The 55,535-nt window shown below is 65.3% G+C and carries 53 protein-coding genes and 1 tRNA gene (2 of these 54 running past the window's edge); 36 read left to right on the forward strand and 18 right to left on the reverse strand.

Translation table 11 applies throughout. The features are described from left to right. The 5 genes from AC1DYL_RS20170 to AC1DYL_RS20190 all read left to right on the forward strand — a co-directional run. A protein-coding gene (locus AC1DYL_RS20170; protein WP_477174540.1) for a cupin domain-containing protein crosses the window boundary here: on the forward strand, positions 1-364 show its 3' portion. It extends 5 nt beyond the left edge of the window; only the last 364 of its 369 coding nucleotides appear in the window; its start codon lies off the left edge, out of view; the stop codon is at positions 362-364. A gap of 71 nt (positions 365-435) precedes the next feature. Next, positions 436-561, forward strand: coding sequence for a hypothetical protein (locus tag AC1DYL_RS20175; protein WP_477149691.1), 126 nt, complete (start codon positions 436-438; stop codon positions 559-561). A 116-nt stretch (positions 562-677) separates the two neighbouring features. Continuing rightward, the gene (locus AC1DYL_RS20180; RefSeq protein ID WP_477174541.1) at positions 678-2,252 is read left to right on the forward strand and encodes a 2-isopropylmalate synthase; all 1,575 of its coding nucleotides are present in this window, start codon (positions 678-680) and stop codon (positions 2,250-2,252) included. Positions 2,253-2,316: 64 nt separating this feature from the next. Continuing rightward, on the forward strand, positions 2,317-2,766 hold the full coding sequence (locus tag AC1DYL_RS20185; RefSeq protein ID WP_477174542.1) for a GNAT family N-acetyltransferase: 450 nt from the start codon (positions 2,317-2,319) through the stop codon (positions 2,764-2,766). A gap of 64 nt (positions 2,767-2,830) precedes the next feature. Continuing rightward, entirely contained in the window at positions 2,831-3,775 is a 945-nt protein-coding gene (locus AC1DYL_RS20190; RefSeq protein WP_477174543.1) for an endonuclease/exonuclease/phosphatase family protein, read from the forward strand. Here the strand turns inward: AC1DYL_RS20190 and AC1DYL_RS20195 are convergent. Next, complete coding sequence (locus AC1DYL_RS20195) at positions 3,772-4,833, reverse strand: ornithine cyclodeaminase (protein ID WP_477174544.1); 1,062 nt, start codon at positions 4,831-4,833, stop codon at positions 3,772-3,774. The genes AC1DYL_RS20190 and AC1DYL_RS20195 overlap by 4 nt on opposite strands. A 55-nt stretch (positions 4,834-4,888) precedes the next feature. After that, positions 4,889-5,839: an arginase gene (gene rocF / locus AC1DYL_RS20200; RefSeq protein WP_477158594.1), complete on the reverse strand. Its 951-nt coding sequence runs from the start codon at positions 5,837-5,839 to the stop codon at positions 4,889-4,891. A gap of 107 nt (positions 5,840-5,946) precedes the next feature. Between rocF and AC1DYL_RS20205 the strand changes: the two genes are divergently transcribed. Further along, a complete protein-coding gene (locus tag AC1DYL_RS20205; protein WP_477174545.1) occupies positions 5,947-6,396 on the forward strand; it encodes an Lrp/AsnC family transcriptional regulator in 450 nt (149 codons plus the stop codon). 12 nt (positions 6,397-6,408) lie between these two features. On the opposite strand, the gene AC1DYL_RS20210 is transcribed toward AC1DYL_RS20205, so the two are convergent. The 3 genes from AC1DYL_RS20210 to AC1DYL_RS20220 all read right to left on the reverse strand — a co-directional run bounded on the left by AC1DYL_RS20210 (position 6,409) and on the right by AC1DYL_RS20220 (position 9,147). Next, complete coding sequence (locus tag AC1DYL_RS20210; protein WP_477149684.1) at positions 6,409-7,320, reverse strand: S8 family serine peptidase; 912 nt, start codon at positions 7,318-7,320, stop codon at positions 6,409-6,411. Positions 7,321-7,338: 18 nt separating this feature from the next. Beyond that, positions 7,339-7,899, reverse strand: coding sequence for a hypothetical protein (locus tag AC1DYL_RS20215; protein ID WP_477149683.1), 561 nt, complete (start codon positions 7,897-7,899; stop codon positions 7,339-7,341). Between the two features lie 150 nt (positions 7,900-8,049). After that, positions 8,050-9,147 carry a pyridoxal phosphate-dependent aminotransferase gene (locus AC1DYL_RS20220; protein ID WP_477174546.1) on the reverse strand — a complete coding sequence of 366 codons (1,098 nt, stop codon included), beginning with the start codon at positions 9,145-9,147 and terminating at the stop codon, positions 8,050-8,052. 157 nt (positions 9,148-9,304) lie between these two features. On the opposite strand from AC1DYL_RS20220, the gene msrA reads away from it, so the two are divergent. After that, positions 9,305-9,946: a peptide-methionine (S)-S-oxide reductase MsrA gene (gene msrA, locus AC1DYL_RS20225; protein ID WP_477174547.1), complete on the forward strand. Its 642-nt coding sequence runs from the start codon at positions 9,305-9,307 to the stop codon at positions 9,944-9,946. A 42-nt stretch (positions 9,947-9,988) separates the two neighbouring features. On the opposite strand, the gene AC1DYL_RS20230 is transcribed toward msrA, so the two are convergent. Then, entirely contained in the window at positions 9,989-10,870 is an 882-nt protein-coding gene (locus tag AC1DYL_RS20230) for a mechanosensitive ion channel family protein (RefSeq protein ID WP_477149680.1), read from the reverse strand. A 128-nt stretch (positions 10,871-10,998) separates the two neighbouring features. Here AC1DYL_RS20230 and AC1DYL_RS20235 point away from each other — a divergent pair. The 4 genes from AC1DYL_RS20235 (at position 10,999) to AC1DYL_RS20250 (ending at position 14,617) form a co-directional block, all read left to right on the forward strand. Beyond that, positions 10,999-11,074, forward strand: a tRNA-Lys gene (locus AC1DYL_RS20235). 261 nt (positions 11,075-11,335) lie between these two features. Then, positions 11,336-12,028, forward strand: coding sequence for a TerC family protein (locus AC1DYL_RS20240; protein ID WP_477149679.1), 693 nt, complete (start codon positions 11,336-11,338; stop codon positions 12,026-12,028). A gap of 109 nt (positions 12,029-12,137) precedes the next feature. Continuing rightward, entirely contained in the window at positions 12,138-13,292 is a 1,155-nt protein-coding gene (locus tag AC1DYL_RS20245) for a lipid II:glycine glycyltransferase FemX (protein WP_477174548.1), read from the forward strand. After that, the gene (locus AC1DYL_RS20250) at positions 13,289-14,617 is read left to right on the forward strand and encodes a lipopolysaccharide biosynthesis protein (RefSeq protein ID WP_477174549.1); all 1,329 of its coding nucleotides are present in this window, start codon (positions 13,289-13,291) and stop codon (positions 14,615-14,617) included. The genes AC1DYL_RS20245 and AC1DYL_RS20250 overlap by 4 nt, the downstream gene beginning before the upstream one ends. 4 nt (positions 14,618-14,621) lie before the next feature. Here AC1DYL_RS20250 and AC1DYL_RS20255 read toward each other — a convergent pair whose 3' ends face one another. Further along, the gene (locus AC1DYL_RS20255) at positions 14,622-15,188 is read right to left on the reverse strand and encodes a hypothetical protein (protein ID WP_477174550.1); all 567 of its coding nucleotides are present in this window, start codon (positions 15,186-15,188) and stop codon (positions 14,622-14,624) included. 176 nt (positions 15,189-15,364) lie between these two features. Between AC1DYL_RS20255 and acs the strand changes: the two genes are divergently transcribed. From acs to AC1DYL_RS20300, 9 genes are all read left to right on the forward strand, one after another. Further along, positions 15,365-17,308, forward strand: coding sequence for an acetate--CoA ligase (gene acs / locus AC1DYL_RS20260; RefSeq protein WP_477174551.1), 1,944 nt, complete (start codon positions 15,365-15,367; stop codon positions 17,306-17,308). 278 nt (positions 17,309-17,586) lie between these two features. After that, a complete protein-coding gene (locus AC1DYL_RS20265; RefSeq protein ID WP_477174552.1) occupies positions 17,587-18,690 on the forward strand; it encodes a glycoside hydrolase family 3 protein in 1,104 nt (367 codons plus the stop codon). Further along, positions 18,674-19,174, forward strand: a complete 501-nt coding sequence (locus AC1DYL_RS20270) for a cupin domain-containing protein (protein WP_477174553.1) — start codon at positions 18,674-18,676, stop codon at positions 19,172-19,174. Before AC1DYL_RS20265 ends, AC1DYL_RS20270 begins: the two co-directional genes overlap by 17 nt. A 148-nt stretch (positions 19,175-19,322) precedes the next feature. Further along, positions 19,323-20,138 carry a UDP-2,3-diacylglucosamine diphosphatase gene (locus AC1DYL_RS20275; RefSeq protein ID WP_477149672.1) on the forward strand — a complete coding sequence of 272 codons (816 nt, stop codon included), beginning with the start codon at positions 19,323-19,325 and terminating at the stop codon, positions 20,136-20,138. 254 nt (positions 20,139-20,392) lie between these two features. Continuing rightward, on the forward strand, positions 20,393-21,418 hold the full coding sequence (locus tag AC1DYL_RS20280; protein WP_477174554.1) for a glycosyltransferase family 4 protein: 1,026 nt from the start codon (positions 20,393-20,395) through the stop codon (positions 21,416-21,418). Between the two features lie 103 nt (positions 21,419-21,521). Then, positions 21,522-22,739 (forward strand): MFS transporter, encoded by a 1,218-nt coding sequence (locus AC1DYL_RS20285; protein WP_477174555.1) that lies wholly within the window; start codon positions 21,522-21,524, stop codon positions 22,737-22,739. A 9-nt stretch (positions 22,740-22,748) separates the two neighbouring features. After that, positions 22,749-23,951: an MFS transporter gene (locus tag AC1DYL_RS20290; RefSeq protein ID WP_477174556.1), complete on the forward strand. Its 1,203-nt coding sequence runs from the start codon at positions 22,749-22,751 to the stop codon at positions 23,949-23,951. A gap of 64 nt (positions 23,952-24,015) precedes the next feature. After that, positions 24,016-24,204 carry a type II toxin-antitoxin system HicA family toxin gene (locus tag AC1DYL_RS20295; RefSeq protein WP_477149668.1) on the forward strand — a complete coding sequence of 63 codons (189 nt, stop codon included), beginning with the start codon at positions 24,016-24,018 and terminating at the stop codon, positions 24,202-24,204. A 9-nt stretch (positions 24,205-24,213) separates the two neighbouring features. Continuing rightward, positions 24,214-24,624, forward strand: a complete 411-nt coding sequence (locus AC1DYL_RS20300) for a type II toxin-antitoxin system HicB family antitoxin (protein WP_477174557.1) — start codon at positions 24,214-24,216, stop codon at positions 24,622-24,624. Positions 24,625-24,686: 62 nt separating this feature from the next. On the opposite strand, the gene AC1DYL_RS20305 is transcribed toward AC1DYL_RS20300, so the two are convergent. Next, positions 24,687-29,732 (reverse strand): apolipoprotein A-IV repeat region-like domain-containing protein, encoded by a 5,046-nt coding sequence (locus AC1DYL_RS20305; RefSeq protein WP_477174558.1) that lies wholly within the window; start codon positions 29,730-29,732, stop codon positions 24,687-24,689. Between the two features lie 413 nt (positions 29,733-30,145). On the opposite strand from AC1DYL_RS20305, the gene AC1DYL_RS20310 reads away from it, so the two are divergent. The 8 genes from AC1DYL_RS20310 (at position 30,146) to AC1DYL_RS20345 (ending at position 37,335) form a co-directional block, all read left to right on the forward strand. Further along, positions 30,146-30,466 (forward strand): Hpt domain-containing protein, encoded by a 321-nt coding sequence (locus tag AC1DYL_RS20310; protein ID WP_477174559.1) that lies wholly within the window; start codon positions 30,146-30,148, stop codon positions 30,464-30,466. A 79-nt stretch (positions 30,467-30,545) separates the two neighbouring features. Next, positions 30,546-30,866 carry a 2Fe-2S iron-sulfur cluster-binding protein gene (locus AC1DYL_RS20315; RefSeq protein WP_055878326.1) on the forward strand — a complete coding sequence of 107 codons (321 nt, stop codon included), beginning with the start codon at positions 30,546-30,548 and terminating at the stop codon, positions 30,864-30,866. 196 nt (positions 30,867-31,062) lie between these two features. Then, positions 31,063-32,454 carry a siroheme synthase CysG gene (gene cysG, locus AC1DYL_RS20320; protein WP_477174560.1) on the forward strand — a complete coding sequence of 464 codons (1,392 nt, stop codon included), beginning with the start codon at positions 31,063-31,065 and terminating at the stop codon, positions 32,452-32,454. Positions 32,455-32,460: 6 nt separating this feature from the next. Continuing rightward, complete coding sequence (locus tag AC1DYL_RS20325) at positions 32,461-32,766, forward strand: DUF2849 domain-containing protein (protein ID WP_477174583.1); 306 nt, start codon at positions 32,461-32,463, stop codon at positions 32,764-32,766. Further along, positions 32,753-34,411, forward strand: coding sequence for a nitrite/sulfite reductase (locus tag AC1DYL_RS20330; RefSeq protein WP_477149663.1), 1,659 nt, complete (start codon positions 32,753-32,755; stop codon positions 34,409-34,411). The genes AC1DYL_RS20325 and AC1DYL_RS20330 overlap by 14 nt, the downstream gene beginning before the upstream one ends. Next, positions 34,404-35,690: a phosphoadenylyl-sulfate reductase gene (locus tag AC1DYL_RS20335; protein ID WP_477174561.1), complete on the forward strand. Its 1,287-nt coding sequence runs from the start codon at positions 34,404-34,406 to the stop codon at positions 35,688-35,690. The genes AC1DYL_RS20330 and AC1DYL_RS20335 overlap by 8 nt, the downstream gene beginning before the upstream one ends. Before the next feature lie 124 nt (positions 35,691-35,814). After that, a complete protein-coding gene (locus AC1DYL_RS20340; protein WP_477174562.1) occupies positions 35,815-36,840 on the forward strand; it encodes an NAD(P)/FAD-dependent oxidoreductase in 1,026 nt (341 codons plus the stop codon). A gap of 162 nt (positions 36,841-37,002) precedes the next feature. Continuing rightward, entirely contained in the window at positions 37,003-37,335 is a 333-nt protein-coding gene (locus AC1DYL_RS20345; protein WP_477174563.1) for a 2Fe-2S iron-sulfur cluster-binding protein, read from the forward strand. A gap of 114 nt (positions 37,336-37,449) precedes the next feature. Here the strand turns inward: AC1DYL_RS20345 and AC1DYL_RS20350 are convergent, their stop codons facing one another. Further along, a complete protein-coding gene (locus AC1DYL_RS20350) occupies positions 37,450-37,929 on the reverse strand; it encodes an SH3 domain-containing protein (protein ID WP_477174564.1) in 480 nt (159 codons plus the stop codon). Positions 37,930-38,116: 187 nt separating this feature from the next. Continuing rightward, on the reverse strand, positions 38,117-38,713 hold the full coding sequence (locus AC1DYL_RS20355; RefSeq protein ID WP_477174565.1) for an NADPH-dependent FMN reductase: 597 nt from the start codon (positions 38,711-38,713) through the stop codon (positions 38,117-38,119). A gap of 131 nt (positions 38,714-38,844) precedes the next feature. Here AC1DYL_RS20355 and AC1DYL_RS20360 point away from each other — a divergent pair, with 131 nt between their 5' ends. After that, positions 38,845-39,318 (forward strand): winged helix-turn-helix transcriptional regulator, encoded by a 474-nt coding sequence (locus AC1DYL_RS20360; RefSeq protein ID WP_477174566.1) that lies wholly within the window; start codon positions 38,845-38,847, stop codon positions 39,316-39,318. On the opposite strand, the gene AC1DYL_RS20365 is transcribed toward AC1DYL_RS20360, so the two are convergent. Next, entirely contained in the window at positions 39,319-40,176 is an 858-nt protein-coding gene (locus AC1DYL_RS20365) for an EamA family transporter (RefSeq protein WP_477174567.1), read from the reverse strand. Between the two features lie 341 nt (positions 40,177-40,517). Between AC1DYL_RS20365 and AC1DYL_RS20370 the strand changes: the two genes are divergently transcribed. Then, a complete protein-coding gene (locus AC1DYL_RS20370) occupies positions 40,518-41,069 on the forward strand; it encodes a DUF2269 family protein (protein ID WP_477149654.1) in 552 nt (183 codons plus the stop codon). 52 nt (positions 41,070-41,121) lie between these two features. Here the strand turns inward: AC1DYL_RS20370 and AC1DYL_RS20375 are convergent, their stop codons facing one another. The 5 genes from AC1DYL_RS20375 to AC1DYL_RS20395 form a co-directional block, all read right to left on the reverse strand. Beyond that, complete coding sequence (locus AC1DYL_RS20375; protein WP_477158615.1) at positions 41,122-41,484, reverse strand: YciI family protein; 363 nt, start codon at positions 41,482-41,484, stop codon at positions 41,122-41,124. A 77-nt stretch (positions 41,485-41,561) separates the two neighbouring features. Continuing rightward, on the reverse strand, positions 41,562-42,149 hold the full coding sequence (locus tag AC1DYL_RS20380; protein WP_477174568.1) for an NADPH-dependent FMN reductase: 588 nt from the start codon (positions 42,147-42,149) through the stop codon (positions 41,562-41,564). 150 nt (positions 42,150-42,299) lie between these two features. Next, positions 42,300-43,136, reverse strand: coding sequence for an alpha/beta hydrolase family protein (locus AC1DYL_RS20385; RefSeq protein ID WP_477174569.1), 837 nt, complete (start codon positions 43,134-43,136; stop codon positions 42,300-42,302). 278 nt (positions 43,137-43,414) lie between these two features. Further along, positions 43,415-44,440 carry a YcjF family protein gene (locus AC1DYL_RS20390; protein ID WP_477174570.1) on the reverse strand — a complete coding sequence of 342 codons (1,026 nt, stop codon included), beginning with the start codon at positions 44,438-44,440 and terminating at the stop codon, positions 43,415-43,417. Beyond that, on the reverse strand, positions 44,437-45,891 hold the full coding sequence (locus tag AC1DYL_RS20395) for a YcjX family GTP-binding protein (protein ID WP_477174571.1): 1,455 nt from the start codon (positions 45,889-45,891) through the stop codon (positions 44,437-44,439). The genes AC1DYL_RS20390 and AC1DYL_RS20395 overlap by 4 nt, the downstream gene beginning before the upstream one ends. 129 nt (positions 45,892-46,020) lie before the next feature. Between AC1DYL_RS20395 and AC1DYL_RS20400 the strand changes: the two genes are divergently transcribed. From AC1DYL_RS20400 to AC1DYL_RS20410, 3 genes are read left to right on the forward strand one after another with little or no spacing between them, the layout of a single operon-like run. Beyond that, a complete protein-coding gene (locus AC1DYL_RS20400; RefSeq protein WP_477149648.1) occupies positions 46,021-47,970 on the forward strand; it encodes a glycosyltransferase family 2 protein in 1,950 nt (649 codons plus the stop codon). After that, complete coding sequence (locus tag AC1DYL_RS20405) at positions 47,967-49,127, forward strand: hypothetical protein (RefSeq protein WP_477174572.1); 1,161 nt, start codon at positions 47,967-47,969, stop codon at positions 49,125-49,127. The genes AC1DYL_RS20400 and AC1DYL_RS20405 overlap by 4 nt, the downstream gene beginning before the upstream one ends. 23 nt (positions 49,128-49,150) lie before the next feature. After that, a complete protein-coding gene (locus tag AC1DYL_RS20410) occupies positions 49,151-49,585 on the forward strand; it encodes an SRPBCC family protein (protein WP_477174573.1) in 435 nt (144 codons plus the stop codon). Positions 49,586-49,684: 99 nt separating this feature from the next. On the opposite strand, the gene AC1DYL_RS20415 is transcribed toward AC1DYL_RS20410, so the two are convergent. Both AC1DYL_RS20415 and AC1DYL_RS20420 read right to left on the reverse strand, forming a co-directional pair. Beyond that, on the reverse strand, positions 49,685-50,602 hold the full coding sequence (locus AC1DYL_RS20415; RefSeq protein ID WP_477174574.1) for a homoserine O-succinyltransferase: 918 nt from the start codon (positions 50,600-50,602) through the stop codon (positions 49,685-49,687). Between the two features lie 57 nt (positions 50,603-50,659). Next, complete coding sequence (locus AC1DYL_RS20420; protein WP_477158623.1) at positions 50,660-51,526, reverse strand: ATPase; 867 nt, start codon at positions 51,524-51,526, stop codon at positions 50,660-50,662. 255 nt (positions 51,527-51,781) lie between these two features. On the opposite strand from AC1DYL_RS20420, the gene AC1DYL_RS20425 reads away from it, so the two are divergent. From AC1DYL_RS20425 to AC1DYL_RS20435, 3 genes are all read left to right on the forward strand, one after another. Next, on the forward strand, positions 51,782-53,536 hold the full coding sequence (locus tag AC1DYL_RS20425) for a flagellar hook protein FlgE (protein ID WP_477174575.1): 1,755 nt from the start codon (positions 51,782-51,784) through the stop codon (positions 53,534-53,536). Between the two features lie 68 nt (positions 53,537-53,604). Then, the gene (gene flgK, locus AC1DYL_RS20430; RefSeq protein ID WP_477149642.1) at positions 53,605-55,452 is read left to right on the forward strand and encodes a flagellar hook-associated protein FlgK; all 1,848 of its coding nucleotides are present in this window, start codon (positions 53,605-53,607) and stop codon (positions 55,450-55,452) included. 12 nt (positions 55,453-55,464) lie between these two features. Continuing rightward, positions 55,465-55,535, forward strand: the start of a protein-coding gene (locus tag AC1DYL_RS20435) for a flagellin N-terminal helical domain-containing protein (RefSeq protein ID WP_477174576.1). The gene runs 1,432 nt beyond the window's last position; the window shows 71 of its 1,503 coding nt (coding positions 1-71); it begins with the start codon at positions 55,465-55,467; its stop codon lies beyond the right edge, outside the window.

A 55,535-nucleotide genomic window follows, 5' to 3' on the forward strand; every position in this document is an offset into this window, starting at 1 on the left:
CGCTTACACCGGCATCGACCTCATTGCGAAGATCGGAAAGATCGACGGGCACTGGCAGCCGCGCGTCGTGGCCGAGCTTAACGACTACCAGTTCAAGGTGGTGAAGATCGAAGGCGACTTCATCTGGCACGACCACAAGGATACCGACGAGGCGTTCCTGGTGCTGGAGGGGCAGTTGCGGATCGATTTCCGCGATGGATCGGTGACGGTGGGGCCGGGCGAACTCTATGTCGTGCCGCGCGGAATCGAGCACAAGCCGTTCGCCGAGCGCGAGGTGAAGATGCTGCTGATCGAGCCACGCGGTACGCTCAACACCGGTGCCGAGGGCGGTGCGAGGACGGCGGAAAATGACGTCTGGGTTTGAATCTGTCGTCACAGACGCTTGCCAATAGGCTTCAATTCCAGCACTATCCGCGACGCAAACGGAATTTCGCCATGCAGCGCAAACGCGCCATTGCCATCGCAATCGCTGAACAGAAGGCTCGGGAGAGCCGGCTGATTCTGGCTGCTGCGCTGCTGCTGCTGCCGGCCGCCCTGCTTCTCCTTCTTATCAGCCCCTGATAACCGACAGCTCGGATAGCGAGCGGGTGGTCAGGGGATAACGCGCAAGAAACCGAACATCGATTTGTCCGGTCGCGATGGTTTTCGAACCCCGGCCGTTTGATAGGAATACCGAAATGAGCACCCAGGCACAGGCGCAGAGCAACAAGGACCGCGTCTTCATTTTCGACACCACGCTGCGCGACGGCGAGCAGAGCCCGGGCGCGACGATGACGCTCGAGGAGAAACTCCAGGTGGCCGAAGCCCTCGACGAGATGGGCGTCGACATCATCGAAGCCGGCTTCCCGATCGCCTCGAACGGCGATTTCGAAGCGGTGGTCGCGGTGGCCAAGCAAGTGAAGAACTCGGTAGTTGCCGGCCTCGCCCGCGCCATTCCGGGCGATATCGCCCGCGCCGGCGAAGCGGTGCGCCACGCCAGGCAAGGCCGCATCCATACGTTCGTTTCCACCTCGCCCATCCATCTGGCGCACCAGATGAAAAAGACCGAGGAGCAGGTGCTGGAGATCATCTCCGCCACTGTGGCGCAGGCCCGCAACCTCATCGACAATGTCGAGTGGAGCGCGATGGACGCCACGCGCACGCCGATCGACTACCTGGCGCGCTGCGTCGAGCTCGCCATCAAGGCCGGCGCCACCACTATCAACCTGCCCGACACCGTCGGCTACGCCATTCCGGCCGAGCACGAGGCGATGTTCCGCTCGATCATCGAGCGCGTGCCGGGCGCCGACAAGGTGATCTTCTCAGCCCACTGCCACAACGATTTGGGCCTCGCGGTCGCCAACTCGCTGGCCGCGGTGCGGGGGGGGGCGCGGCAGGTCGAATGCACCATCAATGGCCTGGGTGAGCGCGCCGGCAACGCGGCGCTCGAGGAGATCGTGATGGCGCTGCGCACCCGCGCCGACGCCATGCCGTACCACACTCAGATCGAATCGACGCACCTCAGCCGGGCCAGCAAGATAGTCTCGGCGGCGGCGAACTTCCCGGTGCAGTACAACAAGGCGATCGTCGGAAAGAACGCCTTCGCGCACGAGAGCGGCATCCATCAGGACGGGATGCTGAAGAACGCCCAGACCTATGAGATCATGACGCCGGAGAGCGTGGGCATCAAGGAAACCACCTTGGTGATGGGCAAGCATTCGGGCCGCGCCGCCTTCAAGGACAAGTTGAAGGAACTGGGCTACGACCTTGGCGATAATGCCTTCCAGGAAGCATTCGTTCGCTTCAAGGACCTGGCTGACCGCAAGAAGCACGTCTATGACGCCGATATCGTCGCCTTGGTCGATGACGAGGCCGGCTCGGTCGACGACCGCATCAAGCTGGTCGACATGGAGGTGATCTCCAAGACCGGCGGCGTGCATCACTGCGACCTGACCATCACCATCGATGGGGTCGAAGTGAAGGCTGCGTTCGACGGCACCGGCTCGGTGGATGCGATCTTCAACGCGATTAAGCAGGCCGTCGGCAAGGATCCTCATCTGGTGCTTTATGCCATCGACGGCGTCACCGGCGGCACCGACGCGCAGGCCAGCGCCCATGTGCGCCTCGAAATGAACGGCCGCATCGTCTCCGGCAACGCCGCCGAGCCCGACACGCTCGTCGCCTCGGCCCGCGCCTACATCAACGCCTACAACCGCCTGCTGCTCGAACGCGGCGCCGCGGCGCAAGGCGCGACCGAAGCGGCAGTCGGGTGAGGGCACCCGCCGGTCCGAACAATCAGGAGCCGCCCTCGGGCGGCTCTTTTCTTATGGAGGGGCAATGACTTACGAGTTGAGGCGGGTGGAGACTCCCGAAGAGTGGGCGGCGATGCATCGGATTCGGCGCGAGGTGCTGTTTCCGCCCGAGCGGCATCCGGGCTTCGTCTACAACGATGCGCACCCGGACGACGCAGCCGCGAACCACATCAAGTTCCTGCTGCTGCTCGATGGCGAACCTATCGGGACGACCCGGCTCGACCTGAAGGGCGAACGCGCCGCCGTGCGCCTCGTCGGGATCGTGGCCGATCGCCAGCGGCAGGGGCATGGGAGCGTGATGGAGCAGGGGGTGATCAACCACGCTTACAAGCTCGGCATCACCACGCTGATGCTCAATTCGGCTCCGGAGGCCATCGGGTTCTACGAGAAGCGCGGCTGGCAGCGCGAGGTCTGGGACCCCGAGGAGCTCAGCGGGATGCGGAGCGGCTGTGTGCAAATGATGAAGCACCTGTAGCGCGCGGGCTGGTCCGGCGCCGCGGCTGCCGCTACGGTTCGGCGCATCTGACGGGGATCATTGCATGCTGCGTGAACTGAGGGGGGCGATCACCGCGCTGGCGCTGGTGGTGTGCGGCGTGCTGCTCGCGGTGAGCGTCGATTTCGGCGTTCCGGGGCAGGCGCTGCTGCAATCGCTGCGCTTTCATATCGCCGCCGCGTTACTGGGGCTGGTGCTGCTGCTGTTCATCGGCGGGGCGTGGCGACGCGGGCTGCTGTTCCTGTTCGTATTCGCCGTCAGCGCCGGGCAGGGCGGGGCGATCATCTATCGCCAGCAGGAAGCGCGGATCGCCGCACAAGGGGTCGGGAGCAAGCCGCTCTTGAGGCTGCTGAGCTTCAATCTCCTCGTGGACAACCGGAACGGCGCGGCGATTGCCGATTTCATCATTGGTTCCGGAGCCGACGTGGTGCTGCTGATGGAGGCTTCGCCGATCGGGCCATATCGCGAAAAGCTGCTCGCTACTTACCCGTATCATGCCGGCTGCGATATCAGTGATGACTGCTCCACCGTGCTGCTGTCGCGCACCCCGCTCGAGAGTGTGGCCGTAGGCTCATTGAGCGAGGTATGGCGGAACCGGCTGATCACCGCAGCGACTGTTGTCGGTGGCCAGCGCGTCAACATCGTCGGCGCCCATCTGGTCAAACCTTATTTCGACGACTTCCCGGACGAAGAGCTCCGCCGGTTAGGATTGGCGATCGGTCGGCTCGAAGGGCCGCTGGTGCTGGCCGGCGATTTCAACTCTGCAGCGTGGTCCGCCAGGATCGACGGACTGGCGAGTCGCGAAAAGCTGGCGCCGGGCCCGTTCTATCCGGCCACCTGGCCGGTGCGCCTCGGCCCGCTTGGCGTGCCTATCGACAACGTCTTCGCCCGCGCGCCGCTGGTGATCGAGCAAGTCGACGCAATGGGAGACTCGATGGGCTCGAACCACCGGGGGCTGATCGCGGAGATTGGGCTGGCGGGGAACCGCTAGCGTCGCTGCTCAACTGTGGTTTCGGCGAACTCGACATGCCCTGGCCGACTCTGATGCATCAGTAGTCCGAACAGGTCCTTTGGATCGTCGAGTTCGGGGATCAGGTCGATGTGGCGTGCCTCGACAAGGCTCAGATCGCGGACGTAGCGCAGGGTTGAGAAGTCTTCGACGGCGAAGCCGACTGAGTCGAAAAGGGTCACCTCGGCGGCCGTGCGGCGACCTGGGCTGTGTCCCGACAGCACCTGCCATAGTTCTGTGACGGCGAAGTCATCCGGCAGTTGCTGGATTTCGCCCTCGATGCGGGTCTGCGGAGTGTATTCGGTGAACACCGAGGCCCTGGCGACGATGTCGCGGTGCAACTCGGTCTTGCCGGGGCAATCGCCGCCGATGGCATTGAGGTGCACGCCGGGGGCGATCATCTCCGGTATCAGCACGTCGGCGTGGCGCTTGGCGGCGGTGCAGGTGGTGACGATGTCGGCACTGCGCACGGCTTCGGCGACGGACGGAGCGCGGATGAGGCGTAGGCCGCTGGTTGCGAGGTTGAGGCAGAATTTGTCGACTGCTTCGACATCGACGTCGAACACACGCACTTCTTCGATGCCGAGCAGTGCCCGGAAGGCCAGGGCCTGAAATTCAGACTGGGCGCCGGCGCCGATCAGCGCCAACGTCCGGCTGCCCGGCCGGGCGAGGGTGCGCGCAGCGACAGCTGAGGTTGCGGCGGTGCGCAGCGCGGTGAGGATGGTCATCTCCGAGACCAGCAGCGGATAGCCGGTAGCGACATCGGCGAGGACGCCGAAGGCGGTGACCGTCAGCTTGCCGGCGGCGGTGTTCTTGGGATGCCCGTTGACGAACTTCATCGCGTAGAGCGCGCCATCCGAGGCCGGCATCAGTTCGATGACGCCATCGTGGCTGTGACTGGCAAGGCGCGCCGCCTTCTCGAACTGCTCCCAGCGGCGAAAATCGGCTTCGATGTAGTCGGCGAGCCCGACGAGGAAGGGCTCGACGCCGGTCTTCCTCAGGAGGGCGCGGATATCGCTGGTGCCGATGAACTGGGTCATATTCGCCTCTTACTTTGCTGGAGCAGTCAGGCTTCGAGTGCTCGTGTTGCGGCCGTCAGGCCGTCATTGACAGGGCCGCTTGCCTCGCGGCCGGGGTGGAGTGGCGCTCGCCGAACAGGCGGGCGGTGAGGTCGATCATCAGGTCGGCGCTCATGCCGAGATGGTCGAGGAAAGGGTTCAGTTCGACGAGGTCGAGCGAGCCGACGCGGCCGCTCCTGTGCAGCATGTCCATCACCAGGTCGCCTTCGTCGCGGCTGAGACCGCCGGACACCGTGGTGCCGACGCCGGGGGCGAGGCTGGGGTCCATGGCATCGACGTCGAGCGAGAGATGCAGATGGCCGTTCGCCGCCTCCACACGATCGAGGAAGTGCTGGAGCGGCGTCGCCACGCCCGCGACGCGGATGGCGTCCATGTCCACCACCTGCACGCCACGTTCGTCGAGCAGCTGCGCCTCTTCGCAATCGAGGGCGCGCGCGCCGAGGATCATGACGTTGGCTGGGTCGACCGTGGCGAACCAGTCGGTGGAGTTGTGGAAGCCCGGCTCGCCGCACAGGCGGGCCAGCGACATCCCGTGGATATTGCCGGTTTCGGTGGTGGCCCAGGTGTTGAAATCGCCATGCGCATCGAACCACAGCACGAACAGCGGGCGCCCGGTGTCGCGGCAGTGCCGGGCGACGCCGGCGACCGAGCCCATCGAAATCGAATGATCGCCGCCGAGGAAGACCGGGCGGGCGCCATTCTCGAGGCTGCGATAGCCGGCCTCGCTGGCGGCAACGGCCAGCGCGTCGATCTCGGCGGCTGGGGCCAGCTTCTGGCTGACGTTCACGTCGCCGAGATCCGCAACGGCGTAGCCGATGCCCGCGAGACGCTCAGCGATCCCGGCGGCCCGGAGGTCGTCAGGGCCGAGCGCCGCACCACGACAGGACGCGCCGGCATCGGTCGGCAGGCCGATCAGGTCGATCCGGTTACCGGTAATGGAACGGCGGGCGCGGGCGTCGTGCAGCATTGGGGGCCTCGATTCAGTTCCCGCATATGTGAGGATCGATGCGTGCAGACGAAAAGACGGAGAAGTGATAAGATTGCGCAGCGAGATGTGCAAAGTGGCGGTGCGAATTGACGAATAGTACACCGGGGCTCGACGACCTCGATTATCGCCTGATCGCTCTGCTGCGGACCAATGGCCGTTTGCCGGTGGCCAAGCTCGCGGCCGAGCTTGGCGTTTCGCGCGCCACGGTAACGGCGCGGATGGAGCGGCTGGAGCGCTCGGGGGCCATTGCCGGCTATACGGTGGTGGTGCAGGCCAAGGGGCGGGCCGACGCAGTGCGCGCCGTCATGATGGTCGAAGTCGACGGCAAGAACTCCGAGCAGATCATCCGCCGGCTCGCCGGCTTCCCCGAGATTCGCGGGCTCTACACCACCAATGGCCGCTGGGACGTGGTGGCGGAGATCGAGACGCCGACGCTGCGTGAGTTCGACGAACTGCTGCGCAAGGTGCGGCAGATCGACGGCATCGCCAATACCGAGACGAGCATACTGCTCGCCGCCCGCAAGGAACTGGGGTAGGGGCGGGCGCCCCTACCTGATGGTCAGCGGCGCCAGCGCCCGGCCGAGGCTTGCTTCACCCATGCCGTAGGTCGCCGCGTTGTAGTTCAGCAGCGTGTCCTTGCGGGCAGTATTCAGCAGCTGGTTGGTGATCTGGGTGGGCGTCGCCGTGGTGAACTTGCTGCCCAGGATCGAGGCATAGCCCGAGATGATCGGTGCCGCAAACGAGGTGCCGGCGAGGCCCATCTTGCTGCTGTCGACGCCGACCACGAGGAAGTGGCTCTGCACCGCGGTGTTGGTGCCGGCCTTGTTGGAGTAGGACGCGAGGCTCGCTTTGTTGGCAACGGTTCCGTTGGTATTCAGCGCGCCCACGTAGATGGTGGATTGCGTGCCTACGAGCGCGAGGTTGAGATAATCGACCTGGCCGCTCTTGTTGGTGCCGCCGATGGCGATCCCGTCATTGCCGGCCGCCTTGGCGATCACTGCCTTGCCGTTCCTGGCATAGGAGATGATCGAGGACTCCTGCCCACTCCAGCCAATCTGGCTCGCGCTGTAGCCGGCCCTGGCGTACATGCCGTAGCTCAGGTTCAGAATATTGAGCCCCGCCGCGAGGCTGACGCTCGTGCTGGACCTGAATTCCTTGGATTTGATGGTGGCGAGGGGCGCGATCATGCTGCCCTCGAGCCGCGTCCACTCGCCGTGGCGCAGGACCTGGCTGGTACCAGTGAGGTTGCCCCCGAACTTCGACGTGCTGGAAAAGTCGTCGATGAAGGTGATCGTGGTCTTCTGGCCCTTGTAGCCGGCGGTCCAGGCGTCGGCGACCTCCGGGCTCATCCAGTTGCGCCAGATGGGCGTCGTGGTTTGGGCCTGCGGGGCGGAGACGCCGCCGAGCAGGGCGAGGGCGGCGATGACTGCCGTTACGAGATACTTGATACGTGAGGTCATGGCGTTCACTCCTGAAAGCTAGAAACTGGCACTGTAGGTAAGGGAGACATGGAGCCGGTTCGGCTCGGCGTCGGCGAGGTATTGCAGCGTCTCCTGCGTTGGCAGCGGAGTCGCGGCGAGGCGGCAGTTGACGGTCTGAATGCCGCCGCCGATCTCGCCGTAATCCCCCTCGCAGGTCTTTTCGGTGAGGTTGCCCCAGAGGATGCCGCGGACGGTCAGCGACAGGGTGGTATTGGCGCTCGGGTGGGCCTGTGCGACGAAGCCGATCCGCAGGCTTGGGTCGATGGTGTACTTCTCGCCACGCTCGCCGGTGCCGAGGCCCCACAGCAGCCCGAAATCCTCGCCAACCTGGGTGAGCATGTCGATGTGGGTATCCGGCCAGTCGGTGTGGTACCACTTGGGCAACGATACCCAGGTGCCATCCGACAGTTCGTAACCGCCGTTGGCGAGATTGCGGACGCTCTCGGTCAGTTCCGACCCCTGCGCGATATCGATCACGTGGAGCGCAACGGCGAGTTCCTGCGCGGCAGCGGGCGAGGGCGACGCGGCGGCACAAGCGGCGAAGAGCCACCCGGCCAACAACCAGCGGACCCGCACTTGCGGTTCGACCTGCCGATCAACCTCAGGGTCGACTGCGCCCACGAGATATGCCCCACATCAGAGGGGGCATATCAAATCGCATTTTCTCTAAAGAAGTGTTCGCGATCGGAACTAATTCGACGGAATTATCTAAGCCTCGCGTAAGGCCACCGGCAGTTGCTCGGCCACGACGGCCAGCTCATCGGGCCGCCCCACGCTGATCCGGATGTGTCGGTCGAGTCCGGGAGCCATGGGTTTGCGTATGAACACGGCCCGGGCCTCCAGCGCCTTCAGCACGCGCATGGCGTACTCTCCGTCGCTTCCGCAATCGATCGCTACGAAGTTGGTGGCCGACGTCACAGTGCCGAGCCCGTTCTCGGCAGCAATGGCGTAGAGTCGCTCGCGGCCGGCTGCGACCCTCGCAACCACGTCCGCCAGCCAATCCTGATCGGCTAGGGCCGCCATCGCTGCCACCTGGCTCAGCCGGGTGACGCCGAAATGGTTGCGAACCTTGTCGAAGGCCTTGATGAAGCCGGTCTCCCCGATGGCATAGCCGACGCGCATGCCGGCGAGGCCGTAGGCCTTGGAGAAGGTGCGGGTGCGGATCAGGTTGGGGCGTTCGATATCGAGCGCGGGCAGGGTGCCGGCGGGCGCGGTCTCGCAATAGGCCTCGTCGAGAAGGATCAGGGTTTCCTCGGGCACCGAGGCGATGAAGCGGTCGATCTCGGCAGCGTTCCACCAGGTGCCCATCGGGTTGTCCGGGTTGGAGAGGTAGATCACCTTGGCGCGCTCGCGCCGGGCTGCCTCGGCAAGTGCTCCCAGGTCCTCGTAGTTGCCGGCATAGGGCACGGCGACGATGCAGCCGCCATAGCCGGCGACGTGATAGTTGAAGGTGGGGTAGGCGCCTAGCGAGGTGACGGCGACATCGCCGGGTTCGGTGATCAGCCGAGCAATCAGGCCGTGCAACCCGTCGATGCCTTCGCCAATCGCGATGTTCGCCGGGGGGATGCCGAGATGGGCGGCAAGCGCCGCCTTCAGGTCATGAACCTCGGGATCGCCATACATCCACACGCCGCCAGCCGCCGCGGCGATGGCTTCGATCACCTTCGGTGATGGCCCGAAGCCGCTCTCGTTGGCGCCGACGCGGGCGCGAAACGGCGCGCCGGTGCGCCGCTCCAGCGCTTCGGGGCCGGTGAACGGGACAGTCGAGGGCAGGGACTGGGCGAGGGGCGTCAGGATGGAACGCATGCGGGCGAACTTAGCGTGCCCGGCGCCCGCCGCAACGGGCCGATCACGTGCCGCGAGCCGAAAAGTTTCACCAGCCGCGCCGCACATTTGATTGTGTTGCGCGTGACGATGGGCGGGTCCAATCATGCCGCCACAATCCTCATGGGTGGATCCAATGATGAAGAACAGGCTGGCGCTCGCGGTAGCAATCGCGGGCGCGCTGGGAATGACCGGCGCACAGGGCGCCGAGACGGCGACCGCGATCTTCGCGGGTGGCTGCTTCTGGTCGATCGAGAGCGATTTCGACCACGCGCCGGGCGTGCTCTCCACCACCTCCGGCTATATCGGCGGGCATGTCGACAACCCGAGCTACGAGCAGGTGGTCACCGAGACCACCGGCCACCGCGAGGCGGTGAAGATCGTCTACGATCCCTCAGTCACCAGTTACGACAAGCTGGTGGACACGTTCTTCCACCTGATCGACCCGATCGAGACGCGCGGGCAGTTCTGTGATTTCGGCGAGAGCTACACCACCGCGATCTACGCCGGCAACGACACCGAACTGAAGGAAGCCGAAGCCGGCAAGGAAGCCACTGCCGCGGCTCTGGGCAAGCCCGTCGCCACAGTCGTCGCCATGGCCCCGACCTTTTGGCCGGCGGAGGACTACCACCAGGACTTCTGGAAGGGCTCCGAGATGCTGCAGAACGGCCTGACCCGCGCCGAGCACTATGCCCGCTACCGCGCCGGCTGCGGCAAGAACGGCCAGGTCGAAGCCATCTGGGGCAAGGACGCTTTCAAGGGGCTGGACGGGCACGCCTGAGGCGGGCTGCTGTTCCCGTCACCACAAAGCTTGGGGGGCGGGCTAAGTCAGATCCGGCGTCCGCTCACCAGCATTCTGTGTATGCGGGTCTGCGGCCAATTCCACCTGCGCGTGCTCGCCCTCTGCCGAGAGCATCTTGTTGATGGCGAGTTTAGCCTTCTCGGTCAGGTCCCGCAGCGTCGGCAGGTATTCCGGAGTCGGCACCCAGGCGCGCAGCTGCAGCATGATCTTGTCGCCGACGAAGCTCTCGACATGCACCGTCGGCGGCGGGTCGACCTGCACGCGCTTGTCGGAGGTAGCGATCTTCAGCATCGTGCGGCGGGCGGCGGCCACGTTGATCGAATCCGGCACGGTGATGTTCACGTCGATCCGCCGGCGCGGCTCGCGGCTGTGGTTGGTGATGGCCGAAGACCAGAGCTTCTGATTCGGCGTGAAGATGTAGAGGCCGCTGGTCGAGCGCAGCCGCGTGCCGAACAGGCCGATCTCCACCACCACGCCAGCCACGCCATCGCCGACGATGTACTCCCCGATGGCAATCGGTCGCAGCCACACCAGCATGATGCCGGCCGCGATGTTGGCGAGCGTGCCCTGCAGCGCCAGCGCGATGGCGAGGCCGGCGGCGCCGATCACGGCATAGATCGACGTGCTGGAAACGCCGAGGAAGCTGAGCGCCGTGACGATTGCGAAGATGATGACGCCGTAGCGCGTCACCTGAGCGAGCAGCGGCGCGAAGTTCTTGTCGACGCCATAGGCGCGCGGCAGCAGGTTGCGCACCATCCGCGACAGCATGCGCGCCAGGTACCAGCCGGCCACCAGTACGAAGAGCGCACTGAGCAGCGCCACCGAATTGTCGGCAAGCCAGCGAAGCGGAAGGGAAACGGCTTCAGTCGCCTGGGTTGGCAGATCGGTGTTCAGATTGTTCATGGGCACTTCGCGGGGCTGTGGCGTGGGCGGGCGTTAACTTACCAATCTGGCAAAACCGCGAAAGTCCACAGACACGCGAATGGGTGCTGGACAAGGTGGGGGAGCCCTGATAGTCAGCCGCTCGGACCGGGTGCGTAGCTCAGATGGTAGAGCAGCTGACTCTTAATCAGCGGGTCCACGGTTCGAGTCCGTGCGCACCCACCAATCCTCCTAAAGCTTTGATATGACGGGCCTAACGGCCAGTCTGCCGCGGGTCGCAGGTTGCGACGCTCTTGCGGCCGTGCCTGCATCGGCGAGCCTCGGCCGGTGCGGACGAATCCGGCGTTGAGTCGGCTCGACTGATAGCCGGCGTTGGTCGCGCCGTGGCGTCGCAGGTGTTGAATTGTTCCAATGGCGCTCTTCACAAGCTCCACACAGGTCCTTACATAGCCGCGATTAACCTTTTCAGCGCGGAGATGACCCGGAATGCCCTTTGGCCTTGATGCATCGGCTTTTGCGGCATTTTTCCAGGTTATCATGATCGATCTCGTGCTCGCTGGCGACAATGCCGTCGTCATCGGGCTCGCCGCGGCCGGGCTGCCGTCCGATCTCCGCCGCAAGGCCATCCTCATCGGCATCATCGCGGCCACCGTGCTGCGTATCTGTTTCGCGCTGATCACCACACAGTTGCTGCAGCTCGGCGGCGGTCTGCTCATCGCCGGCGGCCTGCTGCTGCTGTGGGTCTGCTGGAAGATGTATCGGGAGCTGTCGGTCTCGCACGAGGACGAGCAAGACGCCACCGAGGCGCTCGCCAATGCCGATCTCAATGCCGACGGCACCGTTGCGGGCAAGAAGAAGAAGACGCTGAAGCAGGCGGTCTGGCAGATCATCATCGCCGACGTCTCGATGTCGCTCGACAACGTGCTGGCCGTGGCCGGCGCGGCGCAGCACCATGAAGTGGCGCTGATCTTCGGGCTCGGCCTCTCGGTGCTGCTGATGGGCGTTGCCGCGACGCTGGTCGCGGGCCTCCTGCACCGGTATCGCTGGATCGCCTGGCTCGGTCTCGTCATCATCCTCTACGTCGCAGTGAAGATGCTCTACGAGGGCGCCGACCAGTTGATGGGCCACACCTTGCCGATGATTCCGCTGATCAAGGGCGCTCCGGCCGTCGCGCACTAACCGGCTCGTAACCACGGCCCGACTTTCCTTCGCATTGCGCGGCGGGCCGTAGGGATTTCATCATTGCGCGGACGATAGCGTCCGGCAGGTCTTCTGCCGGATTTCGTCCATGTCGCTCGCCACCCTGTCTCCCAGCCCGCTCACTTACGCCGACCTGCCGCCACGACCGGCGTCGGGCTTCGTCATGCGCCTGGTGGAGCCAGAGGCATGGGACGATGCGATCGCGGATTTCGAGGGCGTGTGCCAGGAGCAGTTGGCTACCTTCGCGCGGGCCCGCTGGCCGGGCGTGGCGCTTGAGCCGCAACTGTTCATGCTCGGTGGCAAGGTCGTCGGCGGATGCCTGATCATGGTGCAGGGGCTGCCGCTGGGCCTGGGTTCGATCGCCGTGGCCAAGTGGGCGCCGATGCTGCGTCGCACCGAGGGCGCCGAGGCCAACGCCGTCTACGCCCGGATGATCGAGACGCTATGCGCCGAGTATGCGGCGCGGCGCGGTATGATGCTCTCGGTGCTGCCGCGCGCCTCGCTGGCCGGCGGCAACGCGGAATACCGCCTGCTGCTGGAGCACGGCTTCCGCCAGGGCGCGACGCTGGGGTTTCCGGATCGCTACATCGTCAATCTCAGGCTCAGCGATGCCGAGCAGCGCGACAGCTTCCACCAGAAGTGGCGCTATCATCTCAACAAGGCCGACAAGGCGGGGCTGGCTTTCGAGCACGCCGGGCCGGAGCGGCGGCCCGAGTTCGACGCGCTTTACGAGCAGATGGTCGATCGCAAGAAGTTCCCCGACCACTCGGCCTACGGCACCGTGCCAGCGTTGATGGACATGGCGAACTCGACGCTCAGGCCGGAACTGTTCTTCGTCCGCCATGCCGGCGAGATCGTCGCCGGCGCCATCATCTTCAAGGCCGGCGACCGGGCGGTCTATCTTTACGGAGCCACCAGTGCTGCGGCGCTCGAGCTGCGCGCCGGCTATTTCCTCCACTGGCACATCATCCGTTGGCTACGGGACAACACGCCGGCCCGCTGGTACGACCTGGGGGGCACGGACGGCTTCCAGGGCCTGCACCAGTTCAAGAAGGGCATGGTCGGCGAGCGGGGCGTCATCACGCCGGTGCCGCCGGTCGCAAACTACGCTGCACGCTGGTGGCCGCGCCTGCTCGGCGAGGCGGCATTTGCTGGACGTGAGCTGGCTCACATGGTCGGCCGCCGCATCGACCGGTTGCGGCCCGACCGGGCCAAGCCCGACCAGCAGCGGGACGCCCGATGAGCCTCAGGCAGCGCCTGCTCTCGCAATCCGGCATCATTTTCGGCGCCCGGCTGTTCGGCGCGGGGGTGATCTTCCTCGCCCAGGCGGCGATCGCGCGCCTCTGGGGCGCCGAGATCCTCGGCGAGTACCTCCTGATCATCGCGACGGTGAATATCGTCGCGGTGGTTATGCCGCTCGGCTTCGAGACCATCGGCACCTATTTCGCCGCGGAATATCGCTCGAAGGGCGAGGGCCGTTTGCTGCGCGGCTTCATGCTGCGCGCCTATGGCCACGTCGCCGCGACGGCGCTGTTGCTCGTGGTCGCCGGCTACCCGCTGGCCACGCTATTCGGCGAGCCGGGCAGGGTGCTCACAGCCCATTGGCTACCCGCCTGCCTGATGACGCTCGCTACCGCCGTGGTCTACTGCAACAGCGCGCTGCTGGTCGGGTTGAAGCGGCCGTTCGCCGGCTTTTTCGCCGACACCATCTTCCGCCCGCTGCTCATCGTCCTTTGCTTCGCGCTTGCCGCTATGGCCGGTGATGCCGAGGCGAAATTCGCCGAGCTGATCTGGTTCCTCGCGATCGGCTTCGCTCTCATCGCCGCAGCTCAGTTCGCCTGGGTTCTCCGTGCCGTCCGCCAAGTGCCCGATGCCAGCGCCGTCAACCCGGCCGAGCAGAAGCGCTGGTGGCGCTTTGCGCTGCCCTGGGTGGTGATCGCGCTCGCCACCGACTTCTTCTTCGACATCGATCTCCTGATCCTGTCCAATTTTCTCGACCGCGAAAGCCTGGCGGTGTTCGGCGTCTGCATGCGGGTATTCTCGCTTGTGGCCTTCGCCGTATCGGCGGTCTACGCCGTGACGCTGCCCGAGATGTTCGAGCGAAACGCTGCGGCCGATCGCGACGGCTTCATGAAGCAGATCGGCGAGGCCAACCTCGTCGCCGCCGCTATCTCGATCACGCTGTTCGCGGTCATCGCCGCAACGGGCCCGCTGCTGCTGATGCTGTTCGGGCCGGAGTTCCAGGCGGGTGTCGGTCCGCTGGCGGTGCTGTGCCTGACGCTTTGCGTCCGCTCGCTGTTCGGCCCCGCCGCGCTGGTGCTGTCGATCCACGACCGGCCCTATGCGACGCTGCCAGCTATTGGGCTTGGGATGGGCGTGCTGGTGGGGGCCAATATTCTGCTGGTCCCGGTGCATGGGCTGATGGGTGCTGCCGTGGCAGCGCTGGCGGCGCAGACGTTCTGGTGTGCGGCCATGTGGCTGACGGCCAAGCGGATGGCCGGGATCGATGTATCGATCGGACCGCGCTTGGGCGAACTGCTGCCCGGCCGCCGGGTAAAGGACGTCTAGGGCTTTACCGTCCCAACAGCGAATTGATCCGCGCCCTGAGCTTCGCCAGGCGCCCCATACCCATCCCCGAGTCGTACTCCTCGGTGACCTTGGTGTAGAATTTCTCCATCACCACGTAGTCCTGCCCGAAGATCTGCTGGCGCAGCAGCGCGGACTGCTCGTAGCCGTAGCGGCGGAGCAGGGCGAGGGCGACTTCGTTCTCCGGCCGCACCCAGGTGAAGGCCTTGTGGAACTTGCCGTTGTCCCAATGCTCGTCGAACACCCGCATGCCGTAGATACCCAGCCGGCTCTGCCGGTGGGCGGGGAAGATCCAGCTCCAGTAGCGGAAGATCGCGCCGGTCTCGGGCCCGGAGATCAGGCCACCGCCGGCGACGCCGTCCTGGGTCAGGATGATGACGTGGAACGGATCGACCCGCTGCAATGCGCGCAGGAACCCCTTCGTCAGCCGCCCCTTCTCGTGTTCCTTGAAGCGCTCCGAGTAATGCGGAGACTCGTCGATCACCGCCATCAGTTCGCGGTGGATCATGTCGAGTTCGTCCGGTCGCGCGGCGTGATAGCCGAGTTCGGGCATCGGAGCCTCCAAATGGTATTGCCGCCATTGTCGCCCGGAAACCGCCGAGAAAGCGTTTACGGCAAGGGTTTCCGAAGGGTTTTCAGAGCGTTTCAATTGACCCGGAGCCGGCAAGTGGTCTGCTTGCCCGGCCTTGAGGGCTTGGTTAGAACGGTTCGCAAAATCGGAGGAAGACGATGAGCGAGAGTTTGGTGTTCGCGCCCAGCGCGGCAGCGATTGCCCACACCCGGACCACGGCAGCGCAGTACGAGGAGATGTACGCCCGCTCGCTGAGCGATCCGGATGGCTTCTGGAAGGAGCAGGCCCAGCGCATCGACTGGATCAAGGCGCCGACCAAGATCAAGAACACCAGCTACGCCTACCCCGACGTCTCGATCAAATGGTTCGAGGACGGGGTGCTGAATATCTCCGCCAACTGCGTCGATCGCCACCTCGCGACGCGCGCCGACGAGACCGCTATCATCTGGGAAGGCGACATCCCGGGCACCGACGACAAGATCACCTACCGCCAGCTGCACGAGCGGCTCGGCCGCTTCGCCAATGTGCTCAAGGCCAACGGCGTCAAGAAGGGCGACCGTGTCACCATCTACATGCCGATGATCATCGACACCGCGGTGGCGATGCTGGCCTGTGCGCGCATCGGCGCGGTGCACTCGGTGATCTTCGGCGGCTTCTCGCCGGATTCGATCGCCGGCCGCATCAATGACTGCGACAGCAAGATCGTGCTGACGGCCGACGAAGGCCGCCGCGGCGGCAAGACCATCCCGCTGAAGAAGAACGTCGATGAGGCGCTGACGAAGACTCCGGGCGTCGAGCGCGTCATCGTGGTCAAGAACACTGGCAACCCGGTGGAGATGAAGGGCGGGCGCGACGTCTGGTACGCGGACGAAGCCGCCAAAGTCTCGGCCGAGTGCGCGCCGGAGCCGATGAACGCCGAGGACCCGCTGTTCATCCTCTATACCTCCGGCTCCACCGGTAAGCCGAAGGGCGTGCTCCACACGACCGGCGGCTACATCGTCTGGGCTTCGCTCACCCACGAGCGGGTGTTCGACTACCGTCCAGGCGAGATCTACTGGTGCACCGCCGACGTCGGCTGGGTCACCGGCCACAGCTACATCGTCTATGGGCCGCTCGCCAACGGCGCCACGACGCTGATGTTCGAGGGCATCCCGAGCTATCCCGATGCCGGCCGCTGCTGGCAGGTGGTGGAAAAGCACAAGGTCAACATCTTCTACACCGCCCCCACCGCTATCCGGGCGCTGATGGGCGCCGGCGCCGCCATTCCCGACCAGTACGCCATGCCGTCGCTGCGGCTGCTCGGTTCGGTGGGCGAGCCGATCAATCCGGAAGCCTGGCTCTGGTACCACAAGCATGTGGGCAAGGAGCGCTGCGAGATCGTCGACACCTGGTGGCAGACCGAAACCGGCGGTATCCTGATTTCGGCGCTCCCGGGTGCCATCGCCACCAAGCCCGGTTCGGCCACCAAGCCCTTCTTCGGCATCAAGCCGATCGTGTTGTCGCCCGAGGGGAAGCTCCAGGAGCAGACAAAAGCGGAAGGCGTGCTCTGCATCGCCGATAGCTGGCCGGGCCAGATGCGCACCGTCTATGGCGACCACGCACGGTTCGTTTCGACCTATTTCGAGACCTACAAGGGCTACTACTTCACCGGCGACGGCTGCCGCCGTGACGAGGACGGCTATTACTGGATCACCGGCCGCGTCGATGACGTGCTCAACGTCTCGGGCCACCGCATCGGCACCGCTGAGGTCGAAAGCGCGCTGGTGGCGCATCCCAAGGTCGCGGAAGCGGCCGTGGTCGGCTACCCGCACGACATCAAGGGGCAGGGCATCTACTGCTACGTCACCCTGATGGCCGGCGAGAAGGGCGACGACGCGCTGAAGACCGAGCTCAGGAACTGGGTGCGGAAGGAAATCGGCGCCATTGCCTCGCCCGACCTGATGCAGTTCGCCCCGGGCCTGCCCAAGACCCGCTCCGGCAAGATCATGCGCCGGATTTTGCGCAAGATCGCCGAGAACGACTACGGCGCGCTGGGGGATACGACGACGCTGGCGGACCCGAGTGTGGTGACCGATCTGATCGAGAACCGACAGAACCGGTAAGGCTCGCCCAGAGGGCCATCAGTCAGTGCCTTCTCCCCTTGTGGGAGAAGGTGCCCGAAGGGTGGATGAGGGGTATCTCTCCGCGTACCCGGATCACTCCTCGTTTCACTCCGATCGCGCTGCACTTCGTTGCGCGGACCCCTCATCCGGCCTGTCGGCCACCTTCTCCCACAAGGGGAGAAGGCACCGACTGAGAGCTCAGAGTATTCGTAGCGACCGGCTTTTCGCCGCACTCCTGAGCCAAAAGCCGCTTCCCGATTTCCCGAGACCCCACCCACATGCATTTCGCCACGAAGCTCCTCGCGACGGTCCTCGTACTTGCCGCGTCGCCCGCCTCCGCCCAGTCGCTGGAGCAGATGGCCGGGCAGATGATCGTCGTCGGCTTTGCCGGCAATGGCGTCGATGACAAGGACGTGGTCGCCCTGCGCGAGGAAGTGGCGGCCGGCGACATCGGCGGTGTCATGTATCTCAAGACCAACGTCGCGAGCCGTGCGGCTGTGCAGGCGATGAACGCGGCGTTCCGCGACGCTGCACCGGCCGGGCTGCCGCCGTTCATCACGCTCGACCAGGAGGGTGGGCTAGTGGAGCGGCTCGATGACTCCGTTGGCTTCAAGGAGATTCCCGACGCCGCGACGGTCGCCGCCAGCAACACGCCCGAGGAGGCGCGCGGCGTCTACGAGAAATTGGCGAAGGGCGTCGCCGAGTGGGGCTTCAACGTCAATTTCGCGCCGGTGGTCGATCTTGCGGTCAACCCGAACAATCAGGTGATCGCCAAGTTCGGCCGCGCCTACGGCAAGACCGGCGACGTGGTCTCCTCCTACGCTGCCGAGGTGATCGCGGCACATCACGACGCGGGGCTGCTCACCTCGCTAAAGCACTTTCCCGGGCACGGCTCCTCGACCGCCGACAGCCACGAGGGTTTCGTCGACATCACCAAGACCTGGCACGACAGCGAGCTCGAGCCCTACCGGGCGCTGATCTCCGGCGGCTACCAGGATTTCGTCATGATCGGCCACCTGATCGACACCAACGTCGATCCATCGGGCCTGCCGTCGAGCCTCTCCAAGGAGTGGATCGACGGGGTGCTGCGCGGCCAGCTCGGCTTCAAAGGCGTGGTGATCACCGACGACCTCGAGATGGGCGCCATCCGCGACCATTTCGACCTAAAGGAAACGGTGGTGAAGGCCGTGCGCGCCGGCGTCGACGTGCTGCTGTTCTCCAACACCGCCTACCAGCGCGCCACGCTGGGCGACGAGGTGCGGGCGATCCTGGTTGCCGAGGCCGAGGCCGATCCGGCGTTCAAGGCGCGGATCGAGGAGAGCTACAAGCGCATCGTGGCGCTGAAGTCGCGTATCGGGGTTGCAAATGTCGAAGCTCAATAAGGCAGAAGTGATCGCTGCCCTGGGCCTCGGCGGGCATTTCGAGGGCGGCTATTTCCGCGAGACGTTCCGGCCGACGCATCGCGAGAGGCTGGAAACGGCGCGCGGTCCGCGCGGCACCATGACCAGCATCTACTACATGCTGACGGACGACTCCCCGGTGGACCACTTCCACACCAAGCACTCGGATGGCATTCAGTTTCACCATTTCGGTGCCCCGCTGACCTATCACATGATCCACCCCGACGGCCGCTACGAAGCGGTGGTGCTCGGCCCCGACCTCGCCGCAGGGCAGGTGCCCAGCCTCGCCGTCGCCGGCGGCGTCTGGAAGGCGGCCGAGCTGCCGGCCGGCGAGTATGGTCTCGTCAGTGAAGTGGTGGCGCCGGGCTGGGAGATGGAGGACATGATCCTCGTCACTCGGGCCGAACTGCTGGCCAAATTCCCGCAGCATGTCGAGGTGATCACCCGGCTGACACCGGCGCCCTAGGCCGGTCGCACGCTTGTCGCACTGGTGCTGTTCGCTTATGAGGGCCGGAGTTTTCCCCACCTCGCGGCCGATGGAGCATCGAAAGCGCTCCCGTCCCATAGGTCAAATGAGCTAAACTCCTGATCCCGAAGGCGAGAGGTTTGAAGGCATGAGCGAAGAGGGCAGGGAGGTGCGGCGGGTTCGCGCGCTGTTCATCTCCGATGTGCATCTCGGCATGCGCCCCACCCGTATCACCCAGTTGATCGATTTCCTGCGCTGGCACGAGGCGGAGGTGATTTACCTCGTCGGCGACATCGTCGATGGGTGGCGCCTGGCCAAGGCCTGGTACTGGCCGCCGGAATATCACCAGCTGGTCGAGATCTTCCTCGACAAGGCGCTGAGCGGCACCCGCATCGTGGTGCTGCCGGGCAATCACGACGAGTTCCTGCGCGAGTATCTCGGCACCTATTTCGGCGAGGTCGAGTTCGTCGATCGCACCGTGCACACCACGGCGCAGGGCAAGACCTACGTGGTCATGCATGGCGACCAGTTCGACGTGGTGGTGGCGCATGCCAAGTGGTTGGCGCATGTCGGCGACTGGGCCTATCGCGCCGCGCTCCGGATCAACATCGCGGTCAACTGGGTGCGCCGCCGCATGGGTCTGACCTACTGGTCGCTGTCGGCCTGGGCCAAGCACAAGGTGAAGAACGCCGTCAGCGTCATCGGCCGCTTCGAGGAGGCGCTGACCCTCGAAGCCCGGGACAGCGGCGCGGATGGCGTGATCTGCGGCCACATCCACTATGCCGACATGCACGAGCGGCTCGGCATCCATTACGTCAACACCGGCGACTGGGTGGAAAGCTGCACCGCAGTGGCCGAGACGCATGAGGGTGTGCTCGAGCTGGTGCGCTGGACTGAGACGCCGCTGCCGCGGAAGCCACGGCGGCTGCGGTTGCGGCGCGCGCCGGCGGTGCCGGGGCAGTAACTCGCATCGAGGCCGTGGCCACCCCCACCCTTGATCCCTCCCCACAAGGGGGAGGGAGACGCAAGAACTGAGGCTCTGCAGCTGTCGTCTCCCTCTCCCTTGTGGGGAGGAAATGAGGATGGGGGTGGTCCCACGCTCCGACCTTGCGAGTGTGACACTACCTAACGCCCCGTCATCCTACCGTCACAGCCCATTCGCAACGCTGTCACCCGACTCCCGTAAACCGCCAGCATCGCTTCCCGAGGGTGGGTCCGATGCGCAAGGTCTTGATCGTCACCGATGCCTGGTTGCCGCAGACCAACGGGGTGGTGCGCTGCCTCGAAGCGGTTGGCCGCGAGCTGATGGGCCGCGGCCACGAAGTGAGCTATCTTACGCCGGAAGGCTTCTGGACCTTCCCGATGCCGACCTACCCGGAGATCCGGCTGTCGTTGGTCACACCAATGACCATCGGCCAGGTGATCGCGCGTGAGGCGCCGGACCACATCCACATCGCCACCGAAGGCCCGCTTGGCCTGCTTGCTCGCTTCGTCTGCCTCGAGCAGGGCCTTGCCTTCACCACCAGCTATCACACGCGCTTCCCCGAATATGTCGCAGCGCGGATGCCGATTCCGACCGAGTGGACCTATGGGTTCCTGCGCTGGTTCCACGAGCCGGCCGCCGCGACCCTGGCGCCCACCGCCTCGATGCAGGAAGAGCTGACCTCGCGCCAGTTCGGCCACGTGCGGCTCTGGACTCGCGGCGTCGATCACTCGCGCTTCTCGCCCGGCGAAAAGACCGAATTCCTCGATCTGCCCGGGCCGCATCTGCTCTATGTCGGCCGTGTCGCGGTGGAGAAGAACGTCGAGGCCTTCCTCAAGCTCGATGTCCCCGGCACCAAGATCATCGTCGGTGACGGCCCCGCCCGTGCCGAGCTCACGGCGCGCTATCCTGACGCCGTGTTCCTCGGCCTCAGGACCGGCGACGAACTCTCTGCGCTCTACCGCTCGGCGGACGTGTTCGTCTTCCCCAGCCGCACCGACACCTTCGGCAATGTGATGATCGAGGCGCTGGCCTCCGGCGTCCCGGTCGCTGCCTATCCCGTCACCGGCCCGCGCGACATCCTCACCGACCCGACCTGCGGCGCCCTCGACGAAGACCTCGGCTTCGCCGTCATCCGCGCCCTGACCCTCAGTCGCGAAGCCGCCCGCGCGCATGCGCTGGGCTTCACCTGGGCGCGCTGTGCCGACATCTTCCTTGATGCACTGGTGCCGGTTCGCGAGGCTGCGGCCCAGGCTGCATAACGCCACGGCATAACGCACATTAGCGCCGTGCCCGTTGATCTTTCTCCGGCCCCTCGGCACTGTCGGCCCGTGCGGCGGATTCTCCCGCCCGGAGCACACCCTGATGTCGTCGACCACTATCGCGCCGCGCGTCTCGCCAGAGCTGCGCGCTGCGATCTACCATTTTGCCGTGTTCGGCAGCACCGGCGTGGCGTCGGTCTATTTCGGCATCTGGCTCCTCAATCGCGGCATCAGTGCCGAGGAGATCGGCATCATCAATGCCGCGCCGCTGCTCGTCATGCTGCTGGTCAACCAGCTGGTGGGCCGCATCGCCGACCGCATGCCGGATTGGCGCGGCGTCATCATCGTCCTGTCGCTGATCGCCGGGCTCGTGCCGATCGGCCTGTTCTTCGTCTCCGGCTTCTGGGGCATCCTCGGTGTCTGGATCTTCACGGTGATGCCGGCCTTCGCGCTGGTGCCGATCATCGACGCGGCAACGCTCCGGATGACGCAGCGCCGTGGCACAGATTTCAGCATGGTGCGCGCCTGGGGCACCGTCGGCTTCATGGTCACCACCGGGCTGAGCGGCCCCCTCATCGCCTGGCTCGGCGACGCCGCGTTCGTCCCGGTATTCGTCGCTTGCGCGCTGTTGCGCGCAATACTGGCGTTCCAGTTGCCGCAGTTCCGCGCCGGTGAAGACCGCGCCAGTAAAACCAAAGGCGCCAGCCGGCTGCGCCAAGTGCTGAAGCCGTGGTTCCTGATGGGTCTGCTCGGCCTCGCTATCCTCTACTCGACCCACGGCGTGCTCGGGGCCTTCGCCGCAGTGCTGTGGACGGAGCAGGGCATCCCGCAGGGGCTTATCGGGCCGCTTACTGCCACTATGGCGGCGGCCGAAGCGCTGATGATGTTCGTGTGGAGCCGGCTGAAGCTCAAGGTTTCGGCCCGGCACATCATCATCTTCGCCTGTCTCGTCGCAGCCTTCCGCTGGACAGTGATGGCGTTCTCGCCGCCGGTCTGGCTGCTGTTTGGGCTGCAGCTGCTGCACTCCATCACCTTCGCCATGGGGTACCTCGGCGGCATCTACTTCATCGCCAACTGGACCAGCGACGACATCGCCGCCGAAGCGCAGGGCTTCTCCTATGTGCTGCAGCAGGGAATGTCGGTGGTGGTCATCGTCGCCATGGGCTGGTTCGTGGCCGCCTTTGGTCCAATGGCGTGGTTGTTCGTCGGAGCCTATGCGGTGGTCGGAGCGCTCTGCGTGGTGCTCTCGCTAAAGCTCCAGCCACCATCCGCGCATCCGATCACGTCGGATCAGCTCACCGTTGCCGATCCGGCCCCCTGAGGTCCAAGAATGCCTGCCAACGCGGCCAAAGCGCCGACAATCTCGCCCGAGCTGCGCGCGACATTCTTCTACTTCAGCATCTACATGGGGGGAGCGGCCTTCAACGTCTATGGCGGCATCTGGTTCGCCGACCAGGGGCTGACCTCCGAGCAGATCGGCATCATCAACGCGCTCCCGGTGCTGGTGACGCTGCTGCTGAACATCCTCGTGGGCCGCATCGCCGACCGCGCCTCGGACTGGCGGCAGGTCATCGTCCTGGGCTGCGCGCTGTCGGCCATCATCCCGATTGGGCTATTCTACGTCATTGGCGATTTCTGGGGCATCCTGGTCGTCTGGACGCTGGCGTTGCTGCCCGCCGGCCTTATCGGGCCGGTCGCCGATGCCGCGACCATGCGGATGACGCGACGGCGCGGCACGCAGTACGGGCCGATCCGGGCCTGGGGCACCGTCGGCTACATGGTCACGCTGTTCTTCGCGGGCTGGCTCATCGCCACGTTCGGCGGCGGCATCTTTCTGCCGATGTTCGTCGGGTTGTCGATCCTGCGCGGGCTTGTGGCGTTCGGGCTGCCGCGCTTCCGGGGGCCCGAGGGCGAGACGGCGCCCGTCAGCTCCGGCGCGGCGCAGCTGCGCGATGTGATGAAGCCGTTCTTCGTCCTGCCGCTGATCGGCTTTTCGATGGTCTACGCCACACACATCGTGCTCAACGCGTTCCAGGCGTTGCTCTGGATGGAGCAGGGGCTATCGCCCGACCTGATTGCGCCATTGCTGGCCCTCGCGGCCTTCGCCGAGGCAGCGATCATGTTCGTGTTCGGCAAACTGGCCCGGCGTTTCCCGGCCCGCAGCCTGATCCTCCTCTCCGCCGTCACCGCGGTTTTCCGCTGGATCTGCATGGGCTTCCAGCCGGGTCTTGAGTTCCTGATTCCGCTGCAGCTGCTGCACGCCTTCACCTTCGCGGTCGGCTTCATGGGGTGCGTCCACTTCATCGCCAACTGGACCAGCGACGAGATCGCCGCCGAGGCGCAAGGCTTCTTCCAGATGCTGCAGCAGATCATGAGCGTCATCGCGCTGATCGCCTTCGGCTGGCTCACCGGGATGATGGGCGCCAAGGCCTATTTCATCGCTGCCGCCTTCGCGTTGCTGGGAGCTGTACTGATCTGGCTCTCGATCGCCATGCAGGGTCCGAAGCGGCGGACGGAGGCGCGGCTGGGTTGATCGTTGCGCAATATTTTGCGCAACGGCCTAAATGCCGCTATATGAAGAGCATGCGGAGGTCGGCATGCCCTACGAGACCAACACTGCAAGGGTGGTGGCGCGGCTTATCAGCGAAGGCTGGGAGCAGGTCGGCGGGAGCAAGCACGACAAATTCCGCAAGCTCGGTGTCGGGACCATCATGGTCCCCCGACATCGCACGCTGACGCCCGGCGTCGCGCAGTCGATTGCCAAGGCCGCCGGCTGGACCAAGTAGGAGACTGAAATGGCTCGCTTCATTGCATTGATCGATGCGTCGGACGGGGTGTTCGGCGTTGCCTTTCCGGATGCGCCAGGGTGCACCGCCATGGGCGAGACACAACAGGAGGCCATCGACAACGCCACCGAAGCCCTGGCCGAGTGGGTAGCGGATGAGCTAGCGGATGGTCGCGCCGCGCCTTCCCCACGCTCGCTGGATGAACTTGGCAGGCTGACCGAGGTTAGCACGGCGTTGGCATCGGGCGCGGTGCTGGCAATGATCCCGCTCATCCTCGACAGTGGGAAGGTGGCCCGCGCCAACATTTCCATCGACACGGGCTTGCTGGCCGACATCGACGAGGCGGCGCGGTTGCGAGGCGTTACCCGCTCGGCCTTCCTTGCGGCGGCGGCGCGCGACAAGATCAAGGCCGGCGCATAGACCCAAAGAAAAAGGCCCCGCGGTTTCCCACGGGGCCTGTAGTCGAGGTCAAACCTTAGGCGTCAGCCGAGGCGGCCGCTGGCGTGGGCCAGCATGGTGTAGACGCGGCCGCGATCGCTGAGCAGGTACTCGCGGGTTTCGCCGGCCGGGTTCGGCCCGGTAGCGGCGCGCTTCAGCAGCTGCTCGAACTCTGCCATGTAGGTGGCGGCGGTCTTGGCGAAGTCCTGGTCGCGCTGGACGCGTTTCCTGACTTCGTCATAGGTCGCCTGGCCGCCCAGCGTATAGATGCGGCGCGAGAAGACGTTCTGTTCGCCGGCCTGGTAGCGCTGCCAGGCATCGGCCAGCGCGGCCGGTTCCATGGAGCGGGCGATTTCCTCGGTCAGCGTCGAAAGGTTTTGTGCCGGGGCAGCAGTTGGCGCGGCAGGGGCCGGAGCCGGGGAGGGCGCCGGAGCGGCGGCGGTCGGACCAGAGGCGTTGCGAAGCACGTCGCGCAGCCAGCCGCCACCTTCCTCAGCCTTGGGCGCCGCAGCTGCGGGCTTGGCTTCGGCAACGGGCTGCGGGCGCGGTGCGGTGACCACAGTGGCCGGCACGTCGGGCATGGGCACGAACCGCGGCTGGCTGCGGGCCGGCTCAGCCTTGGGCGGCTCGGCGGCGCGCACCGGCTCCGGACGGACCGGTTCCGGACGCGGCTCGGGCCGCGAGGGGGCTTCGTCGCGAGCGATGCTCTGGCGGCTCGGGGTCGACGGGCGACGCTCATTGAGGTCGTGGGTTGCCGGCTGGGCGCGGACGATGGCGTTGAGCTCGGCGAGGGCCTCGATCTGCTCGGCCACGACGCGGCGCATTGCAGCAGCGCTCGACTTGGTCTCCTCGGGCAGCTCCATCACGCCGCGCGCCAGTTCGGAGCGGGTGTTCTCGAGTTCCGAGCCGACTTCCTTGGCAGTGGCGCGCATCGCCGTCGCCGTCTCGTTGAAGCGCTGCGTGGCGGCCTCGAGGGCCTGCTGCATTTCGAGGATCATGGTCGCCTGCGTCTGGCGCAGGGCATCGGCAGCGCGCTGGCTCTCGTTCGCCGCGGTATCGGTGAACGAACCGAGCTGCGTCGCAACGCGGTGCGACGTGCCGTCGAGGGCTTCCTCGAGGAGGTTCGTGCTCTTGCCCAGCACCGACTGCATCTCGGCAGTGGCGTTGGCGAGGGCGCTCTGCACCTTGTCGGTGGTGCCGGTGAGGGCCTGCTCGAGCTGACCGGTGGTCTCGCCGAGGGCGTTCTGCACTTTCTCCGCCGTGGTGGTCAGCACCGACTCAAGCTGGCTGGTGGTTTCGCCCAGGGCGGTCTGCACCTGCTCGGCAGTATTGGTCAGCACGCTCTGCAGCTGACCGGTGGTGTCGGCGAGGGCAGCGTTGATCGTGCCGGAGGTGGCTTCAAGCGTCTCGGCGACGTTGGACGTGGTCGAGGCAAGCAGCTGTTCCATCGACTCGCGGGCAGCGACGAGGCGCAGTTCGGTCTCTTCGACGGTGTCGGAGATCGAGTGGGCGAAGCCGCGCATGCGGGTGTCGATTTCGTCGGCGCGGGCGGTGAAGGCCTGTGCCAGCTCGTCCATGGCCGTGCGGCGCTCGTCGAGGTTGGCGAGCGTCAGCGTGCCGGAGGCCGAGAGGTTCTGCGCGGCGGTGTCGAGGCTCTTGGCCTCGCTGTCGAGGTTGCCGAGCATCGAGCCGAACTCGTTGACCATCGAGGCGATCGAGGCCTGCAGTGCGCCGACATGTTCGGTCACCAGACGGCCGGCTTCCTCGGTCGAGCCGATCGCTTCGCGAACGGTGGTCGAGTAGGTGGCGGTCTGCTGGGCAACCGAGGTCTCGAGGTTGGCGAGGTTCGCCGTCGAGGCGTCGAGCACCTTCTGCAGCAGCATGTTGGAGTCGTTGAGCTTGCCCAGCGCCGTCGTCACATCGGTGAGGATGCGCGAGGTCGACTGGTTCATCAGGTCTTCGGCCTGCGAGGCATTGGTGATCAGCGCCTGGGCCAGGACGTTGCCGTGGTTCTGCAGGCTCATCTCGAGCTGAGCCGAGCTGTCGGAGACCAGCGCCGAGAAGGCGTCGGTCTGCTCGGAGACGACGCGGTTGATTTCCGCGACCTTGCCGCCGATGGCGTCGGCAGCGGCCACCGCCTTGATCGAGATCAGCTCGTCGATATTGCTCGACGCCTGCTGGATCTGCGCCAGCGCGCGACCCACGGCCACGTCCATGCGGTCGGCCGTGGTGGTGACGTCGTCGGCGATATTCTGGGTGGCCGAAACGATGCGGCGGGAGATGGTCTCCTCGATGCGGTCGGCGCCGGCCTCGAGGTCGGTCATCGACTGCACCAGCGCGGTGTTGATCGCGGTGTTGAGCGAGGCCAGGCGCTCGGCCGTGATGTCGGCACGGGCGGTGATCGCCTCAGGCAGGGTGCCCAGGCGCTGGTCGACCATGTCGGTGATGGCCTTGCGGGCCGAGTTGACGCCGGTTTCGATGATGTCGGCGGCCTTGCGGGCGCTCTCGCCAACGGTGCCGGCGGCACCCTCGATGCGGGCATTCACGCCGGCTTCAGCGTCGGCCATGCGGAGGATGGCGCTGTCGATGCCGCGGCCGAGGCCCTCACTGACTTCGGCGACCTTGGTCTCGAGCAGGGTCGAGACGGCGCCGGCGCGCTCAGACATCACATCGGTGACGTTGCGGAGGCTGGCTTCGATCCGGTCGCGGGCGGTGGCGCCCTGGGCGTCGATGGTGCGGGCCAGCTCGCTCGTGCGGTCGCCGATCGCCGCGGCGATGCCGACGGTGTGGCTGCCGAGCGTTTCGGCGAGCTGCTGGGTGCGGGTGTTGAGCGCTTCGGCGAGCTCGGCCGAGCGGGTCGACACGGTCGTCGCCAGTGCCTGAGTGCGCTGGTCGAGGCTGTCGCCGATCTGCTGGGCGTGCTGCTGCAGCGTCGTGTCGAGCGCCTGGGTGCGCTGGTCGAAGCTATCACCGATCTGCTGCGCATGCTGCTGCAGCGCGAGGTCGATGGCCTGCGTGCGGGTCGCGACCGACTGGTCGAGCGCCTGCGTACGGCTGGCAACAGACTGGTCGAGCTCCTTGGCGCGGCTGGTCAGCACGTTGTCGAACTGCTCGACGCGGGCGCCGAGCGCCAGGTCGATGGCCTGGGCGTGGGTGATGATGTTGGTGTCCATGGCGCGGGCATGGCCGGCAATGGTCACATCGAACGCCTTCACGTGCTCGTCGAGCGCGGCGCTCAGCTCGCCGTGGCGGCTCTGCAGCGTCTCGTTGAGCAGCTGGGTGCGGCCGTCGAGGGCGTCGGCGATGATCTGCGTGTGGCCCTCGAGCGAGTCCGAGATTTCGCGCGAACGGTTGGCGATCGACTCGGTGATCTGCTTGGTGCGCTGGCCGAGCGTCTCGGTCATCTCGCGGGTGCGCTGCGACACGATCTCGTTGAAGTGCTCGGACTTCTCGTCGAGCGCCATCTCGAGGACGTTGGCGCGGGCGGCGAAGCTCGCATTGTTCTTGTCGAGCGCGGCGATCAGCTTGTCGCCCTTGTCGCCGATGACGCCGTCGAGGCTCGACAGGCGGTTGTCGATGACCACAGCAATCTCGTCGAGGCGAGCGTCGAACTGCGCGAGGTTCTGCGAACCGGCGCCGGTGAGGGTCACGCGGGCCCGCTCAGTGGTGTCGTCGAGAGCGCCAGAGAGCTCGATCATCGCCGACTGCAGGCGCGATTCCATCGAGTTGACCTGGATCTGCACCTGCTCGTCGAGCTGGTGGCTGAGGCCACTGAGCAACTGCTCGGCTTCACGGGCACGACCGGTGATGTCGGACGCGATACGGGTGCCGATCATGTCGAGCGCGCTCGACACTTCATGGCCGCGGTCGCGCAACTGGTCGAGCAGCGTGATGCCGCCCTGGCTCAGGAGCTTGGCTAGCGAGGAGGTACGGTTGTCGATGGCGTCCGACAGCGTCACGGCGCGGCTATCCAGCGCTTCGGTCAGCGACTGCATGCGGCCGTCGATGACGTTGCTCAGCTCCAGCGTACGGTTCTCGAAGGCGCCGGAAATGGTGCCGGCACGGTCCTCGAGGGTGATGTTGAGGCGTGAGGCGGAGTCGTCGAGGGCAACCAGCAGGTGGCTCGTGCGCTGGTCGATCAGCGACACAAAGCTCTCGGTGCGCTCACCAAAAGCGCCGTTCAACGAATTTCCGGCGGTCTCGAGCGCCTTGGTCAGGTTGCCACCGGATTCGACGATGGTGCCGGCGATGCGCTGGCTGATCATGTCGAGGTCGAACACCAGGCCGGTGTGGCTCTCGGTGATGGCTTCGCGGACGCGTTCGGTATTGGTGATCACCGCTTCGCGCTGGCTCGCCAGTTCCTGGATCAGCGCGCGCATGCGGGATTCATTGTCGGAATAGGTGCGTTCGAGCGCGGTGACCTCGTTATGAATCATCACTTCGAGCTCGCCGGCGCGCGACAGGGCTCGCTCGAGGCCATCGCCCAGCGCGTTCACCTCGCGGCGCACGGCCTGGCCGACCGAGGCGACCTTCTCGGACGCGGTGGTTTCCGGCTCGGCGAGGCGGATCGCCGCCTGCGTCACAGCTGCGGCGGCATTGCGGAGGTCCTGCGCACGGCGGATCAGCGTGGCGATGGCAAAAATGCCGATCACCGGCACGATGGCGAGCGCGAGCAGGCCGATGAAGTCGTTCGAGCCCCAGAAGGCCGCGGTGCCCATGTCGGCGCCGTTGCGGATCATCGCCACCAGAGCGATCGCGACCACCCAGCCGAGCGCCACCAGCCCGGCAACCATGGTCGGCGCGCCGGACGATTTCGACTGCAGGCCGTAAAGGATCTTGGAGGAGGGGAAGCGGTCGTCGTTCGCCACCGAACCGGTCTGCGCCGCGAACTTGTCGGCGGTGCGCTGACGCTCGGAGCGGGGCGAGTTGTCCCTCGGCATGGGCCTTGGAGCGGCCTTTTCCGCCGGTGCCTCTTCAGCCGCGGCGGGCTGGTCCAGGTTCGCGAAAACCGAGTCTTTCAGCGCGTCCTCGACGGCGGAAAAAGCGAGCGTAGCAGGATCGTTCTGGGGTGTTGCGGTCTTTTTGGCCATAACTCTTTACAACTCTCGCATCGGCACTCGGCGGTCGATCAGAGCTTGCATTGGACCACCCCGGGGGTTCCGGTTAGCCGTCCAAATTGGGTAAAATGCGATTCAAATGCCCCGCAGTCTGCCCTATGCCCCACGCCGCCGCACGCTAGGTGGACCTCAAACATACATGCAATTTGAGGCAAACCGAACGCATTCTTAATGGAAGGTTAATTTCGGGTGGGAATGCGGCCGGTTAAGGGCATAGGTAAGATTGTACCCATTCATTTGGCGGCCCCTTCATCCGCTCCCGCTAGTTTGCATCCAGCCTAGAAACGGGCGGGAACGAACCAAGGGCCACGGGGATGAGCGGGAAGAACGCAGTGAAAACGGGGCAGGATGCTCCGCTTCGGGATCTCTCACAGACGCCCATCGACATGGACCATCTGGACCAGCAGTCGCTGGGTGATCCGGGGCTCCGCGACGAGGTATTGCGGCTCTATGCCGAGATGTCGAGCGTCTATCTCGGCCGCATTGAGGACAGCACCTCGATCCCGCTGCTGCTCGAACATCTCCACACCCTGAAGAGCGCGGCCGCCGGCATCGGCGCCTGGGGCGTTCGCGATCTGACCAAACGCGCCGAGGATGCCCTGCGCGCCGGCAATCCGGTCAATCCCGAGCACATCCAGGACATCGCCGCCGCCGTGGCCGATTGCCAGGCCTTCATCGCCGAACTCGTCGGCGCCGAAGAGGCCTGAGCCTGCCTGCGCCGTTTGGCGCGCTTGCGACGAGGGGGCGGCACCGCTATATGCGGCTAACCCTCCCGAGCGAAGTTACATGCCCCACATCACCTATATCGAATCCGACGGCACGCGGCACGAGACCGAGGGCGAGGTTGGATCGACCGTGATGGAGACCGCGATCATGAACGGCGTGCCGGGCATTGTTGCGGAATGCGGCGGCGCCTGCACCTGCGCCACCTGCCACGTCTATGTCGACGACGCCTGGACCGAGACGGTCGGCGGCCCCTCGATGATGGAAGAAGACATGCTCGACTTCGCCTACGCGGTGAAGCCGACCAGCCGGCTGAGCTGCCAGATCAAGGTCAAGGACGCGCTGGATGGGCTCGTGGTGCACGTGCCCGAGCGGCAGGGCTGATCTCGGCAGAGTGTCCCGAACAGCGCCATCGTTCCATCATCGGCGCCCGCCATGGATTCATTTGTCGAGCTAGATTGCCGGACCTCAACGCAATTCTAATCCGCAGCTGCTATGGGAAACATTAAAGCTATTGAATTTCAATGGCTTGTCCCAAAGAGCCGAAGTCAGTATGTATCCGGCTTCGGAAAGGCCGTGAATGGGTGAACTGAACACATTCCCCGTCAGCTACAAAGTCCAGGGTCAGCGCATCGTCATCGTCGGCGGTGGAGAAGAAGCCCTCAACAAAGCCCGGTTGGCCTCTAAGACGACTGCTTTGGTCGTCATTATCTCCCGAAACATCGAAGCCGATTTCTCTGAGCTGCCGGTCACCGTGTTGGCGCGTCCGTTCGAGGACGCCGATCTCGTTGATGCCGCACTGGTTTTCGTCGCGGACCACGGTCCGGATGGTGACGCCGCGAAGCTCGCTGCACGCGCCAAGCGGGTGCCACTGAACGTCGTCGACGTGCCCGAAGAGTGCGATTTCTACACCCCGTCGATCATCGATCGGGCTCCGGTCACCATTGCCGTTGCCACCGAAGGCGATGCGCCGGTGCTGGCTCGGCTGATCCGGGCGCGGATCGAGGCCGCGCTGTCGCCCAACCTTGGTGCGCTGGCCAAGCTCGCCGGTTCGATGCGCGACAAGGTCTCCGCGCTGCTGCCCGGGGCCCGCGCCCGCCGCTACTACGAAGAACTGGTCACCTCGCCCGAGGTCGAAGTCGCGCTGCTCCGCGGGCAGGGCGCCGACAAGGCCGAGACGCTGCTTGAGCGGCATGCCGCCGACGGCGAGAGCCCGGGCGTAGTGTGGCTGATCGGTGCGGGTCCCGGCTCCGAGGATCTCCTCACCCTGCGCGCCCAGCGGCTGCTGCAGGAAGCCGACGTGATCGTCCACGATCACCTGGTGCCTGCTGCCGCGGTCGAGATGGGCCGGCGCGATGCCGAGCGCATCCTCGTCGGTAAGCAGAAGGGCCATCATTCCTTCACCCAGGCCGAGATCAACGCGTTGATCGTGCGGCTCGGCAAGGCGGGCAAGCGGGTGGCGCGTCTCAAGGGCGGCGACCCGATGGTGTTCGGCCGCGCTGGCGAGGAAATCGACGCGTTGAAAGCCGCCGGCATCCCGTACCACATCGTCCCCGGCGTCACCTCGGCGCTGGCTGCGGCCGCAGACACGGCAACGCCGGTGACGTTGCGCAAGGTTTCCACGGGCTTCGTCCTCGCCACGGCGCACGGCGCCGAGTCCGAGGAGCTGAAGCACTGGGCGGCGCTGGCCTCGACCGGCCTGACCCTGGCGCTCTACATGGGCAAGTCGGTCGCCGGCCCGACCGCGACCCGGCTTATTGCCGAAGGCGCCGCCGCGACTATCCCGGTCGGGGTAGTGGTCAGGGCAGGGCGCAAGGATCGCGTGCTCTATCGTGGCACGCTGGGCACACTGGCCGCGGGCACGATCGAGCTTGATGACGGTCCGGCAATCATTTTCGTGGGCGAAGCGATCGCGCACGGTGACTGGAGCGACGCGATCGAACTCGCCAGCTCCGAATTCAAGGTGGCGTAAGTGAGCATGGAAATCCTCACCGGCAATGAGCTGATGAGCGGCGCGACGGTCTATCTGAACCGCGCCGGCAAGTGGGTCGAAGAGCTGCAGCAGGCCCGTGTCTTCCTCGCGGAAGAAGCGGAGGCCAAAGATGCAGCGGTCGCGGCCACCAAGAAGACCGGACGCATCAATTCCATCGAGGTCGAAACGGTCTCGCTGCGCGACGGGGTGATCCATCCCGACCGTATCCGCGAGCGCATCCGCGCCGAGGGCCCCACGGCTCCGCGCTTCGACCGCCAGCATCTCGACGAGGACGGCCATGTATCGATATGACGAGTTCGACGCCGCGTTCGTGAAGGAACGCACGGCGCAGTTTTCCGACCAGGTGGCCCGCCGTCTCACCGGCGAGCTGAACGAGGACCAGTTCCGGCCGCTGCGGCTGATGAACGGGCTCTACCTGCAGCTTCACGCCTACATGCTCCGCATTGCCGTGCCCTACGGCACGATGAGCTCGAAGCAGATGCGGATGCTGGCGCGGATCGCCCGTGACTACGATCGCGGCTATGGCCACTTCACCACCCGCCAGAACATCCAGTTCAACTGGCCGAAGCTGCGCGACATCCCGAAGATCCTCGCGGACCTCGCTTCGGTCGAGATGCATGCCATCCAGACTTCGGGCAACTGCATTCGCAATATCACGACGGATCAGTTCGCCGGCGCCACCGCCGACGAGATCATCGATCCGCGCCCGGTCGCCGAGATCCTGCGTCAGTGGTCCTCGCTGCACCCCGAGTTCAGCTACCTGCCGCGCAAGTTCAAGATCGCGATGACCGGCTCGACCAACGACCGCGCCGCGATCCGCTTCCACGATATCGGTCTGCAGGCAGCGACCAACGCCGTCGGCGAGATCGGCTGGGAAGTCTGGGTCGGCGGCGGTCTCGGCCGTACGCCGATGATCGGCAAGCAGATTTCGCCGTTCGTGCCGCATGAGCACCTGCTCGCCTATCTCGAGAGCATTCTACGCGTCTACAACCGCTACGGCCGCCGGGATAACAAGTACAAGGCGCGCATCAAGATCCTGGTGCACGAGACCGGCATCGACACCATCCGCGAGCAGGTCGAAGAAGAGTTCGCCCACGTGAAGGGCGGCGTGCTGACCCTGCCGCAGGAAGAGCTCGACCGGATCACGAAGTACTTCGCGCAGCCCGACTACGAGCTGGTCAATGAGACCATCGTGGACGTCGCCAAGGAAAAAATACTCAACCCGCCCTATGGCCGCTGGCTCGAGCGCAACCTCAATGCGCACCGGCAGCCGGGCTATGTCTCGGTCACCATTTCGCTGAAGCCGACCGGCGGCGCGCCGGGCGATGCCACCGACAAGCAGATGGAGGTCGTCGCCGACCTCGCCGAACGCTATTCGTTCGACGAGCTTCGCGTCACCCACGAACAGAATCTCGTGCTCCCCCACGTGAAGATTGCCGATCTTCCGGCCGTCTATGCCGCGCTGGTCGAGCACGATCTGGCCGAGGGCAATGCCGGGCAGATCACCGACATCATCTGCTGCCCGGGCCTCGATTTCTGCGCCCTGGCCAATGCCCGTTCGATCCCGCTCGCCCAGGAACTCAGCCGCAAGTTCGCCTCGCCTGAACGGCAGGCCGAAATCGGCGACCTGAAGATCAAGATCTCGGGCTGCATCAACGCCTGCGGCCACCACCATGTCGGCCACATCGGCATTCTCGGCGTCGAGAAGAAGGGCACTGAGCTCTACCAGATCACCGTTGGCGGCGATGCCACCGAGAACGCTGCGATCGGCAACATCCTCGGCCACGGCTTCGTGGTCGAAGAGGTGCCTGCCGCGATCGAGCGGCTGGTCGACGTCTACATCTCGAAGCGCATCAGCGCCGACGAGCCGTTCATCGCTGCCTATCGGCGGCTGGGCGACGCGCCGTTCAAGGAGGCGTTGTACGGCAATGCTTGATCTCGCCGTAGCCCCGGGCGTTCGCGCCCACAAGCCGGACAAACTCCGCGAACTCGGCATCATGTCGCTCAACGGCATGTTCGACGAGATGGACGGTGTCGCCGTACTGCGGCAGGCCGTCGAGGAGTTGCTGGTCGACGACGTCGCCATCGTCTCGTCGTTCGGTGCCGATTCCTCGGTGCTGCTGCACATGGTCTCCGAGGTGAACAAGGACCTGCCGGTCTATTTCCTCGAGACCGGCAAGCACTTCCCGGAGACGCTCGACTATGTCGAGACTCTGAAGCGACACCTCGGCCTCACCAACGTCATCGCGCTCCACCCGGACAGCAAGGACATCCAGCGCTTCGATCCCAACGGCGACCTGTGGGAAACGGATCCGGACTCCTGCTGCCATATCCGGAAGACCGAGCCGCTCGATGCCACGGTTTCCGGCTTCGGCGGCTGGGTCACTGGCCGCAAGCGCTTCCAGACCGCCGAGCGTGGCGTGCTGCCGCATTTCGAGCTGACCAGCGACGACCGCATCAAGGTCAATCCGCTGGCCTATTTCTCCGATGCCGATATCACGACCTACAAGCTCAAGTATGGGTTGCCCGAGCACCCGCTCTACAATAAGGGCTACAAGTCGATCGGTTGCGCGCCGTGCACGAGCGTGGTGGCCGAAGGCGAAGACCCGCGTGCCGGCCGCTGGCGTGGGCTCAACAAGAAAGAATGCGGCATCCATTTCGATTTCAACGGAGCCATCGCCAAACCCATGGCCGCTCAGGAATTGAACCTCTGGAAAGACGGCGCTTTCATCGCCGACCCGTTCCGCGCGTGGGCGGAAGGCGATGATGCGGGCAGCGTGCGCTATACGCACATCCCGCTGCCGGTGTTCCTCGAAAACCGTGAAGCCATCCTGGCCAACCCCCATCCGGTGGGCCTGCTGGTGTCGCCGGGCGACAATGTCGAACTGGTGCAGGGCGATCTCGATCGCTTCAGCTCCATCGCCATCAATTTCCCGGCCTTCGGCGATGGCCGCGGCTACTCGTCATCGCGCCTGATCGCCGAGCGCTATGGCTACAAGGGCGAACTCCGCGCCGTGGGCGATGTGCTGCACGACCAGATTTCGCATATGCGCCGCTGCGGCATGAACGCCTTCGTGGTCAGGCACGAGCCGACCCGTAAGGCGCTCGAAGAAGGCAAGCTGGCCACCGTCGATATCTTCTACCAGCCGGTCGGCAAGACTGAGGTGCCGCTCGGCACCCGGCCGTTCCTCCGCCGCGCCGTCGAGAACGCCTGACACCTCCGTATTCGCGGCGGTTCCCGTAAGCGGGGATCGCCGTTTTCGCCGCGCCTAGCGTGACAGGCGGCGCGATACCTTAGCACTGGAAGGTCGACGCGGCCTTCAGCCAAACGAGAAGCGAATGTCGAACGAAATCGTCACTGATGTGGTCATCATCGGCGCGGGCCCGGTGGGTCTGTTTGCCGTATTCGAGCTGGGTCTGCTCGATGTCAAATGCCACCTCGTCGACATTCTCGACCGTCCGGGCGGGCAGTGCGCCGAGCTCTATCCGGAAAAGCCGATCTACGACATTCCTGGTTTCCCGGTGGTCACGGGGCAGGGCCTCGTCGACAACCTGATGCAGCAGATCGCGCCGTTCGGGCCCCAGTTCCATTTCAGCCGGATGATCACCTCGCTGGTGAAGCAGGACGACGGCACGTTCGTCCTCACCACCGACGCCGATGAGACCTTCCGCTGCAAGGTGGTGGTGGTTGCTGCCGGTGGCGGCTCGTTCCAGGCCAAGCGCCCGCCGGTCGAGGGCATCGAAGCCTATGAGAACAAGTCGGTGTTCTATGCTGTCCGCAAGATGGACGATTTCCGCGACCAGGACGTGGTGATCGTCGGCGGCGGCGACTCCGCCCTTGATTGGACCCTCAATCTGCAGCCGATCGTCCGCTCGCTGACGCTGGTGCACCGCCGCGACGCCTTCAAGGCGGCGCCGGCCTCAGTCAACAAGATGAAAGAGCTGGTCATGGAGGGGAAGATCAATTTCCTCCTCGGCCAGATCGGCAAGATCGACGGCGCCGACGGCCAGCTCCACCACATCCACATCACCATGGATTCCGGCGACATCCCGGTGCCGGCCACGCGCCTCCTGCCGTTCTTCGGCCTCACCATGAAGCTCGGCCCGGTTGCCGACTGGGGCCTCGAGCTCAACGACAACCTGATCACCGTCGACACCGAGAAGTTCGAGAGCTCGATCCCGGGCATCTTCGCCATCGGCGACATCAACCACTACCCAGGCAAGCTCAAGCTCATCCTCTCGGGCTTCCACGAAGCCGCCCTGATGGCCCAGGCCGCCAAGGCCATCGTCTCGCCGGGCGAGCGCGTCGTGTTCCAGTACACGACGTCGAGCACTAAGCTGCAGAAGAAGCTCGGCGTGGTGTGATAGAAGCACCGGCCTCTCCGTGATCCTCCCCCGCGTGGCGGGGGAGGGGGACGAGCGAAGCTGGTGGAGGGGGCGGCCAGGTGCACGGACCTTCGCTGGGATGACACCGGGACAATTTTCCAGTAATGGGGCACGCCCCACGTCACCGGAGCCAATGCACCGATGAAAATCCTCGTCACCGACCAGTCTGGTACCGAACACGAGCTCGAGGGGCTCGATGGCTGGCGCACGATGGAAGTGATCCGCGACTGGGGCCTCAACATCAAGGCCGAGTGCGGCGGCGCCTGTTCGTGCGCCACTTGCCACGTCTATGTCGATGACGAGTGGTTCGACAAACTCCCGGCGCCAAGCGACGACGAGGAAGACCTGCTCTACTCGACGCTAGACAAGAAGCCGAACTCGCGGCTGAGTTGCCAGATCCTCTTGGACGAGGATCTCGACGGGATGCGCGTCACGCTGGCCCCGAGCGCCGCCAAGGACTCCGAGGCGGCATAGTCCCCGCCGCCCATCAGATACGAAAACAGCGGGCGTCCGGAGGTCGCTGGACGCCCGCTGCACTTGGCTCCCGTTAGCGGCGGACCCGGGAGCGCCGGGCTCTGATATGGCCCGTTAGCGAAGCTGCGCTTCGGCCGTCGCGGCAGGACGCAGCAAACTTCCGTAGACCCAGCCTGTCCGGCCGGTCTCGTCGGTGATCAGCACCCAGCCCTGTACGTTGTCGCTGATGTTGACCCAGCTGCCGCCCTTGAGCGTGAACACCTGGGGCTGGGTCTTTTTCGGGCCCGCCCTGACCCGTAGCGCTTCCACCGCGACGGTGTGGCTGAAGGCCGGTGCCGGCGACGCCGTCAGTGGATCTGGTGTAGCGACAGCGATGGATGTCACCGGCACCGATCTGGCGACATTGAGGTCGTCCGCCTTGGCTTGCGGCAGGCGGGCGATGTAGCTGGGCTTGAGATTGGTGGTCTTGACCGGCATGGCCGCGGCAAAGCTGCTCACCGTGTCAGCGCTGTACTTTAATCCCCCAACGGTCAGTGTGCCGGAAACCAGCGCCACGGCCGAGAACGTGGCGAGTGAGACAAGCAGGTGGGCCAATTGCAGCTCCCTTGTTGGAGAGCCGCAAAGCCGCGCTGGACTTGCTCGTCTTGCTCGTGTGTCCGGCTGGCCACGGGCTCTCGTAGCGATATTAAGTTCCGAGGCAGCAGGAAGTTCCGTCGCGCTGTGGAATCGCCCCCGGCGGCGGCACGGCGCCTCAGCTCCGCGCCGCCAGTGGGCGTCGGGCCTAAGCCGCCTGCTCCAGCGCCTCGACGTCGCGCCCGGCCTTCAGCGTCCTGGTGTACCAGGCCAGCTCGTCGAGCATCGCCGTCACGGTCGGCGCCAGGTAGTCGTAGTCGGCAAAGTCCTTGCCGCCGCGCAGCATGCCGAGCAGCGGCTCCATATTGATGTGGACGCCGGCCTTCATCGGCACCATGCTGAGTTCCACTGCCATCAGCCGAAGCTGCTCCACCGCGCGGGCCGCGCCCACGGCGCCATAGCCGACGAAGGCAGCCGGCTTCCGCGCCGGCTCGTCGTAGATATGGTCCAGCGCGTTCTTCAGCACGCCCGAGATCGAGCGGTTGTACTCGGCCGTCACGAAGATGTAGCCGTCGAGTTCCGACACCTTCCGTGCCCACTTCAGCGCCACCTCGTTGGTCTGCGGCACGAAGCGCGGCGAGCCGGCGGCGTCGAAGAACGGGATGGGATAGTCGCGCAGGTCGACGATTTCATAATCGGCGTCGCCGCGGGTCTTGGCGATATCGAGCACCCATTGGGCGGGGCGGTCGGCGAAGCGGGTTTCGCGGGTGGTGGAGAGGATGATGCCGATACGGGGCTGGGTCATTTGGATGTCTGCCTTGTCAGGAATGCATGGGTGGCCACCAACGGAGACCTAGTCACCGTCAGTAACTGGCGCTATGTTGGTGACTACCTCGGAGGTGCACAAGACGGCACCGTTTCTTCACGGAGTTACCCATGGACGACCTGGTCACCCACACGGAACTGCCCGCAGCGACCGCCTCCGACGCCGTTGCTGCGGCGTTCGAAGCCATCCGCACCGAGCCGCACAACTTCGCCGAGTGCCAGCGCGCCATGCTGCCGGTGCACGAGGTGCTGGCGCAGATCAGCGGCAAGTGGACGATTCTCGTGGTGCGCGGCCTCAGCGACGGCCCGAAGCGCTTCTCTGAGCTGAAGCGGCAGATCGACGGCGTCTCTCAGAAGATGCTGACCGCGACGCTGCGCGATCTCGAAAAGGATGGCTTCGTCTCCCGCAAGGTGACCCCGTCGATCCCTCCGCGTGTGGATTATGCGCTGACCGAAATGGGCGAGGAGTTGCAGGAACCGCTGCGGGTCATCGGCAACTGGGCTCATCTCAATCGCCACCGCGTCGAGGAAGCGCGCGAGCGCTTCGCCGAGCGCGAGGCCGAGGCCCGCGCCCTGGCCTGGTGATCAGGCGGGCTTTAGAGCCCGCGCACCGGCCCACTGGTTGACGATCAGCCCGGTCATCACCAATAGCACGCCGACCACCTGAAGCGGCGCCGGGATCACGTTGCGGATCACCGCATCGAGGATGAAGGCCACCACCGGCGTGATCAGCACGAACGGGATCACCGAGGCTGCACCGAGCGCCACGATGGCCCGGAACCACAGGATGAAGGGCAGGGCGGTCAGCACTACCGCAAGGATCGCCAGCCCCAGCACGTTGCTCCACTCGATCGACGCCGGCAGGTCGCCGACGAGCAGCGCGAGCACCGCGAGCTCGGTGCCGCCGATCAGCAACTGCCAGGCGGTGAAGCTGACCAGTGACATTTCGGCAGGCCGGCCCCAGCGGTTGATCAGGATGCCGCCCAATGAGCCGGCGACCACGCTGCAGAGCGCTGCGACGACCCCGAGCATGTCGATCCCCGCATCGCCGCGCAGGATCACCAGCGTCACACCAACCGCGCCGATCAGGATCGAGACGATCTTCAGCAGCGTCGGCGGCTGGCTGAGGAGGGCCCAGGCGAGGAGGATCGTGATCAGCGGTCCCAGCGTCTGGAACGTCCCGGCGACACCGCCGGGCAGCCGGATGGCCGAGATGAACAGCAGCGAAAAGAACGCCCCGAAGTTCAGCGTCCCCAGTACGATCAGCTTGGGCCAATAACCCCTCGGCACCATCTGCCGGGCAAACGCCAGCAACAGCAGGCCACCGCCCAGCGCCCGCACCGAGCCGATGAAGATCGGGTTATGCGGCAGCATGGTTGTGGTGATGATGTAGGTGAAACCCCACAGGATCGCCGCGCACAGGGCAGCCAATTTCAGGTTCATCGCGGGGCTCGGGAATCAGGTGGAATGGCGAGCGTAGGACCCACGAGCTGGGCTGGATAGTGCCACAGCGCATCTCCCTCCTTGCGGGGGAGAAAGCGAAAGCTCGGGTTTAGCGCAGCCAAGCCCTTAGTTTTCGCAAGAGGGGGGACGTTCTGGCCACGGTGCCCTCCACGTCCCCCTCTTGGAATTTCCAAGGCTTAGCCCAGAAGCTAAGCCCAGGAAGTTCCATTCTCCCCCGCAAAGGGGGAGATGGGCATCGAGTTCGTCTGTCCATTCATCCCCCGTTCACCGTCGGCGACATACGCAGCGCGCGCTTCGCGGGGGGCTTCGCGAGGGTCACGATGGACTTCTATACAATCTTCAAATTCCTGCATGTGCTCGCAGCCATGGCCTGGTTCGGCGGCGGCGCGGTCATGCTGCTGCAGGCGGTGCTGGCCATGCGCCAGGGCGACGACGAAAGCCTGATGCGGGTCACGGGCGGTCTCGGCAGCCTTGCCATGCTGTGGTTCCTGCCGGCCTCGGGGCTGACGCTGCTGTTCGGCCTCGTCACCGTGCTGCTCGGCAACCTCTGGGGCGAGGCGTGGGTCATTCTTGGGCTGCTCGGCGCCCTGGCCAGCTTCGTCGTCGGCCACTTCTTCCTGCGCCCGATGGGCGAGCAGGCCGCTGGGCTCATTGCGGACGGCAAGGTCGCCGAGGCCGCGGTGTTCGGCAGCCGGATGATCCGCATCGCCATGGTCGATTACGCCAGCATCGTCGCCATCGTCGCGCTGATGGTGCTCAAGCCCGGCTGGACTGACATTCTGGCACTGCTCGTGATCTATGGCGGCCTCGGCATCGCCGCCTTCCTCATCCTCGGCGGCAGGGAGCGCCTCAGGGCACTCCGCGCCGAGTGAGCGCTGGTGATCGCCGCCTTGCTTGGGGGCGGGCGGCGATCACCGGTGGGACTCAGTCGTCCTCGTCTTCATCCTCGTCGTCATCATCGTCTTCATCGTCGAAATCCATGTCGACAAGTTCAGCGACTTCCACCGTGCCGCCATCGGCGAGCACCGGGCAGCCTTTGGCGATGGCCAGCGCAGCGTCCATGTCGTCGGCTTCGACGATCGAGTAGCCGCTGACCGCATCGGACGGCGCAGGGCCCACCGAACCATCGGACCCGACGGTCATCGTCGCGCCGACCGGGCTGCCGAGATCCAGCATCGCCTCGCCGGTGGCTTCGAGCCATTCGTTCCAGGCCAGCATCACGGCCGCCTGCGCCTCTTCGCTCTCGGGGTTGCCACCGCCATGGTAGGCCAAGAGATAGTTGGGCATCGCGCATCTCCATATCGCCGGCAAAGTGCCGGATAGGAAACGGGTAGCCCGTCGATGCGACTCTTGTGTGAAGGCGATCAGGCGGTTTTGCGCTCGATTTCCTCGACCGTCTGCTGCGGCGCGGCGAAGCGGCCGACCCAGTCGGTGAAGCGCTCCACCCAGATACCCAGATTGGTGCGGATACGCTCGTCGGTGATATTGCCGTCGTCGTCAATCGAGCCGGGGCGAGACTGGAAATAGATCTCCGGCGCGCCCATCAGCGCGAGGCCCAGCACCGGCAGGATGGAGCGCAGGTGCGCCTGCGCTGCCGCCGTGCCGCTGACGCCGCCGGTGGCGCCGGCAATCGCGGCGGGCTTGCCCGACCACACGCCATCCCCATAGGGCCGCGACGGCCAGTCGATGGCGTTCTTCAGGATGCCCGGAATCGAACGGTTGTACTCGGGGGTGACGAACAGCACGGCGTCGGCTGCCGCGATCTCGCGCTTCAGCCGGATCACCTCGGCCGGCGGATCGTTCCACAGCGCGTCGTCATAGAACGGCAGGTTGCCGATCTCGATATAGTCGAACGCCAGCCGGCCGGCAGCCAGCTTTTCCAGCGCCTTGGCGAGCTTGAGATTTGACGAAGTCGGGCGTGTGCTCCCGACGAAAACGGCAACCCGGTACATCGGTGCCCCCTTGGTTACAATTTGTGACTGGGGGTGGATATGTGCCTATGGTTCGAACGGCGCAAGGCGGCACAAAGTTGTAACTGGCATCCGCCCGACAAACGAAAAGGCCGGGCATGGGCCCGGCCCCCTCAGAAGGGCAAATGGTCCTTACAGCGTGTCGCGCAGCCAGGCGGTGGTCTTGTCGATCACCTGCTTGCCGATCTCGGGCTGCTCGCTGTAGACGCCGAGCATGTGGTCGGCGCCGGGAATGGTCAGGGCTTCGGTCTTGCCGGCGGCCAGTCCGAGATACTGCCGGAAATAGCCGGTGGCAGGGTCGGCATCGCCGGCGATGGTCAGGAACGGCCCGGCATACCCGGAGAACCGCGCTGCGAGATCGTGCTTGGCGAGGCTGTCGAAGAACGTCTGCTTCAGTGTCACGACGCGCCAGCCGAGATCGACGCTGGCGACACCCTCAGTCTTCGCCTTGTCGTAGAAGTCCTGGCCGAGGAACTCGTGGAACTCCGCCTGCAGGTCGCCCATCTGGCCCCACACCACCACCGACTTGAAGTCGTCGGGCTCGAGCATGGCGACCGCAGCGCCGAAGCTGTAGCCGATGACGCCGACGCGGGCCGCATCGATGCCGTCGACGCCAGCGAGATAGGCGCGGGCCTCAGCGGCATCCGCGACCAGCCCCTCGAGCGTAGTGTCGGCCATGTCGCCGGTGCTCTCGCCATAGCCGCGGAAATCGATGCGCAGCGAGGCGATGCCTTCGGCGGCCAGTGCCGCGGCCTGCTGGGCAAACAGCCCGCCCACTTCGTCACGCGAGCTGCCGAAGCCGTGCAGCATCACGACGGCCGAACCGGTGGCGCCGGCGTCCGGCACGGACAGGGTGCCCTTCACACCACTGGGCAGGTCCACGACCGTCTCGGCCGCGAGGGAAACACCGGCCAGCAGCGCGAAAGCGAGGGTGGCGGCGGTCTTGGTGCTGGTGCTGAGGATCGACATCGACATTCTCCGTTGTTGGCGCGAGGCCGAGTTGATGTCGTCAGTTCTAGCGATGGGGACCGGACCGAGATTGGAGAAATCCGACAATGTGGGGGCCCGGATCTCTCAGTCGGTTCCTTCTCCCCTTGTGGGAGAAGGTGGCCGACAGGCCGGATGAGGGGTCTCGCAACCCAGGGGGTTGCGCGTTCGGAGCGGAGCGACGAGCGACCCAGTGCGCGGAGAGAACCCCTCATCCGCCCTTCGGGCACCTTCTCCCACAAGGGGAGAAGGCCAGGAGGCTACCCCTTCTTCTCCGCATTGAGCACGTTCGCCAGCTCCGGGATGAAGTCCTTGACCATCGGCTGCTTCACCACCTCGAACGGCAGCGGCCGCACCACGCGCATCGCCGCGATGCCGACGCGCACCGTCATCAGCCCGTTGACCACGCCCTCGCCGAGCCGCGCCGAGAGCTTCGAGGCCAATCCCTGGCCCAGCAGCTGCTCGACCACGCCATCAGTCAGCACCAGCCCACCCGTCACCGCCAGGTGCGCGAGAATCGCGCCGATCAGCCGCCACGTGCCGATGAAGCCCGGTCGCGCGCCGTAAAGTCGGGCGATGTCGCCGCCCAACCGGACGCTCTCGAAGATCACGAAGGCAATGTCGATCAGCGCCCGCGGTGACACCGCCGTCACCAGCGCCACGCGCCGGGCCGAGGCCGCCGTCAGCGCCCGTGCCCGGGCATCGAGCGGCGCCATCAGCAGCCGCTCACCCAGCCGCACATGCTCGGCCCCATCGAAGATGTGATGGGCATTGCTCTCGAGCTCGTCCCGTGGACGGGCCAAATCGGGCCGGCGGGCGTATATCTCGAGCAACTCGCGGGTGATCGCCGCGCCGTCCTTGTTGCGATCGCTGGCCAGCGCCGCGATCGCTGCATGGCGCAGCCGGTCCAGCGCCCTCAGCCGCATCAGCGATGCGACCTCGCGAATGATGATCACCACCAGCGCGATCACCAGCACCGCTAGCACCGCCAGCCCGACCCAGCCGAGCCAGGGCTGCGCACCGAACAGGTCGGCGATCAGTCGTTCCGCCGCCAGCCCCAGCGCCAGCGACACCAGGATGCCGCCGGCGGTCCATGCCACCCGCCCGGCCCAGCTGAGCAGGCGCGGCGGCCGCGCCGTGTCGTCCAGCGGCACGTCGATATCAGTGATCGGCTCGATGCTCTCGGGCAGCGCGACAGCCTGCGCCGGCTCGAACGCCCGAGGGCGGCGCGGTTCGTCGGCGGCCGTGCCGCTGGTGGAGACCGTGCGGGCAAAGGGCGGTTTCATTTCAGCCAGTCCCCGATCAGGTAGTCGAGCGCACGGTCGAAACGGATGTGCGGCAGCACCACGTTGCCCTCGGCGTTCTTGTCCAGGCGCTGCGGCGGCTGGAACCGCATGAACTTGAGTGCAACCGGGCGGCCGTCCTCAAAAAGCGAGTCCGGATGTTCCGGCAAGTCCCCGGGAAACAAGGCGATTTCGGTGTTGCCGTCATAGGTGGTACCACCCAGCACCTCACCCTTTTGCGGCGTCCCAACGATCACCTCATGCCGCTCGCCCGCCTCCTCGATGACGCTCTCGCGGGTGGCGCGGATCGCCGCGATGGCCATCGAGCGGGTCTCCGCCCCGGCGAACCGGGCCTTGCGTGCCGCATCGGCGACCAGCCGGTTCATCACCGCTTCGAGCCGGTCGTGGCTGGAGGAATGGATGTGGTCGGCCTTGGTGGCGGCGAACAGGATCCGGTCGATCCGCCGCGCCACCAGCCGGATGATCGGATTGTTGTCGCCCTGCCGGAAGCAGGCAAGGATATCGGTGAGCGCGGTTTCGAGATCGGCGACAGCGGCCGGCCCGGCATTCAGAGCCCGTAGCGTGTCCACCAGCACGACCTGCCGGTCCAGCCGGGCGAAGTGATCGCGGAAGAACGGCCGGACGACGATCGCCTTGTAGGCCTCGTATCGTCGCTCCAGCATGGCGTAGAGGCTCGACGAGCGCACCGGCCCTGTCGGCGGCGGCAGCGGTGCAAAGGTCAGCGCCGGGCTACCCTCGAGGTCACCCGGCAGGAGGAACCGACCCGGGGGCAGGGTGCTGAGCGCCCGTCCGTCCTCGCGGCTACGGCGCAGGTAGTCCGTGAAGGCCACGGCGAGCCGTTCAGCATCGACGTCAGTGGCCTCTTTCGAGCTGTCCGTTTGTTGTAATTCGTTCAGGAATGCAGCGGACTCGGTTTTTGAATGGGGCAGCTCTGCTCGCCTAAGTGCCTGCTCGCTCCATTCCGCAAAGCTCAGCGAAAGCAGCGGCAGGTCGAGCAGCCACTCGCCGGGATAGTCGACGATATCGAGATTAAGCACCGTCGGCCCGAACATCCCCGACACCCAGCGCTTCGACTGGAACTTCAACGTCAGCCGCAACTGGCTGATCTTCCTCGTCGATTCCGGCCAGTGCGGCTCCTTGCCGGTCAGTGCCGCGAGATGCTGCTCGTAAGCAAAACGCGGCACGCCCGCATCCGGGTGCTCGGCCAATCGGGCGCCGATAAAGCGCCCCTCGGTCAGCGCCGCAAACCCCGGCAGCCGCCCGCCGGTTAACAGGTTATGGACCAGCGAAGTGATGAAAATCGTTTTGCCAGCACGACTTAGGCCGGTAACACCAAGCCGCAAGGTCGGCGTGAATGGGGCGGCGGCCGCATCGGCGAGGTTGCCCAGCGCGATGCCGATCTCGTCGGTGATGGTCGTCGGCGATTGCGGCATCAGGGTCCCCGGATCGCCGGGAAGGTAGGCGGTCCCCGCACGATTGCAAGGCTACCGCGCTGGGCGCTCTAGAGGAATCGTGATCGCACGGTTGGGGGAATCTTCACTGTTGTTCGCCTTATCTGGGGCATGGCTTACGCTGTAGCTCGTAGCTTCGAGAGTGATGCGGCGGAACTCCTGGGTGTTCCGCGCGAGCGAACGGCTGGCGACCGACTGCATCTCGATGTCGCCAAGCTGTTGATTTCAAATAAGACCCTGCGGCTCACCGACCTCGCCATCGCCATGCGGCAGACGGCGGAGTGGGGCTCCAGCCTCGCCTCGACGATCATCGCGCTCGGGTTCGTCAGACCCATCGACTACTACCGGGCGGTCGCCGAGGTGTACGGCTTGCCGTTCGTCGATCTGCAGAAGGAGCCGATCGACGAGAGCTTGACGCGGGTCGAGGACCGCGCCGACTATGCCGAGCGCAATATCGTGCCGTGGCGCCGGATCGACGGCCGGCTCATCCTCGCCGCCACGGAAATCTCGACCGAGCACTTCCTGTGGGGCGACGAGCGGTTCGGCGCCGACAACTACGATTTCGTCATCACTTCGCCGTTCGACATCCTGTGGCAGACGCAGCAGCTGTTCCGCGAGTGGGACAGCTTTTTCGCCCGCGAGGCTCTGTACTCCTGGAAGCCCGAGCACTCGGCCAAGTTCACGGTAACGCGGCCGCAGAAGCTGGTGCTTTGGGGCATGCTGGCGGCGTTGGTGGCGGGCCTTTTGCTCGCGCCGATGGCCACCGCGGTCACGCTGATGGCGTTCTTCACCACCATCTACACGCTGACGTTCGCGTTCAAGTTCGTGCTGACCTTTGTCGGCGCCTCGCGCAAGGCTGACATGGAAATCTCGGCCGAGGCGATCGCGGCGCTGAAGGACAACGAGCTGCCGGTCTACACCGTCCTGGTGCCCATGTACAAAGAAGCGAAGGTCTTGCCGCTCCTCACCAAGGCGTTGAAAGGGCTCGATTATCCGGCTTCGAAGCTCGAGGTGAAGCTGGTTCTGGAGGAAGACGACACCGAGACCATCGAGGCGGCCAAGGCGCTGCGGCTGCCCGGTACGTTCGAGATCGTGCGGGTGCCGCCGAGCCAGCCCAAGACCAAGCCGAAGGCCTGCAACTACGCGCTGCAGTTCAGCCGCGGCGAGTTTGTGACCATCTACGACGCCGAGGACCAGCCGGAGCCGGATCAGCTGAAGAAGGCGGTGCTGGCGTTCCGCAACGGCGATCCGCATCTCGCCTGTGTGCAGGGGCGGCTGAACTACTTCAACCGCTCTGAAAACTGGCTGACGCGGATGTTCACGCTCGAATACAGCCAGTGGTTCGATTTCCTGCTGCCAGGCCTCGACTGGCTGAAAGTGCCGATCCCGCTGGGCGGTACCTCCAACCACTTCAAGCTCTCGGCGCTGCGCAAGGTCGGGGCGTGGGATCCCTACAACGTCACCGAGGATGCTGATCTCGGCGTACGGCTGGCGCAGGAAGGCTACACCGTCGGTGTCATCAATTCGACCACCTACGAGGAAGCCAACGGCGTCTTGCCGAGCTGGATCAAGCAGCGCTCGCGCTGGATCAAGGGCTACATGCAGACCTGGCTGGTGCACATGAGGCACCCGATCCAGCTGTGGAAGTCGATCGGCGCCAAGGGCTTCTTCTCGTTCCACTTCTTTATCGGCGCGCCGCCGTTCACGATGCTGCTGGCGCCGATCCTGTGGGTGATCACCTTCCTCGTGTGGTTCACCAACAGCTGGGATTTCGGCTGGCTGTTCCCTGAGCCCTTCGGGACCATGGCACTGTTCAACCTGGTGATCGGCAACCTGTTCCTCGTCTATTTCGGGGTGATCGCGGCGCTGAAGCGCCGCTACTACGACCTGGTGCCGGTGGGGGTGCTGCTGCCGTTCTACTGGGTGCTGCACTCGATCGCGGCCTACAAGGCCTTCTGGCAGCTGATCTTCAATCCCCACTACTGGGAAAAGACCGAGCACGGCACGTCCAGCGTCACGCAGCAGACGCTTGAGCAGGTCAAGAGCGAGGCGGCCAAATGAGCCTCGCAGACATCACCGCCATCGTCACGGCTCCGCCCAAGCGCGTCAAGTTCTGGCGGCTCTCCACGGTCGCGGTGACCGTCACGGCGCTTTCGGCCTTCCTGTGGCTGGCGCAGTACGTCATCGACAACGGCTTCCTGCGCCGCGACATCGCCGCGTTGCAGGCCGGCGAGGCCTGGCGCACAGGCGGCTGGCTGTCGCACGCGGTGCTGCGGATCGTCGGGTTGATCCCCTACACGCAGGTGCAGCAGAGCGTGCTGTCGCTCACTGCCGCAGCGGCCACGGGGCTGATGTTCGGCATCCTCTATCATCGCATGCGCGCCAACGGATGGTTCGTCATCGGCACGGTGCTCACCCTCGTCGCGCTGGGGCTCCATGCCGACGTGCTCTACGTCACCACCGCCGCCAGCCGCGGCCTGCCGCTCTACTTCGCGTTCGCGGCGCTGATCCCGGCCATCCGTGGCATCGAGGATGTTGGAGACGTGCAGTCCGCCATCGGTCTCGGCCTCCTTATGCCGCTGCTGCTGCTCGCCAGCCCCATCACGACGCTGCTGATCCTGCCGTTCGCCCTTGGCGCCGCGCTTGCCGAGCCCGACGGCCGCCGCGATCCGCGGGCGTTCTTCGCCATGCTGCTGGTGGCCATCCTGCCGTCGCTGATCGTCGCCGTAGGAATCATCGGCTTCATCGCGCAGGCGCGGCTCGATGTAGCCGCCGCGCTGCTCCCCTATGTCGCCACCTACGGTACCCTGCGGTTCGGCGACGTCGGCACCAGCCTGTTGTCGCTCGTCACCTTTGCGCCGGTAATGGTGGTGCCGCTGGCCTACTGCTTCTGGTCCAGGCTGCCGGAGAAGCGGCACGTGTTCAGCGCGCTCGCCGTCATCGTGCTCCCGGTCTATCTCGCGGTTGCGCGGGTCATCCTCAACACGCAGATGCAGGCGTTTGTGCCCGCGGTGGCGCTCCTGGCGGCCTTCGCCTCGTGGCTGGCGGTGGTACGCCTGCCGATGCCGCTGCGGCTCTTCGCACTGGTCATGCTGGGTGTCTCGGTCATTCTCAGCTGGACCCTCACGGGCTTGTGGGATGATCCGCTCTGGAAGGCGGCGTTGTTCAACGCCGTGCCGGGCGAAGTCGGCAACCTCTCCTTGCGGCCAGGCGTTTGACCTACCAGCAAAAGGAGGACGAAATGCACAAGCCCGTCGTCGAAATCGACACCACCATCGCCGCGCCTGCCACCACGGTCTGGAAGGCCATGCAGAAGGGCGCCATGTTCCCCGGCACGACGATCGACACCGACTGGAAGATCGGCCATCCCATCACCTTCAAGGGCGAGTGGCAGGGCAAGAGCTTCACCGATCGCGGTGAGATCCAGAGCCTTTCCGAGGCCAAGGAACTCAGCTTCTCGCACTGGAGCGACAAGGACGGCTCCGGCAAACGCCCGCCCAGCTACCACGTGGTAAAGTATGAGCTGGAACCAACCGGCCAGCGGACCAAGGTGACGCTCAGCCAGTTCAACGAGGGCGAGGAGACGCAGGTAGATGCCAAGACGAGGGCGGAGTTCGAGAAGAACTGGTCGATGATGCTCGACGGGCTGAAGAAGTCGGCCGAGGGGATGCACTGACTGCAGCAGACGCCCCCGTCCCGGCCTCCCTCTTCATGGGGGGATGGGAGGGGGGCGTCTCTCCCAGTTTTCGCGCGAACGAATTGAACGAATATCGTTCTATCCGTTCAGTCCGATCTTCTCGAGCTCGTACGGCGTCGTCTGGTAGATTTCGTTGATCCAGTTCTGGAACAGCAGGTGCGCATGGCTGCGCCAGCGGTTCTCCGGCTCCACCGTGGTGTCGCCGTTGGGGAACAGGTTCACCGGTGGCGGCGTATAGAGCCCGGCCTTCACGTCCCGCTCGTACTCGTCCGCCAGCGAGCGGTTGTCATACTCGAGGTGGTTCAGCATGTAGAGGGCAGGGCGCACCTTGTCCTGCAGCATACAAACGCCGATTTCCTCATTGTCGATAAGGACTTCGAGGCCTTTGCCAAGGCTGTTCCGGTCGATGTCGTTGTAGCGGCTGACCGGGATCATCGGGCTGTCCGAGAAACCATGCAGCCACGGCGTCTGCGGGCCGACCAGCTTGTGCCGGAACACCCCGAAGGCCTTGCTGGGCATGCGGTAGCGCTTCGCCCCATGGAAATGGTGCAGCGCCGCCTGGGCGCCCCAGCAGATGAACATCGTGTGGTGCACGTTGGTCTGCGTCCAGTCCATGATCTCGAGCATTTCGGACCAGTACTTGACCTCCTCGAACGGCATGTTGGCCACCGGCGCGCCGGTGACGACAAAGCCGTCAAACCTCTTCTCCCGCACCTCTTCCCAGGTCGAATAGAAGCTCTTGAGGTACTCTTCCGAGGTGTTCTTGGACTTGTGGTCGCTCACCCGCACCAGTGTCAGGTCGACCTGCAGCGGCGTCGCGCCGATCAGCCGGGCGAACTGCGTCTCGGTGCGTTCCTTGTTGGGCATAAGGTTGAGCAGCCCGATCTGCAGCGGGCGGATGTCCTGGCGGGCGGCGCGGGAGGAGTCCATGACCATGACACCCTCCGATTCAAGGGTCTTGGCCGCAGGCAGGTGGTCAGGGATACGAATGGGCATGATGTCCCTCTAGATGGGTAAGCGATCGGGTGAACTGAAGCGGCGCCGCGGACGGCGCTATCGCATTCGCTTCCGGATCGCTCCCGCCACGAGGTCGAGGAATTCGTCGCCATCGCGCACCGTGGCGAGGTCGCTGGCTTCGATGGTGTAGCCGAAATTGTCGGCGAGCAGTTGGTAGCGCGGCAGCCGATCTTTCAGCAGCGCCTCGAAACCCCACGCGCCAAAGGCATCCGGATCGACATCGGCGTCGTCCTTGACCTTGTTGAGCTTCTTGAACTCGGCCCACTTCTCGACGAGGAAATGTGGCTGGTAGTACATCGGCTTGGGGCTGTGCTTGAAGCGGCGGACCAGTTCCGCCGTGTCGTGCTCGGTGCCCCGGATGTAGAGCAGCAGGGTGCTCGAAGTCAGCGCCTTGATCACCGGATCCTCGGCATTGGCCGGGTCCACCACCTCGATCAGCGAACCGCCGGTGTCGGCGATGAAGTTCGAGTAGCCGTAGAGCGTATCGGCGCGCTCGATGAAGTAGGGCACATCCTCGAGCGCCGCGATCTCGGCAATCCGGTGCTGCTCCTGCCGCCGCTGGTACTCATCGAGCGGCAGGCCGCCACGGCGCGTATCGCCCGGCCGCCCAAGATAGGTCGAGAGCGGGTCGAGGTTGGCGAAGGTGATGTTGCTGTCGATCTTGATCGAGTCCGAGCGCAAGAGGTCGCGCAGGAACGGCACCTTCATGGCCTCGGCCTTGAAGTTGTCGACAATGAACTCGCCCATGTAGCGCGTGCCGATGCGGTAATCGGCCGAGTAGTGGAACCACTGGTGCTTGCGCAGCAGCGCCGCCAGCCAGGTCTTGCCGACGCCGGCCATGCCGAACACCGTCACGGCGTGACGCGGCGCGCTCAGGAAGTCCTCGGCGGAGTTGAACAGCATAGGGGCGGGTCCGGTTCGGCGCATGGATTTAGACGATGCGCGCAGAGCGGACAAGGGCAGGGGCTCAGGCGAGATCTCATGCTATCGGCAATTCCTGCCGCATAGCTCGGACTCTTTTGCCTTGTTATCGCCGCATCCGTTACCGGCGCGCCAGAAAACCTAGCAAATTCAACGGCATCCCGATCTGGCATCGAGCTTGCATTGCTTTACCCGAACCCGCGTGTCCGCACGCCAAATGGGGGTATGGAGCAAACTATGGGCATCTACGGCGCTCTTTCGACCGCAGTCACCGGGCTACGCGCCCAATCCTTCGCGCTCGAGAATATCTCGGGCAACATCGCCAACAGCCAGACTACCGGCTTCAAGCGCATCGACACCGATTTCGTCGACCTGATCCCCGACGCACCGCAGAAGCGGCAGACCGCTGGTTCGGTCCTGGCGCAGTCGCGCTCGACCAATAACCTGCAGGGTGACGTCAAGGGCACGTCGACCGAAACCAACATGGCCATCAACGGCAACGGCTTCTTCATCGTCGAGCCGCCGATCGGCCAGTCGGACGGTGACGCGCTATTCGCGGGCGCCAGCTACTACACCCGGCGCGGCGACTTCGAGCTCGACAAAAACGGCTACCTGGTCAACGGCTCGGGCTACTACCTGAAGGGCCTGCCGATCGACCCGGTGACGCAGAACATCTCGGGCTCGGTCCCGCAGGTGCTACGCGTCTCCAACTCGTTCCTGCCGGCGCAGCAGACCACGCGCGTCAACTACGAGCTGAACCTGCCGCAGTTGCCTAAGACTGCAGCGTACCAGGCGGCGAAGACCGTCGGCAGCGAGCTGCTGCGGGCGCAGGACTTCCTGACGCTCACGCCGGATACTCCGGCCACCACCTCGGGCGCCACCACGACGGGCACGGCCTTGCCGTCGACCATCGCCGCAGCCGGCGACTCGCTGAGCGTCGCCGTCAATGGCGGCACAGCGACGACCATCAACTTCATCAGCGGCGGCGGCAGCTCCGGCAACAACATCGACATCACGGCCTACGCGGATGTCGACGCGATGCTGACTGCGGTTCAGGGCTTGCTGCCGGGCGGCGTTACCCTCGCCCGGAACACCGCCGGTGCGATCACAGTTACGGCCGCCAACGCCACCGACACGGTCACCCTCACCGACAATACCACCGGCACCTCCACCACCGGCTTCAACCTTGCCAATGGCACGATCAATCCGACCGTGTCGGCCGCGACGGCCCTCTCCGCACGCGTCAACGCCGTCAGTGCCGACGACGCGGACACTTTCGTCGCCCAGTCGATCTCGGGCGGCGCGATCACGGTCTATGCCGGCAACGGCGCTCCCGCCAACGTGCAGGTGCGCTGGGCCAAGGTGAACTCGACCGCCAATGGCGGCGCTGAGCGCTGGAACATGTTCGTCCTCACCAACTCGGAAGCCACCGGTTCTGGTACCGCCTGGACCCGCATGGGCGGCGACTACACCTTCGGCGCCGACGGTTCGCCCAACCCGGCAGTGGAATACACCGACCTGCCGGGGCTCACGGTGAACGGCGTGACCATTGGCGACATACGTCTGCAGCACGGCGCCAACGGGCTCACCCAGTTCGCCGATCCGAACGGCACCGCCGAGGTGACCACGCTCAACCAGAACGGCTACGCCGCTGGTGAGTACGTCTCGGTCGCGGTGAACGACAACGGCCGCGTCGTCGTCTCCTACAATAACGGCCAGCAGCTCGAGGTCGCCCAGGTGGTGACGGCGAACTTCAATGCCGCAAATGCGCTGAAGCGCATGGATGGCGGCGTGTTCGCTGCGACGTCGGAGTCGGGCGAGCCGCTGCTCGACAATGGCGGCGTCATTGGCTCCTCGCTCGAAGCGTCGAACACCGACATCTCCGAGGAGTTCACCAAGCTGATCATCACCCAGCAGGCTTATGCCGCCGGCACCCGCATCGTCTCGACCGCGGACCAGATGCTGCAGGAAGCACTGAACATGGTCCGCTGACGCGGCGGATGAACAGAGCTGTCGCGGGTCAACCGCGGCGGCTCGGGATGGGGCTGGAGTAGGACGGAATGGGGCTTTCGGTTACCCTCAGCAATGCGCTCAGCGGGATGCGCGTCGGGCAAAGCGCGCTCGACACGCTGTCGAACAACGTCGCCAATGCCGGTACCCCCGGATACCACCGGCGTTCGGTCAGCATCATCGACTCGGTGGGCGTCAATTCCACCTATGCCCGCGAGGGGCAACTCACCCGCACCTTCAGCCAGAGCCTGCAGCAGCACTACACGCGTGCCACGGGCGAATCCGGCTTCTCCAGCGTCAAGGCGAGCTTCCTCGATCGCGTGCAGACGCTGTTCGGCAAACCCGGCACGACCGGCTCCGTCGATAGCGCCTACAACGCCTTCGAGAGCGCGCTGGCGGCGGCCGCCACCAGCCCGGACAGCTACGCCAACCGGGCCGACCTAGTGCAGAAGGCCGAGGGGCTGGCGGGGACGCTCAACCGGCTCACCTCCGACATCCAGTCTCTGCGGCAGGAGACCGAGTCGCGGCTCTCCAACAGCGTCGATACCATCAACAACCAGCTGCAATCGCTGGAGAAGGTCAACCTCAGGCTGGCCGACCAGGGGATCGATCCGACCTCGCGCGCCACGTTGCTGGACCAGCGCGACCGGCTGGTCGAAGGCCTGTCACAGCAGATGGACCTGCGCGTCAGCTATCGCGGCGACGGCACGGTCTCGCTGATGACGCGCTCCGGCGTCGGCATCCTCGATGTGAAGGCATCGGTATTCTCGTACGAGAGCGCCGGTGCGCTGTCGGCCAGCTCGCGCTTCAGCCCCAACGATGCGGTCAGCGGCGTTGGCAAGCTCACCATCATGACCCCGGCCGGGCTTGAGATCGACCTGGTCAAGCAGAACGTTCTCAGCTCCGGTGAGCTCGCCGGGCTCATTGAGTTGCGCGACCAGTCGCTGGTGGAGGCACAGGACCAGCTCGATGAGATCGCCTCCTCGCTGGCTAAGGCGATGTCGACCAACGTGACCACGGGAACGCAGGTGACCTCGGGCGCCTCCAATGGCTACGAGGTCGATCTCGCCAACGTCCGCAACGGCAACGAGTTCACCTTCAAGTACCTGCAGGGTGGCGCCGAAAAGAACGTGCGCGTACTGCGCGTCGACGACACCTCGAAGCTGCCGATCGACTATATCGATGCCAACGGCGCGCGAGTGGTCGGGCTCGATTTCTCCGGCGGCGCGGCGTCGGTTGCGGCGCAGCTGCAGGGAAAACTCGGTACCAGCCTCTCGGTCAGCAGCCCATCGGGCACCATGCTGCGGGTGATGGATGACGGCGCCGCCGGCACCACCGACATGCTGTCGCTGCAGACGCGGACCACGGCGACGGGCCTGCAGAACGGCGGCCTCGGCTTCTCCCTGTTCGTCGACACCAACAATGCCGACTATACCGACAGCCTCGACGGCGTCGGACAGAAGCTCGGTTTCGCCGGGCGCATCAGCGTCAACCAGGCGGTGGTGAACGATAACAAGCTGCTGGTGCAATATACCGGCACCACGCCGCTCGGCGACCAGAGCCGGCTGAACCAGATCGTCTCCAACCTCGACGGCATGCGCTTTGCCGGCGCCGAGGGATCGAGCGGCACCACCGCGAGCTTCCGCCTCGGCGGCACCGTGGCCGACATCATCTCGCAGACGATCAACTACCAGGGCAACGCGGCGGCCTCCGCGATCTCGGATAGCGAGACGCAGGAGATGACGCTCGATGCGCTGACGCAGCGCCTCGACAGCGAGTACGGCGTCGACGTCGACGAAGAAATGGCACGTCTGATGGAACTGCAGAACGCCTTCGCCGCCAATGCGCGCGTGATGAGCGTAGTGCAGGAACTGATGGACTCCCTGATGCAGCTCTAAGGTGCGAACACCATGACCTCAGTCGGCAAGACGATGTTCCCGCTCGCCAACGGCATCAAGAACATCACCAACATGAAAGAGCG

Source organism: Devosia sp. P1_H9, from assembly GCF_056405135.1.

What these genes read in the sequence shown, in the direction of transcription:
- AC1DYL_RS20175 (WP_477149691.1), top strand. Translation starts at nt 436, where the DNA reads ATGCAGCGCAAACGCGCCATTGCCATCGCAATCGCTGAACAGAAGGCT.
- AC1DYL_RS20180 (WP_477174541.1), top strand. Translation starts at nt 678, where the DNA reads ATGAGCACCCAGGCACAGGCGCAGAGCAACAAGGACCGCGTCTTCATT.
- AC1DYL_RS20185 (WP_477174542.1), top strand. Translation starts at nt 2,317, where the DNA reads ATGACTTACGAGTTGAGGCGGGTGGAGACTCCCGAAGAGTGGGCGGCG.
- AC1DYL_RS20190 (WP_477174543.1), top strand. Translation starts at nt 2,831, where the DNA reads ATGCTGCGTGAACTGAGGGGGGCGATCACCGCGCTGGCGCTGGTGGTG.
- AC1DYL_RS20195 (WP_477174544.1), bottom strand. Translation starts at nt 4,833, where the DNA reads ATGACCCAGTTCATCGGCACCAGCGATATCCGCGCCCTCCTGAGGAAG.
- rocF (WP_477158594.1), bottom strand. Translation starts at nt 5,839, where the DNA reads ATGCTGCACGACGCCCGCGCCCGCCGTTCCATTACCGGTAACCGGATC.
- AC1DYL_RS20210 (WP_477149684.1), bottom strand. Translation starts at nt 7,320, where the DNA reads ATGACCTCACGTATCAAGTATCTCGTAACGGCAGTCATCGCCGCCCTC.
- AC1DYL_RS20220 (WP_477174546.1), bottom strand. Translation starts at nt 9,147, where the DNA reads ATGCGTTCCATCCTGACGCCCCTCGCCCAGTCCCTGCCCTCGACTGTC.
- msrA (WP_477174547.1), top strand. Translation starts at nt 9,305, where the DNA reads ATGAAGAACAGGCTGGCGCTCGCGGTAGCAATCGCGGGCGCGCTGGGA.
- AC1DYL_RS20230 (WP_477149680.1), bottom strand. Translation starts at nt 10,870, where the DNA reads ATGAACAATCTGAACACCGATCTGCCAACCCAGGCGACTGAAGCCGTT.
- AC1DYL_RS20240 (WP_477149679.1), top strand. Translation starts at nt 11,336, where the DNA reads ATGCCCTTTGGCCTTGATGCATCGGCTTTTGCGGCATTTTTCCAGGTT.
- AC1DYL_RS20245 (WP_477174548.1), top strand. Translation starts at nt 12,138, where the DNA reads ATGTCGCTCGCCACCCTGTCTCCCAGCCCGCTCACTTACGCCGACCTG.
- AC1DYL_RS20250 (WP_477174549.1), top strand. Translation starts at nt 13,289, where the DNA reads ATGAGCCTCAGGCAGCGCCTGCTCTCGCAATCCGGCATCATTTTCGGC.
- AC1DYL_RS20255 (WP_477174550.1), bottom strand. Translation starts at nt 15,188, where the DNA reads ATGCCCGAACTCGGCTATCACGCCGCGCGACCGGACGAACTCGACATG.
- acs (WP_477174551.1), top strand. Translation starts at nt 15,365, where the DNA reads ATGAGCGAGAGTTTGGTGTTCGCGCCCAGCGCGGCAGCGATTGCCCAC.
- AC1DYL_RS20265 (WP_477174552.1), top strand. Translation starts at nt 17,587, where the DNA reads ATGCATTTCGCCACGAAGCTCCTCGCGACGGTCCTCGTACTTGCCGCG.
- AC1DYL_RS20270 (WP_477174553.1), top strand. Translation starts at nt 18,674, where the DNA reads ATGTCGAAGCTCAATAAGGCAGAAGTGATCGCTGCCCTGGGCCTCGGC.
- AC1DYL_RS20275 (WP_477149672.1), top strand. Translation starts at nt 19,323, where the DNA reads ATGAGCGAAGAGGGCAGGGAGGTGCGGCGGGTTCGCGCGCTGTTCATC.
- AC1DYL_RS20280 (WP_477174554.1), top strand. Translation starts at nt 20,393, where the DNA reads ATGCGCAAGGTCTTGATCGTCACCGATGCCTGGTTGCCGCAGACCAAC.
- AC1DYL_RS20285 (WP_477174555.1), top strand. Translation starts at nt 21,522, where the DNA reads ATGTCGTCGACCACTATCGCGCCGCGCGTCTCGCCAGAGCTGCGCGCT.
- AC1DYL_RS20290 (WP_477174556.1), top strand. Translation starts at nt 22,749, where the DNA reads ATGCCTGCCAACGCGGCCAAAGCGCCGACAATCTCGCCCGAGCTGCGC.
- AC1DYL_RS20295 (WP_477149668.1), top strand. Translation starts at nt 24,016, where the DNA reads ATGCCCTACGAGACCAACACTGCAAGGGTGGTGGCGCGGCTTATCAGC.
- AC1DYL_RS20300 (WP_477174557.1), top strand. Translation starts at nt 24,214, where the DNA reads ATGGCTCGCTTCATTGCATTGATCGATGCGTCGGACGGGGTGTTCGGC.
- AC1DYL_RS20305 (WP_477174558.1), bottom strand. Translation starts at nt 29,732, where the DNA reads ATGGCCAAAAAGACCGCAACACCCCAGAACGATCCTGCTACGCTCGCT.
- AC1DYL_RS20310 (WP_477174559.1), top strand. Translation starts at nt 30,146, where the DNA reads ATGGACCATCTGGACCAGCAGTCGCTGGGTGATCCGGGGCTCCGCGAC.
- AC1DYL_RS20315 (WP_055878326.1), top strand. Translation starts at nt 30,546, where the DNA reads ATGCCCCACATCACCTATATCGAATCCGACGGCACGCGGCACGAGACC.
- cysG (WP_477174560.1), top strand. Translation starts at nt 31,063, where the DNA reads ATGGGTGAACTGAACACATTCCCCGTCAGCTACAAAGTCCAGGGTCAG.
- AC1DYL_RS20325 (WP_477174583.1), top strand. Translation starts at nt 32,461, where the DNA reads ATGGAAATCCTCACCGGCAATGAGCTGATGAGCGGCGCGACGGTCTAT.
- AC1DYL_RS20330 (WP_477149663.1), top strand. Translation starts at nt 32,753, where the DNA reads ATGTATCGATATGACGAGTTCGACGCCGCGTTCGTGAAGGAACGCACG.
- AC1DYL_RS20335 (WP_477174561.1), top strand. Translation starts at nt 34,404, where the DNA reads ATGCTTGATCTCGCCGTAGCCCCGGGCGTTCGCGCCCACAAGCCGGAC.
- AC1DYL_RS20340 (WP_477174562.1), top strand. Translation starts at nt 35,815, where the DNA reads ATGTCGAACGAAATCGTCACTGATGTGGTCATCATCGGCGCGGGCCCG.
- AC1DYL_RS20345 (WP_477174563.1), top strand. Translation starts at nt 37,003, where the DNA reads ATGAAAATCCTCGTCACCGACCAGTCTGGTACCGAACACGAGCTCGAG.
- AC1DYL_RS20355 (WP_477174565.1), bottom strand. Translation starts at nt 38,713, where the DNA reads ATGACCCAGCCCCGTATCGGCATCATCCTCTCCACCACCCGCGAAACC.
- AC1DYL_RS20360 (WP_477174566.1), top strand. Translation starts at nt 38,845, where the DNA reads ATGGACGACCTGGTCACCCACACGGAACTGCCCGCAGCGACCGCCTCC.
- AC1DYL_RS20365 (WP_477174567.1), bottom strand. Translation starts at nt 40,176, where the DNA reads ATGAACCTGAAATTGGCTGCCCTGTGCGCGGCGATCCTGTGGGGTTTC.
- AC1DYL_RS20370 (WP_477149654.1), top strand. Translation starts at nt 40,518, where the DNA reads ATGGACTTCTATACAATCTTCAAATTCCTGCATGTGCTCGCAGCCATG.
- AC1DYL_RS20375 (WP_477158615.1), bottom strand. Translation starts at nt 41,484, where the DNA reads ATGCCCAACTATCTCTTGGCCTACCATGGCGGTGGCAACCCCGAGAGC.
- AC1DYL_RS20380 (WP_477174568.1), bottom strand. Translation starts at nt 42,149, where the DNA reads ATGTACCGGGTTGCCGTTTTCGTCGGGAGCACACGCCCGACTTCGTCA.
- AC1DYL_RS20385 (WP_477174569.1), bottom strand. Translation starts at nt 43,136, where the DNA reads ATGTCGATCCTCAGCACCAGCACCAAGACCGCCGCCACCCTCGCTTTC.
- AC1DYL_RS20390 (WP_477174570.1), bottom strand. Translation starts at nt 44,440, where the DNA reads ATGAAACCGCCCTTTGCCCGCACGGTCTCCACCAGCGGCACGGCCGCC.
- AC1DYL_RS20395 (WP_477174571.1), bottom strand. Translation starts at nt 45,891, where the DNA reads ATGCCGCAATCGCCGACGACCATCACCGACGAGATCGGCATCGCGCTG.
- AC1DYL_RS20400 (WP_477149648.1), top strand. Translation starts at nt 46,021, where the DNA reads ATGGCTTACGCTGTAGCTCGTAGCTTCGAGAGTGATGCGGCGGAACTC.
- AC1DYL_RS20405 (WP_477174572.1), top strand. Translation starts at nt 47,967, where the DNA reads ATGAGCCTCGCAGACATCACCGCCATCGTCACGGCTCCGCCCAAGCGC.
- AC1DYL_RS20410 (WP_477174573.1), top strand. Translation starts at nt 49,151, where the DNA reads ATGCACAAGCCCGTCGTCGAAATCGACACCACCATCGCCGCGCCTGCC.
- AC1DYL_RS20415 (WP_477174574.1), bottom strand. Translation starts at nt 50,602, where the DNA reads ATGCCCATTCGTATCCCTGACCACCTGCCTGCGGCCAAGACCCTTGAA.
- AC1DYL_RS20420 (WP_477158623.1), bottom strand. Translation starts at nt 51,526, where the DNA reads ATGCTGTTCAACTCCGCCGAGGACTTCCTGAGCGCGCCGCGTCACGCC.
- AC1DYL_RS20425 (WP_477174575.1), top strand. Translation starts at nt 51,782, where the DNA reads ATGGGCATCTACGGCGCTCTTTCGACCGCAGTCACCGGGCTACGCGCC.
- flgK (WP_477149642.1), top strand. Translation starts at nt 53,605, where the DNA reads ATGGGGCTTTCGGTTACCCTCAGCAATGCGCTCAGCGGGATGCGCGTC.